Here is a 57,671-nt window from a genome sequence, read left to right as displayed (position 1 = left end):
TCCAACGTACCGCATTAACGTGGACGAAGCGGTCACACAAGGTATTGAAGCGACCTTAGCATCGCCATTAACGGAAACCATTTACCTCAGCTCGAGCTACACATTTACCGACTCAGAGCAAAAAACAGGTGAATACAAAGGCATGCCGCTGCAGCAGTTACCAAAGCATCTGTTTAATGTGGATGTGACTTGGCAAACGACAACAGATCTAGAGAGCTGGGCGAAAGTCACGTACCGAGGTAAAGAAATGGATCCGGTTACTGGCCCATCAAGAAACAGTATCGTAGAGCCAGCTTATACCTTTGTGGACGCCGGTGTGACATACCAGTTAACCGACAATACTCGTATTAAAGGCGCTATCTATAACTTGCTGGACGAGGAAATCAGTTACGAAGAATACGGATATATTGAAGATGGTCGTCGCTACTGGTTAGGTTTAGACGTCGCATTTTAATTATCTATCGTTGTAATAAGGTCGAGCATAGTCTCGACCTTTTTTTAATCCTGCTTTACTTTGATTCAACAGGTGCGTTTGTCAGCCTGATCAGGTAGTATCTGTGACACGAAATTTTTGGTAGGGCGAAGGATAAATGCTAAAGGTTGCGATCAATGGATTTGGACGTATAGGTCGTAATGTTCTGCGAGCGGTGTATGAAAGCGGAAAACACCAGCAGATCAAGGTTGTGGCGGTAAACGAACTAGCACAGCCAGAGGCGATGGCACACCTACTGCAATATGACACCAGTCATGGTCGCTTTGGTAAAAAAATTTCCCATGACCAAGAACATTTGCATGTTCATCATGACAGCGGTGAATATGATTCCATTCGCATTCTCCACCTCTCCGAAATCGAATTACTTCCTTGGCGTGATTTAGAAGTTGATATCGTCTTGGATTGCACTGGCGTATTTGGTTCGCAAGCGGATGGGCAAGCGCATATAGAAGCTGGCGCGAAGAAAGTACTGTTTTCGCACCCGGGCGCAAACGACCTAGATAATACGATTATCTATGGCGTGAACCACGAAACTCTGAAAGACGAGCACCGTGTTGTCTCCAATGGCTCTTGCACCACCAACTGTATCGTTCCCATCATTAAAGTATTAGACGAAGCCTTCGGCATAGAGTCTGGCACCATTACGACAATTCATTCGTCCATGAACGATCAACAAGTAATCGATGCGTATCATAACGACTTACGCCGTACCCGCGCTGCAAGCCAATCTATTATTCCGGTGGACACTAAGTTGCATAAGGGGATTGAAAGAATCTTCCCGAAATTTTCCAACAAATTCGAAGCAATTTCTGTTCGTGTTCCAACGGTTAACGTCACTGCAATGGATTTAAGTGTCACAATTAGTACAAATGTGAAAGTTAATGACGTAAATCAAACCATTGTTAACGCATCTCAGTGTACATTACGTAACATTGTTGACTATACTGAATCGCCACTCGTTTCCATCGACTTTAACCACGACCCCCATAGTGCGATTGTGGATGGAAGCCAGACTAGAGTGAGTAACGGGCAACTCGTAAAAATGCTCGTTTGGTGCGACAACGAATGGGGCTTTGCTAACCGGATGCTGGATACTGCCTTAGCAATGCAAGCTTCTTCGCAAGTGGAACAGTAATGACGAAGAAGTGATGGAGAATTTTTATTTCAAGCCTTGAAATAAATCCATAATATCTCCATATCTATAACCAGTTTGAAGAATTAACAGGCTTGGCAGGGTTGCCGAGTTTTCAAAAACTTTAATTATTAAATATTTGAGAGGACACATCATGTCTGTAATCAAGATGACTGACCTGGATCTTGCAGGTAAACGTGTATTTATCCGTGCTGACCTAAACGTGCCAGTAAAAGACGGTAAAGTAACTTCGGATGCACGTATCATCGCATCTCTTCCAACTATTAAGCACTGCCTAGAAGCAGGCGCTAAAGTAATGGTTACGTCTCACCTAGGTCGCCCAACTGAAGGTGAATACGCTGAAGAGTTCTCTCTACAACCAGTTGTTAACTACCTAAACGACGCACTAGATTGCGAAGTGAAGCTAGCAAAAGACTACCTAGATGGCCTAGAGCTAAATGCGGGTGAACTTGTTGTTCTTGAAAACGTTCGCTTCAACAAAGGCGAAAAGAAAAACGACGAAGAGCTATCTAAGAAATATGCAGCACTATGTGACGTATTCGTAATGGACGCATTCGGTACGGCTCACCGTGCTCAAGCATCTACTCACGGCGTTGGCATGCACGCAGACGTAGCATGTGCGGGTCCTCTACTAGCAAACGAACTAGAAGCGCTAGGCAAAGCAATGGACAAGCCAGCTCGTCCAATGGTTGCTATCGTAGGTGGTTCAAAAGTTTCTACTAAGCTAACGGTTCTTGAGTCTCTATCTAAAATCGCTGACCAACTCGTTGTTGGTGGTGGTATTGCTAACACATTCATCGCAGCTGCTGGCCACAACGTTGGTAAGTCTCTATACGAAGCAGACCTAGTTGAAACAGCTAAGAAGCTAATGGACGAGTGTGCAATTCCAGTAGCAACTGACGTTGCATGTGCGAAAGCATTTGACGAGAACGCAGAAGCTGAAATCAAGCACGTTTCTGAAGTACAAGACGACGACATGATCTTCGACCTTGGTCCAGATTCAACTGCTGAACTAGCTGAAATCCTTAAAAACGCTAAGACTATCCTATGGAATGGTCCAGTAGGCGTATTCGAATTCAAGAACTTCGAAGCAGGTACTAAAGGTATCTCTGAAGCTATCGCAGCTTCTGAAGGCTTCTCTGTTGCTGGTGGTGGTGACACGCTAGCGGCTATCGACAAGTTCGGTATCAAAGCGGATGTATCTTACATCTCTACTGGCGGCGGCGCTTTCCTTGAGTTCGTAGAAGGTAAAGTTCTTCCAGCAGTAGAAATGCTAGAAGCACGCGCTAAGTAATTAAAGCAAAGCGGGGGAGTGATTCTCCCGCTTTCTTGTTTGCTGCAACGTGTGAGGAAGTCTGCTAGAATAGCCTCAGTTGTGAGCAAACGTTTGCAAGATTTTCAACTTAACAAGTTTTGTTTAAAAACGACAGATAAATAGGATTACATCCATGTCTAAGATCTTCGACTTCGTAAAACCAGGTGTTATCTCTGGCGATGACGTTCAGAAAGTATTTGAAGTTGCAAAAGAAAACAGCTTTGCACTTCCAGCAGTAAACTGTGTGGGTACTGACTCTGTAAACGCAGTACTTGAAGCAGCTGCAAAAGTTAAAGCTCCAGTTATCGTTCAGTTCTCTAACGGTGGCGCTGCTTTCTTTGCTGGTAAAGGTCTAAAACTTGAAGGTCAAGAAGCTCAAATCCTAGGTGCTGTTGCTGGTGCGAAATACGTTCACGCTGTAGCTGAAGCTTACGGTGTTCCAGTAATCCTACACACTGACCACGCAGCTAAGAAACTACTTCCTTGGATCGACGGTCTACTAGACGCTGGTGAAGAGTACTTCGCGCAAACTGGTAAGCCACTATTCTCTTCTCACATGATCGACCTTTCTGAAGAGTCTCTAGAAGAGAACATCGAAATTTCTGCTAAGTACCTAGAGCGCATGGCTAAAATGAACATGACTCTAGAAATCGAACTAGGTTGTACTGGTGGTGAAGAAGACGGCGTTGACAACTCTGATATGGATGCGTCTGAGCTATACACTTCTCCAGAAGACGTTGCATACGCATACGAGAAACTAAGCGCAATCAGCCACCGTTTCACTATCGCAGCATCTTTCGGTAACGTACACGGCGTATACAAGCCAGGTAACGTTGTACTAACTCCAACTATCCTACGTGATTCTCAAGCGCACGTTTCTGAGAAATTCGGTCTTCCAGCGAACTCTCTAAACTTCGTATTCCACGGCGGTTCAGGTTCTTCTCTAGAAGAAATCCGTGAATCTATCGGCTACGGTGTAATCAAAATGAACATCGATACTGATACACAGTGGGCTACTTGGGATGGTATCCGTAAGTTCGAAGCTGAAAACCACGATTACCTACAAGGTCAGATCGGTAACCCAACGGGTGAAGATGCACCAAACAAGAAGTACTACGATCCACGCGTATGGCTACGTGCAGGCCAAGCTTCAATGGTTACTCGTCTAGAGCAAGCATTTGCTGACCTTAACGCAGTTGACGTACTATAATCGTTACTGATTAAGTTACTTAAAAACCCGCTCTCTGAGCGGGTTTTTTTATGTCTATCACTTTCTTCCCCGCTGCTTTCTCCCGATATTTTTATGCGTTAGGTTGTATTTGCTAGTGAGATATCTCACCTTTAACGTTTTTTTAAAGAAAACATGGGAATATCAGTCTTAAGAGTGGCGAAATCAGAGTGCATTGCGTAACCTGTAACAAGTCAGTGTCAGAAAGCTCTGATAAAGTCTTGTTTTGCATATCTTTGCGAAACTCTGACTTTGAAAAAAGTCAGAGTTGGGATATTGTGCCAAAAATCTGACACTGTTCAGTGGAGCAATAGGGATGTTGTTTTAGAAAAGAGCCTTTAAAAAACAAGGTTCATAAATTAACGGCAATTGGATTTATATCTCTTTATTTTTGAGGATAAGAATTATGGCAGGTGAATCGGTGGGTATCGATACCACTTTAACGGATGGTCTAACTCAGGCTGAAACTTGGCTGACAAACAATTCAGATCTACTGGTTCAGTACGGTGTGAACATTATCTCTGCGCTGCTTATTCTGTTTATCGGTAATCTTATCGTTAAGGCAGTCGCTGGTAGTGTTTCTAAAGTACTAGAAAAGAAAAACATGGATAAGGCCGTCGTTGAATTTATTCACGGTCTTGTTCGTTACTTGCTATTTGTAATCGTGCTAATCGCGGCTCTTGGTCGATTAGGAGTTCAAACCGCTTCTGTTGTTGCTGTGATTGGTGCGGCAGGTCTTGCTGTTGGTCTTGCACTACAAGGTTCACTATCAAACTTTGCAGCAGGCGTACTTATTGTTGCGTTCCGTCCATTCAAATCAGGCGACTACGTAGAAATCGGTGGTGTAGCGGGTAGTGTTGAAGCAATTCAAATCTTCCAAACAGTTCTAAAAACACCAGACAACAAAATGGTTGTTGTGCCTAACTCTTCAGTTATCGGCGGTGCCATTACTAACTACTCTCGCCATGCGACACGACGTGTCGACCTAGTGATTGGTGTTTCATACAAAGCAGACCTTAAACTAACCAAGAAAGTGATTCGTGAGACGCTAGAGAAAGATCCACGTATCTTGAAAGACCCAGATATCACAATTGGTGTACTTACGTTAGCAGACTCTTCAGTTAACTTTGTGGTTCGTCCATGGGTGAAAACTGCAGATTACTGGGGCGTATACTTTGATGCAATGCAAGGTATTAAAGAAGCATTGGATGAAAATGGTATCGAGATTCCATTCCCACAAATGGATGTTCACCTGAACAAAGTCGACGCTTAATCAAAAGCAGTCGATATTCAAAAGCGAGGCCAATAGGCCTCGCTTTTTTATATTTCGTAAAGGGTGTGATGACCAGCAAGTAAGAGGCGTTTTAGATGTTTACCTGCAAATCCAAATGTGAACTCAGGTAAGCCAGGCGTATAGAGCAACTCTTGATGTTGATAGAGATTGGTATCAACAATGATAGTGATGTATTCCGGTAAGCCTATTGGGCAAACCGCGCCGGGTACGCAACCTAACACTTCGACCATTTCATCGTCATTACAAATAGAGGGACGTTTACCTGTAATCGCTTTAATCTGCTTGGCATCGAGGCGCGAGTCCTTATCTGTCAGATAAACCGCGTAACCTTGTCCTTTGAGTGTTAAAAAGAGGCTTTTGGTATGCGTACCCGTCCAACCAAGCTCTCTCGCAATACGTATATCTGTCTCAAAGTCTAAGATGGCTTCGTGCTGCCATTCCCGAAAAGGAATAGAGAGCGCGTTGATTCGCTCTCTATTGTTGTTATAAATACGTTTTAGTGACTCCATGTCTTTGCTGCCTTACTACCTTATGATTACCAATACTTATCAATAAGCTCACTCGCTAAGATATACGCTATTGTGAACATCATCATTGCGATTGCAATGTCGATGGTTTTTTTCACTTTTGGTTTAGAGAGTGTTGGACCTAGTTTGGCGGCTCCTATCGATAAAGTGTAGAACCAAACAAAGGAAGCCATAATCGTACCTAGTGCAAAAGCAATGCGATCATGGCCTTCAAATTGTCCACCGATCGAACCTAGAATAACGACTGTATCTAAATATAAGTGCGGATTAAGCACAGTAACGGCTAACGCACCTAGAATAACCGTTCGACGACCTCGAGCTACGATCTCCCCTTTTGATTCCGATTCACTCTCTGGCTTAAAAGCACTTTTTAGTGAGAGCAGTCCATAGAAGCTCAAGAAAGCAATACCACCAAGTGTCACCGACGTCAGTAAGATTTCATTTTGAGACAGAATTGCACCACCACCAAAGATACCTAGAGAGATGAAAATCATATCTAGCACGCTACAAATAGTGGCGGTTGTTAGGTGGTGGTTACGCTTTATGCCTTGATTCAAAACATACGCATTTTGCGCCCCGATCGGAATGATCATTGATGCTCCTAAACCAAAACCTTGCAATAGAACCCACAAGCTCACACTTCACCTCACTTCAAAATAACAAATACATTTACAGAAAGGGGAAAGATAAAGTGTTTATCTAAATAAGTGTAATTAATGATTTTAATCTTACATTAGATAGACTAATTTAACGGGAGGCGTTTGATCTGGAGTGAGAGGGAAGGTATGCGAGGGTTAGATTACAAATGGATTGAGGCATTAGACGCTATAGTTTATCAGGGTAGCTTTGAGCGTGCTGCTGAGCATTTATTTGTTTCTCAATCCGCCATTTCTCAACGTATCAAGCAGTTAGAGAAGTTTCTCGCGCAGCCTGTTTTAATTCGAAGCCAGCCACCTAAGCCAACGCCAATTGGTAAAAAATTGTTGGGTCTTTATCGGCGAGTACGCTTGCTAGAGCATGAAATTCTCCCCGAACTAAAGAATGATACCAGTACGCGACCTGTGCAACTCTCTTTAGCGACTAATGCAGATAGCCTTGCAACATGGCTACTGCCAGCGCTGCAAAATGTTATGAAGCAGCGTCAAGTTGAACTAAAACTGACTATCTATGGTGAATACCGCTCTATTGAAAAACTCAAAAGTGGCGAAGTGACAGGAGCGATCAGCTTGGAGTCCCAGCCAATCCCCGGATGCAGAGCAGACTATTTAGGTCGCATCGATTATGTTTGTGTCGCGAGCCCAGAGTTCTATCAGCGTTATTTTTCTAAAGGCGTAAATAATCAGACATTGGCAAAAGCACCGGCCGTTTCATATGACCAATATGATGATCTACATAAAACATTTCTTACCGAGCATTTTAACGTCAATCCTGACAGCGTTATTCATCACAACATCAGTAGTTCTGAAGCGTTTCTAAAAGTGGCGTTAGCTGGTGTTGCTTATTGCTTGATCCCCCGCTTGCAAATTACCGACGAATTAGACAGAGGTGTGTTGGTTGATGTGACTCCAGGTTTTTTAATGTCCCATCGGATTTATTGGCACCACTGGCAGTTAGAAACTGGGGTATTACAAGAAATCTCACACGCAATAGTGGGGTATGCGCAGCAGCATCTACCTCAATAAGTTTGTCAGAGCTGCATATCGTTAACTTAGTGTGTTTTGTTTAAAAATTACGCCAATGTTACATAGTCAAAGTTGTGTTAGAAGTCACTATGGGTGCTTGGATAATCGGCGGAAGTTTCTATTATGAAACCACACGCTTTCTCAGCCATGATAGTGATGTTGGAATCTGAGATTAAGTACTTAATTTTGTATGGATGGATTTATTGAATGAAATTGTATTCATTTTTGCTGGCTTCAGCACTCAGCCTTACCAGTGCTTCAGTTTTGGCGAATACGCCAGAGTTTGCTCATGTTACGACAACGGGGTATGGCGAAGTGACGGCCACACCTGATATGGCTACGTTTTCTGTAAAAGTAGTCGATACGACAATGACGGCCGAACAAGCGAAATTGTCCGTAGATAAAACCGTTGAAGAGTTTCTAAAAAGCTTATCGGATGCCGGCTTGTCAAAAGACAATATTACTAGCTCGAATTTATACCTTGCTCCTCAGTACCATTACCCTAAATCAGGAAAAGCAGAACTTGTTGGGTATCGAGCATCTCGCAGTATTGATGTCACGGTGACGGATCTGAAAAACCTTAACCAATACCTAGATATGGCGTTAGAAGCGGGAATTAATCAGGTTGATAATATTCAACTTAAGGTAAGCAACCAAGCCGAGTATCAGCAAAAGGCACGAATGGCTGCGATTAAGGACGCAAGAGAAAAAGCAGGGTCATTAGCGACTGGTTTTGAGAAAAAGTTGGGCGATGTATGGCAGATCAATTACAGACAGATGCACGTTCAGCCTGTGTTAATGCGTTCAATGGCGATGGATAGTAAAGAAGGAGCGAATAGCTACCAAGATTCAACCATGATCATTCGCGATCAAGTCGATGTCATTTATAAGCTAAAGTAAGGCTTAGCAAACAGTAAAAAGCAAAAGGCAGGGAGTTACAACCCCTGCCTTTGTCGTTTCTGTTTCACTGTTTAGTGAAGGATACGAGCACGGATTGTGCCTTCAATGTTTTTGAGCTTTGTTAGAGCTTCTTCTGCTCGTTCAGTTTCAACGTCGATCACTACGTAGCCTATTTCAGCGGCTGTTTGTAGGTACTGCGCGGCAATGTTAATGCCTTCTTCAGCAAAGATGGTGTTGATCTGAGTTAGAATACCAGGACGGTTCTTGTGGATATGAAGCAGACGAGAGCACTCACCACTGTGTTCTGGCAATGACACTTCAGGGAAGTTTACGCTTGAAAGTGTCGAGCCGTTATCAGAGTACTTAGCCAGTTTGCCCGCCACTTCTAAGCCGATATTCTCTTGTGCTTCTTGCGTTGAACCACCAACGTGTGGAGTGAGAATGACGTTATCGAATTTTTGTAAAGGAGACTCGAACGGGTCAGCATTTGTTTTTGGTTCAGTTGGGAATACATCAATTGCAGCGCCGGCAAGGTGACCAGCTTCTAAGCTATGGCAAAGTGCAGGAATATCCACAACGGTGCCACGTGCCGCGTTGATAAAGATGGAACCTGGTTTCATTCGAGCAAATTCAGCTTCACCCATCATGTTTTTCGTTTCCGGTGTTTCGGGAACGTGCAAAGAAATCACATCACATTTGTTCAATAGTTCACTCATGGTATGTACTTGCGTCGCATTACCAAGGGACAGTTTGTTCTCAATATCGTAGTAGTAAACGCGCATACCTAAGTTTTCGGCAATAATACCAAGCTGCGTACCAATGTGACCGTATCCGATAATGCCAAGGCACTTACCACGAGCTTCGTAAGAGTTGTCTGCACTTTTCTTCCAAATACCGCGATGTGCAAGTGCATTCTTTTCAGGAATACCACGCACTAGTAAAAGGATTTGCCCAAGTACAAGCTCTGCCACGCTTCGAGTGTTAGAGAATGGTGCATTAAAGACAGGAATACCGCGTTTTGCTGCTGCATCTAGGTTTACTTGGTTAGTACCAATACAAAAACAGCCAATTGCAACCAGCTTGTTCGCCGCATTGATTACCTCTTCGGATAGGTTCGTACGGGAGCGGATACCAATGAAGTGCACGTCTTTTACTGCTTCAATTAGTTCTTCTTCCGGAAGGGAACCTTTATGGTATTCAATGTTGGTATAACCAGCTGCTTGAAGAACTTCAACTGAAGAAGGGTGGAGTCCCTCTAACAAGAGGATCTTAATCTTTTCTTTTTCCAGTGAAACTTTGGCCATTTTTTCTCGTCCTTAAAATGGAAAGGTGGGCTAATGTGGCGCACATTGGGCAAAACTATTAAAAAGGGGATAATTAACAGTTTTGTAGGAAGACAAACGTTTCCCTGTGCGTCTTCTGTTCAATAAAGTAACAAAAAAAAATTGCTTTGGGTAAGAAAATTACGGAATAAGAGATAATTTTCTTATAGAAAGGAATAAAAAACGGTGCCTTTCAGCACCGTATGTAATGAAATAACAGAAAAGTGAACCAGATAGGTTCATTTTGGGCTGTTATTTACTCTTCAATTTTTGCACCTTCTGGTGTGCCAGTGATCACTACGTCTGCACCACGATGAGCGAAAAGACCCACAGTCACCACACCAGCGATGCCGTTTATTTTGTCTTCCATTTCTTTCGGGTTGGTAATTTGCATATTGTGCACATCCAGAATCACGTTGCCGTTGTCAGTCACAACGCCTTCACGGTAAGCTGGATCACCACCTAGTTTTACCAATTCACGAGCCACGTAAGAGCGTGCCATTGGGATTACTTCAACAGGCAATGGGAACTGGCCAAGTACGTCAACTGCTTTAGTGCCGTCAACGATACATACGAACTTATCAGAGATTGCTGCGACAATTTTCTCACGAGTCAGAGCCGCGCCGCCGCCTTTGATCATTTCACGTGCTGGGTTGATCTCATCTGCGCCATCAACATACACATCCAGCTTCATTACATCGTTACACTCGTATACTTCAATACCAAGCTCTTTAAGGCGCTCAGTTGAAGCGACAGAGCTAGACACTGCACCTTTAATATCATCTTTGATAGTGCCTAGTGCATCGATGAAGTGATTCACGGTAGAGCCAGTACCAACACCGACAATGCTGCCTTTCTCAACATATTTTAGTGCTGCCCAACCAGCCGCTTTTTTCATTTCATCTTGAGTCATGCCAATCTCCTGAATAGATGTTCGTTAACGTTTGCGGGCGTGATTATAGCGGCTTACTTGTCACTTTCCCATTGCCATATTTGGCTTGGGGTCACGATCTTAGGTAATGGAATATCCCAGCTTTCAATTGGTAAGCGTTCTACATGTTGGCAGTCATGAGCGATACCAACAGGTTTAGCTCCCTCTCCAGTTATAAACCAACGTGATAGAGTGCGATCGTAGTACCCTCCGCCCATGCCTAAGCGGTGTCCGATACTGTCGAACCCAACTAAAGGCGTGCAGATTAAATCAAGCTGGCGAACGGGTTTGAGGTGTCTGATATCGAGCTTGGGCTCTAAGATGCCGTACTTGTTGTAGACGAGCTGTTCATCACTTATATACTGAAGAAACAGTAACTGACCTTTAGAAAAGGGATGGATGACGGGCAGATAAACCGATTTTCCCTGTTGCCATAACCATTCAATGAGCGGTTTAGTATCAAGCTCACCGTCTGCAGAAAGGTAGATGGCAATATGTTGCGCCTGATCGATTTCAGGAAGTTGGGAAAATTGAGTAATAAGGTCGATTCCCGCTTGGTATTGCGTATCACTGCACAGAGCGTTGCGCTTTTCACGAATCAGTTTGCGGAAGTCTTGTCGAGAGAGGTCTGACATAGAGAGAATACCCCAGGGTGCCGTTGAGGATTGTGGCCCTTGAACCAGCTGGTTCAAGGCGGATCAGCAATGACAACCGTAGGCTTCTCGGTGCATGCCGAGCTTGCTCAATAGTTACCAAATACTAACCCTTAGGTATTGCTTATCGGCTCAGGGACTTAAATCCTGCTGACGCACACCCCAGGGTAAATTTTGTATTTACTGCTGTCCTTGCGTAACTTTGCTTAGTGCGTTCTCTAAAGACGCGGTGAGCTTTTCCATTCGCTCAGTAATTTCTTGCTGTTGACCATTGGATTCGTATGACTTGGTGTGCAACTCATAGCAAATATTCAATGCAGCAAAGGTCAGCAGTTGGATTTCATTGGTTACCTTAGTACGTTCGCTCATTTCTTTCAATCGGCGATCCAGATCTTTTGCCGCTGCAACAAGAGACTCTTCTTGTCCTGTCGGACAATTCACACGTGTAAGTTTGCCTAATATTTCAACGTCGATCGCTTGATTGCTCATGATGAATAAACTCTATATTCGCGCTATCTAAGGTGTTGCTTCATACAACTACCGAGGAGCAAACTATAGGAAAACCGCTATTAAGATTCAAGCATTTCCCATCACAGAAAGAGAAATGATGACGAGATCACACAGGAATTGGGCAAATTGAACAAATGCTGTCCAAAATTGAATTTGATAGCCGTTTCAGACCACTAACCTTGATGGTAGGATATACCAATACATTATTACGCAAGAATGAGCCAAGTTATGAGTGAAATCACCCTTCCTGAATACCAATCTATTGCTGCTGAACTGCAATCTGCAAGCCTAGCAGTAACACCGGCGGAGTTACATGGCTTATTTGTCGGCATGTTAAGTGGTGGATTGGCGATTAATGATCAAACTTGGCAGCCTATTCTGTTTGACTACACCAATGATGGTATGGGTTGGCCTTCTACCGCGCTAGCTTTTGCTCAAAGCGTATTCACTGTTACTGTCAATGAACTAACTGGCACGTCGATGGAGCTGTCTTTATTATTGCCAGATGAGCCGAGCGAAGAAGGCTTATTCGCATTAGCCGACAGTGTGTCCGACTTTGTAAACCACTTTATTTCTGGGTTAGGTCTAGCAGGCGTTGCTCTTAATAAAGCATCTGATGACGCTAAAGAAGCACTGGCTGACTTAGAAGAGATTGCCAAATTAGGCATCGATGAAGATGACGATCTTGGTGAACAAGCGCAATTGCTAGAGCAAGTGATTGAGCACATCAAAGCTTGCGTACTAACAATTCATGCTGAATTTGGTGTTCGTCCTGAAAGCAGCGACAAAAAACCTACTATTCACTAATCGTAGACTGTCCAGAGGTTAGTATGAAGCAATATGATGTAGTCATTGCTGGTGGTGCCATGGCTGGTGCAACGTTAGCATTGGCGATTGACCATTTGTCTCAGGGAAAGCTCCGCATTGCAGTCGTTGAGCCTTTTAAAGCACAATCAGATATGCACCCTGGTTTTGACTCTCGCTCAATCGCATTGTCTTACGGTACTGTCAATCTGTTGCGTCAACTACAGCTCTGGACGTCAGTAGAACCGTTTGTCACCCCCATTGAACATATCCACGTTTCTGACCGTTCTCATGCTGGGATGACGGAGATTACCAAGCAAGAGGTTGGGGTTGAAGCTCTAGGGTATGTTGTAGAATTAGCCGATGTTGGGCGTGTATATCAAGAATTATTAGACAGCAGCGAATCAATTACGCTGTTTTGTCCTGACTCCGTTACCGATATCGAGCGCGAGCAAAACTGTACCCATGTGACGTTGAAAAGTGGTGAGCAACTTGAAGCAAAACTGTTGGTAGCTGCAGATGGTGCTGTTTCGACCTGTTGTCAGAAAATTGGTCTAGAACTTTCTGAGCAAGATTTTGAACAAGTGGCTGTCATTGCCAATATTGTGACTCAAGAACCTCATCAAGGTAGAGCCTTTGAACGTTTTACTGAAAATGGCCCTGTTGCTTTATTGCCAATGAGTGACAATCGAATGTCCTTAGTTTGGTGTTTGCACCCTGAAGAAGCCCAAGCCGTTCTTGAGTTATCTGATCAAGCATTTCTCCAGCGTTTACAGAACGATTTTGGTTGGCGTTTAGGCGCGATGAAAAAAGTGGGTCGCCGTGCAAGTTACCCATTGCTTCTTCGCCATCGAAAGCAAAATATTTCACATCGCTTTGCGATTGTTGGAAATGCGGCGCAAACGCTGCACCCGATAGCTGGACAAGGCTTTAATCTCGGTATTCGCGATGTAGTCTCACTAGCAGAAGAAATTGTGCAGCAAAGTGAGGATGTGGGTCTTTATCAAGGCCTGATGCGCTTTAGTCAACGTAGAGAAGCAGATCGAAGCGAAACTATTTGGCTAACCAGTGCCTTGGTGCATGTTTTTTCAAATGATTTACCCGCGATGCGAATTGGCCGAAATACTGCCTTAGCAGCGATGGATAACCTTTCTATTTTTAAGCAGCCGCTACTACGCCATACTCTTGGCTTGGTAAAACGATGAACGGCCGCACTGAATTAGGTAATAAAAAGCAATGATGCAAAGTGTAGATATCGCCATCATCGGCGGAGGGATGGTTGGGTTGGCACTTGCTGCCGCGTTCAAAGACAGTGATCTGCGTGTCGCCATTATTGAAGGTAAAGTGCCAGATGATTCGTTGAAAGAATTACCCGATGTTCGTGTGTCTGCGTTGAGCCGCTCTAGTGAGACGATTTTGCGTAAACTTGGTGCTTGGCAGGGCATAGAACAGCGCCGAGCTTCGCCTTACCATGGCATGGAAGTATGGGAACAAGATAGCTTTGCCAGCATTGAATTTAATGCACAAAGTATGGCACAACCTGATTTAGGACATATTGTTGAGAATCGTGTGATTCAACTTGCGCTGCTTGAACAAGTCCAAAAGCTCGATAACGTCACTATGTTTATGCCTGCACGTTGCGCGACTCTCGCGGTCGGTGAGCAAGAAAGCTGGCTGACGCTCGATAATGGCCAAGCCATGACCGCTAAATTAGTGGTCGGAGCCGATGGGGCGAATTCGTGGCTTCGCCATCAAATGGATATTCCATTAACGCATTGGGACTATGGTCATCATGCTTTGGTCGCGAATGTCAAAACTGCCATGCCACACAACAGCATTGCGCGCCAGATATTTACTCCTCACGGACCGTTGGCATTTTTGCCAATGTCGCAACCAGATATGTGCTCTATTGTTTGGTCCACGGAGCCAAATCGAGCAGAGCAGTTAGTGGCGATGAGTGAACATGATTTCAATAAAGCGTTGACGAGTGAGTTTGATGCTCGACTTGGTCTATGTGAAGTAGTGGGAGAGCGTGCTGCGTTTCCTTTGAAAATGCGCTATGCGCGAGATTTTGTTGTCGAGCGAGTCGCGCTGGTTGGTGATGCGGCCCATACCATTCACCCATTAGCGGGGCAGGGTGTGAATTTAGGTTTATTAGATGCGGCCAGTCTTGCTCAAGAAGTATTAGCACTTTGGAAGCAGGGTCAAGATATCGGCAGTAAACGCAACCTAAGAAGCTACGAGCGTTGGCGAAAAGCGGAAGCGGCAAAGATGATCGCTACTATGCAAGGGTTTCGAGATTTGTTCTCTGGCGAGAACCCAGCTAAGAAGCTCGTTCGTGGCATTGGCTTAAGTTTAGCGGGGCAACTGCCGGGAGCGAAAGATGAGATCATGAAGCGCGCGCTTGGTTTAAAGGGACACTTGCCGGATCTGGCGCGTCAGTAAGTGCAAAGCGAACTTCAAATACACAAAAGGCTGGTTAATCCAGCCTTTGTTTTATCAACATTTTGCTAAGCATATGCGCATCGGAGTTTCATTATTTCTTGATTGATCTCTTTGACCGCTCGGAAATGGCGTTGCTCTGCTTTCTCCGGCAGTATTAACTTACCGTTATCAAACTCGAATCTACCGACCCCGTAAATATAAATTCTTCCTTTAAAAAGACGACTTATATGTTTAGCAATCATACTTGGTGTATAGCGCTTAAACAGTCTCATATTTACTTTCCTTTTATCTAACCTAGCCTAGGTATTCTACGTTCTGGACGCGAAAATTATTGTGACAGCAATAGTATTAAATACAGATGTAGGGTGTTGCGTCAGAGAATTGTGTTGTCTTAGACAATTTGACAGTGTCATCTCTTAAATAGCGTGAGGATTACCCCAAAAATAACCTCTCTAAAGGAACCCTTACCCAATACACTCCTTTTTACGTGACGCATTAAGCAATAGTTTTGTTACAGAATTAAGAATAGAACGAAAACGGTTGTTTGCTAGTTGTTTCTATTAAGGTCGTGCTTCGCGTAACACACTTTACGTTCTAACGATTAGAGGAAATGAAAGAGAAAAAGTTCCACGTAAAAAAAAGCCCGCTTCAGCGGGCGAATAGTCACAGATGCATTACACAAAAGTGGATAACTAACTGCATGAATGCTGTCACTCAGCTAGCTGACTCACTTTATATTGGTTAAGTGCTTGTTTGAAACTTAACCAACAAATTCAGCATATACGAGTTTTATCTTTGTGACTATTTATGTTTTATATGTGATTAAAAATTCTCATGTCTATTTTTGTAGATATGAGCGAGATCACGCAGTGATAGAAACACTACGTGTCATTACATTGTTTTTAGACGATTAACGACAGATCTCAGCTACGGTCGGCTGACACAATTGGATAAGATCTTGGATAGAAAGCGCCAGTCCAGCCATGCGATCGCCACTGCTGATCGTGACTTCCTGTTCTTCTAGTAAGCTAGGGTCGAACACGATTGGCATATGACGTTTTAGTAGCAGAGGAGTGACAGTACCAATTTTGTAACCAGTGATGGACTCAACATCGGCTTGATCAACACAAGTCATCCGGCGACATTTCAGTAACGAGCGCACTTTTTTGGGATCAACGCTACGATCACCTGGCGCACAGGCGAGTGCATATTGATTACCCATGTCTCGTAGCAAGATTGCTTTCACCATTTGAGAGGGGCGAATGCCGCGTTGGTGCGCGGCATCCTCAATGGTGGTTGCTGGTCTTTGATGCGGTAACAGACGAAACGGAATGTGTTGGTCTGTGAGAAATTGCATCAAAGGAGTATTGATTGTATTACTCATCATCAAGACTGTAAGGCAGTGATTCGATTGTCCATTCACATTCTGGTTGCGCAACCAAACGAAGACGAGTGTCCTCATCGAGATTATTAGGCAGCACGATCAGGCCGATCGCGTGATTGTCACTGAACTGGTAGTGATTTAATAAAGCACCTACTGAACGCCAGTTTTCACCTACGCTGCGTTCGAGCTCAATTGGTTCGTCACTGAATGGAGCAGAAGTTGCACCTTTTACGATATACATCGCACGTTTATTGGTACCGCGATACTTCGCTCGTGCTACCGTTTCTTGTCCCGTGTAGCAGCCCTTTGTGAAGCTTATGCCTCCTAAAGCTTGCACGTTAAGTGCTTGTGGAATGTGAGCATTCTGCGCGGATGCAGAGACAAATGGTAAACCTGCCTCAATATCGAAACGATTCCAAAGCTCATTTGTCGTAAAGACAGCGTCGGTAGTTTCAACGATTTGCTGTGCTTCTGGCGCACTTAATATCAGTAACCAGCGATCTTGTGCAACTTGCACTGCTGTGCCACCGTCAACTGGGCGAACGCTGCCAGTTGTCTTGCTCATTGTTGAAATGAATTCGTCGGCTTTGACGCCAGCAACACCTAAGATAACGTCATCAGAAGCTTCAATCGTTACTTTAGAGAAAATAGCGTATTTCTTTATTTCATTAAGTTCTACGTCAATTGCCGATTTTGGTTGGATCATGCCGTAGCCATCATGATGATGGAAAAGGCGGAACACGCTCCACACTTTTCCTTTCGCATCACAATGTGCGCCCAGTGTTGATTGGTCTTGTTCTAAAGAAACAACATCGCAGGTAACCTGACCTTGTAAGTATGATTTTTTATCATCACCGATCATGGTGATCATGCCGAAGTTATCCAGCAGTGAGATAGATAACTCTGGAAGTGCGTCTTGAGTTGAGAGAGGTAATGCTGAAAAACGAGTTTGCCATTCCATAATTACAATGCCTTTTGAAGATATTTTTCCGCTATGTTATACCCAAATAACCTTGAGATACTAGGGGAGCGATTTACGAATCAACATTTGTCTGCTTTCACTATCGTATTGTGACCCGCACACTAGTGACGTAGCACATCCCTTGTTACACTCCGCACTAACAACAAGACATCTATGAAGGAATAGTGAATGTACACTCCGGAAGAAAAAGCGCGTATTAAATGGGCTTGTCGTCGAGGCATGCTTGAGCTTGACGTAGTAATTATGCCGTTTTTTGAAGAGTGCTTTGATACTCTGAGTGAACAAGAGCAGCGTGACTTTGTTTCTTTACTTGAATGCGATGATCCTGATCTGTTTACTTGGGTAATGGGGCATGGCCGTAGCGAAAATTTAGGTCATGCAGCAATGGTTGATAAAATTGTCGCCCATAACCTCAGCAAAGTTCGTTAATTTTACTGCTTCTCCCTCTCTGACTGCCCGAGTCTTCAATGTTGTACTTTTCTTATTGATGACTTGGGCTGTTATCTTCTCTAGCATTCCGCTCGTATTATCGACTTATTTGTTATTACTGATTGTTAAGGCTCTCTCAAGCCAAGGCCTTGTTCAACCTACAAGTCATGGGCATTGGTATGTGCACTGCGATGGCTCGGTTAGGTTTGATGCCCTTGAGTATGGCGAATACTCGGAAGATATTGAGTCCGAAAAGGGTCATTTACAGCGAGTTGATACATCGGCATCACCATTCAAGATAACATTCCAATTGCAATCTGGCCGTAGTGTTACGATTTGGCGTGATAGCTGTGACGATGAGCAGTATCGTCAACTATCTTTGGTATTACGCCAATGGGAAATGAAACAGGGAGCTAATGCTCCCTGCTGATGTAATAGTTTACTTGGTAAAGTTAAAGCTGTTTAGCTGGAACCAAAATCGTTGGGCCGCTGTTTTCCAGTTGGTTCGGATAGTCAAGCGTGTAGTGCAAACCTCGACTCTCTTTACGCTGCATCGCACAACGAACCATCAACTCTGCTACTTGTAAAAGGTTACGCAGTTCTAATAAGTTGTTCGACACGCGGAAATTGCTGTAGTACTCGTGTGTTTCTTGTTGCAATAGTTGGATACGGCGTAAGGCGCGCTCTAAACGCTTGTCAGTTCGCACAATGCCCATGTAGTCCCACATAAACAGACGAAGCTCGTGCCAGTTGTGCTGAATGATCACTTCTTCATCACTATTGGTTACTTTGCTTTCATCCCAACATGGCACCTGTGAGGGTAGCTCAACGTTAGTGTGATGTTTTAGAATATCTTTTGCCGCAGACCAAGCATAAACCACGCATTCGAGAAGTGAGTTTGATGCCATGCGGTTAGCACCATGCAGCCCGGTGTAGCTAACTTCACCAATCGCATACAAATTTTTCAGATCGGTGCAGCCATTTCTATCCACCATGACACCGCCACAAGTGTAGTGTGCAGCAGGTACGATTGGGATTGGCTCTTTAGTCATGTCAATGCCCAAGTCCATCAAACGTGAATAAATGGTTGGGAAGTGTTTCGTAATAAAGTCAGCAGGCTTATGACTGATGTCGAGATACATACAGTCGGCGCCTAAACGCTTCATTTCGAAGTCGATAGCACGAGCCACGACGTCACGCGGAGCAAGCTCTTTACGTTCATCGAAATCTGGCATAAAGCGAGAACCATCTGGACGGCGCAGGTAAGCACCTTCGCCACGTAACGCTTCAGTTAGCAAGAAGTTACGTGCTTCTGGGTGATATAAACACGTCGGATGGAACTGGTTAAATTCCATATTAGCCACACGACACCCTGCACGCCAAGCAATCGCAATACCATCACCAGACGACACATCTGGGTTAGAGGTGTATTGATAAACCTTTGAAGCACCACCTGTAGCGAGAACCACAAATTTGGCTCGCACGGTTTCGACATGCTCTTCGTTGCGGTTCCAAATATAAGCACCGATAACTTTGTTTTTATCACCGCCAATTTTGTCTTCGGTGATTAAGTCCAGAGCATTATGACGTTCGAGAACATGAATGTTTGGATGATTATGAGCGTTATCTTGCAGGGAGGTTTGCATCGCCATACCTGTCGCATCTGCCGCGTGAAGAATACGACGACGGCTATGACCACCTTCACGAGTTAAGTGGTAGCGAGGTTCATCGTCAGAGTCATCTTCTTCACGATCAAATGGGACACCACCGTCAATCAACCACTGTACACACTCTTTTGAATGCTCAGCAATGAACCTTACGGTCTCCTCATCGCAAATACCATCCCCGGCGATTTGCGTGTCTTCAACGTGTGAATCAATGGTGTCTGACTCATCAAATACGGCAGCGATACCGCCTTGAGCATAGTAGGTCGCCCCTTCGCTGCGTGGTCCTTTACTCAGCACCATCACCTTACAGTGGTTAGCAACGCGCAAAGCCAACGACAAACCTGCCGCGCCACTCCCTACCACTAATACATCACACTCATGTTCACGATTTGTGTTCATATAACTTTTATAATCCCAAGCTAAGGTAACAAAGTTACCTTGTGTATTATTTGCACACCATGTGCATTCCATTATCGCGACATCTGTCGCTAAGGGCTAAGTTGGGAGACCTATCGACGTCCGTGTTACGGCGGTGACTGAGCTACTCTTCTTTTTCATGCAGAGCATGAGCATGCTTCCTAAGTTATAATTTGTAACGCGGTGTTCAGATAGCCATTAGCCATGCAAATGAAAAGTAATAGTTTGTCAATGCCATTGCTTTTCCATGCCCGACCCAGCACAATCTGGGACAGAGATCATTCATTATACCCATTTCCCTCCAAGATGCTCGCTTGTCAAACTTAGACTAAAGTCAGGCAGCGGTGGTCATTTGGGTACAGACATCACATTGTGAAAAAACAATGACAAAAAACTTGAGAAACCATGGAACTTTCTCATTCACGTTAGGGTCACAATAGTGCTCAAGTAAGCAGTGGTGTCAATACTACGTTTTGCATAATTAGTACCCATATCTGAGAAGAGTAGGGGCATAACAAATAGGAGTATCCGCTCGAATGAACGAGCAGCTGACCGATCAAGTATTGATTGAGCGAGTTCAGAATGGCGATAAGCAAGCATTCAACCTGTTGGTAACAAAGTACCAGAATAAGGTATGTAATCTTATTTCCAGATACGTTAGTAATCCTAGCGATGTACCAGATGTAGCACAAGAAGCGTTTATTAAAGCTTACCGAGCTATCCCTAGCTTTCGTGGGGAAAGTGCGTTTTATACGTGGCTGTATCGCATTGCAGTGAATACTGCGAAAAATCACATTGTTGCTCAAGGGCGTAGACCTCCAGCGACAGATGTCGATGCTGAAGATGCTGAATTTTACGAAACAGGTAGTGCACTTAAAGAAATATCGAACCCTGAGAACTTAACGTTGTCCAAAGAATTGCAACGGGTGGTGTTCAGTGCAATCGAAGCTTTACCTGAAGATTTAAAAACCGCAATGACATTACGAGAGCTCGATGGCTTGAGTTATGAAGAAATTGCAGAAGTGATGGATTGCCCGGTAGGAACGGTACGATCGCGTATCTTCCGTGCTCGTGAGGCGGTGGAAAAGAAAATCAGACCTCTTTTGCAACGCTAGTACAAGTAATAACTATGGTGAAAATAATGGCTGACAAAGAAAAACTTTCAGCTCTCATGGATGGAGAATTGGTCGATAAGGCTTTAATTCAAGAGTTAGAGCAAGACCAAGAGAGCCGTGATGCTTGGCAGAACTATCACCTGATTGGTGATGTGATGCGAGGCGAAGCGCCAGCAAAACCTGAGTGGAATATTGCTGAAAGCGTGGCGTTAGCGTTAGAAGATGAACCTGCACACCGTGCGTTTGATTCGCACAGTGCAAATGTTATCTCAATTGCGGATACGCCAAAAGAGTCGCAACCAGAACCGCAAAAAGCAAAACGTCACTTGCCAGGTTGGTTGACGCAGTTTGGTCAAGTTGCTGTTGCTGCATGTGTATCGCTTGTTGTTATTTTAGGTGTACAGCAGTACGGTGGTAGCGATTCAATGTCGCCGCAAGCAGATCAATTACCTGTATTGCAGACGGTTCCGTTTGCTGGCAGCGCAGAACCAGTGAGTTTGACTCGTGAGTCTGTAGAACGTTCTGTAGGCGAGGCAAATATGCAAGAGCAGCGCAAGCGTGTTCATGCTATGCTGCGAGACTACGAATTGCAGTTACGAATTAACAGTGATGCATCTCAACAAGATGCAAATCTGAATCCGGATATTGAATGAAAAAATTTCTGATCAGCGCTTGCGCTCTGTTCAGTATGATGTCTTCTCAAGCCTTTGCTGGTGACAAGCCAGCGGAGGCTTTATTGCATCAAATGAGCGAGGCGAGTAAGAATTTAAGTTACGAACTCTCTTATATCCTTATCAAAAAGAACAGCATTGAGCCGTTGCTGTATCGTCATGCCACGCATGGTGACGATCAATATGCTCATCTTGTCTACTTAAGTGGCCCTGTGCGTGAAGTGATTCGTCGCGGAACTGAAGTAAGTTATATCGAAACGGGTTTAGAACCGTTCACCATCGAGTCAGGTAAAATGGTCGCTCCGACTATGCCTATGCTCAACACCAATATCGATGAGCTAAACTTGTATTACGACTATGTAAAAGTGGGTAGAGCTCGTGAAGCTGGTGTGGCAACACAAGTGCTGCGTATTGTTCCTAAAGACGGTCTGCGCTATTCATACGTACTATGGATCGATGAAAAGAGTAAATTGCCGTTGCGTGCCGACCTTGTGGACCGCGATGGTGAAATGCTTGAACAATATCGCACTATTTCTTACACGGTAAACCCAAAAATCGCAGAGTTAATGAGTGGCCTGCAAGATGTTCAATTACCTGCTGTTCTCACCATGCCAAAAGGCGATATTGGGACCAGTAATTGGCAGGTTGGTTGGATCCCTGAGGGTTTCGAGCCGAACGAGCTCAACCGCTATCGTATGGCCGTTACTAACCAAATGGTGGAGAGCCAGCTGTATTCTGATGGTCTGTTTAGCTTCTCTGTTTACGTAGCAAACAAGGATGAGCATTCGTTAAAAGGGCAGTTGGTTCGCCAAGGCAGAAGAACGCTACACAGTTTTGTGAGCGGTCAACATGAAATCTCTGTTGTAGGAGACATTCCACCGACCACAGCACAGCGTATCGCCCAATCAGTCACATTTAATGTAACAAAGAGTAAATAACAATGATGACCGCGTTGGCTACCGTGACAGACGTGCATCGTCGCGGCAAGCAATACGAAATTGATTTAAGTTGCGAACAGCAGACCAGTTGCAGTAGTTGCTCTTCACAGAAAAGCTGTGGAACGGGCGTTGTTACTAAAGCCATTGGTAACAAGAGTTTATCTTGGCACCTGCGCACGGATAAATCGGTGAAAATAGGTCAAGTCGTCGAGATTGGTTTTCCTGAGTCGAGCCTAATAAAATCAGCAATGGCGGTTTATTTACTGCCATTGTTTGGTTTGATTATCGGTGCGATGTTTGGTCACTTCCTATTAGCGCCGCTGACAGCCGGCGGGGAAGGCATCATCATATTGGCATCGGTATTGTTTGCCGCTGGTGGAATGTGGATCGCAAAACGTGTTTCTCGTCCGTTAGAAGATGAATCCAAGCGCCAAGTTACCCTCGTTCGGGTACTTGGAGAGCCAATCCAGTAAGTGCTGTCCCCCTCCACTAAAGGTTATTTGGGTATGTACTTTAAATTACGTGCGCCCGTTAACGAAATTCGGTAGAATCTGCCAACTTGATTGAAATGCCGTCAGTAGATGGCGTTTCTTACTGTCCCTATTTGTAAAGAGTTAGTCACCCTAAATCTATGAAGCACATTCGTAACTTTTCGATTATCGCCCACATCGACCATGGTAAGTCGACCCTATCAGACCGTCTAATCCAAGTTTGTGGCGGGTTAACCGATCGTGAAATGGCCGCACAGGTTCTGGATTCTATGGATCTTGAACGTGAGCGTGGCATCACCATCAAATCTCAGAGTGTGACGCTAAACTACACCGCTAAAGACGGTGAGACGTATCAGCTGAACTTCATCGATACTCCGGGGCACGTTGACTTTGCATATGAAGTATCACGTTCTCTAGCGGCTTGTGAAGGTGCGCTATTGGTTGTGGATGCGGGTCAAGGTGTTGAAGCTCAAACACTGGCTAACTGTTACACCGCGATCGAAATGGATCTAGAGGTTGTGCCAATCTTGAACAAGATTGACCTACCAGCAGCCGATCCTGAGCGTGTAGCGGAAGAAATTGAAGAAATCGTTGGTATCGATGCAATGGAAGCAACCCGCTGTTCTGCGAAGACAGGCATTGGTGTTGATGACGTTCTAGAGAACATTGTGTCAGCGATTCCAGCACCGGAAGGTGATCCAGATGCGCCACTACAAGCGCTGATCATTGACTCATGGTTTGATAACTACCTTGGCGTTGTTTCTCTAGTGCGTATTAAAAACGGCGAACTGAAGAAGAACGATAAGATCAAAGTGATGAGTACGGGCCAAGTTTGGGGTGTAGACCGCCTTGGTATCTTTACGCCAAAACAAGTAGATACCGATACCCTTCGTACTGGTGAAGTAGGTTGGGTTGTTTGTGGCATCAAAGACATTCTTGGTGCCCCTGTTGGTGATACGCTGACTCTAGCGAAGAATGGTTGTGATAAACCGCTACCAGGCTTTAAGAAAGTTAAACCTCAGGTTTACGCAGGTCTGTTCCCTGTATCTTCCGACGATTACGAAAACTTCCGTGACGCACTAGGCAAACTAAGCCTTAACGACGCATCGCTATTCTACGAGCCAGAAAACTCTGCGGCACTTGGCTTTGGTTTCCGTTGTGGTTTCCTTGGCATGTTGCACATGGAAATCATCCAAGAGCGTCTAGAGCGTGAATACGACTTGGATCTTATTACCACAGCACCAACGGTAGTTTACGAAGTTGAGAAGACGGATGGCGATCTGCTGTATGTTGATAGCCCAGCAAAACTACCAGCGATCAATGATATTGAAGAAATTCGTGAACCGATTGCGCGTTGTAACATCCTTGTGCCTTCAGAGTACCTAGGTAACGTAATCACACTGTGTGTTGAAAAGCGAGGCAGTCAAGTTGATATGGTTTACCACGGTAACCAAGTCGCTGTGACTTACGATATTCCAATGGCTGAAGTGGTACTGGATTTCTTCGATCGTCTGAAATCAACATCACGCGGTTACGCATCTTTGGATTACAACTTCCAGCGTTTTGAAGCTTCGAACATGGTACGTGTAGACGTTCTTCTTAACGGTGACACTGTTGATGCATTGGCGATGATCACACACAAAGATCAGTCTCAGACTCGCGGTCGTCAGTTGGTAGAGAAGATGAAAGAATTCATCCCTCGCCAAATGTTTGATATCGCAATCCAAGCGGCAATTGGTAACCACATTATCGCTCGTTCAACGGTAAAACAGTTGCGTAAGAACGTTATTGCGAAATGTTACGGCGGTGACGTAAGTCGTAAGAAGAAACTTCTGAAGAAACAGAAAGAAGGTAAGAAACGCATGAAGCAGATCGGTAACGTTGAGCTGCCTCAAGAAGCGTTCCTAGCCATCCTTCACGTAGGTAAAGACTAAAGTTGAACTTTGTCTCACACTTGTCGGTCTTAAGACGTTAGATATTAAAATAAGTGAAAGGGTTTCGGCTCTTTCACTTTCGTATTTTTAGATAAGGGAATTTAATGGCGAATACATTCTCACTGATGTTGGTTATTGCGACTTTGGTAACTGGCGTGGTTTGGCTATTGGAAAAGCTGGTTTTCGCGAAAAAGCGTCAGGAAAAACTGGCTGAGATTCAAGCTCAGACGTCTAATGGTTTGGATGCAGTGACCTTGCAAAAAGTTGAGCGTCAGCCTTGGTGGGTTGAAAATAGCGTCTCTATTTTCCCTGTGATCGCGTTCGTTTTAGTATTACGTTCTTTTATCTACGAACCATTTCAAATCCCATCAGGCTCAATGATGCCTACCTTGCTGGTTGGCGATTTCATTTTAGTTGAGAAGTACGCGTACGGTCTAAAAGACCCAGTATGGCGTACTCAGCTAGTGGAAACTGGTAAGCCTGAGCGTGGTGATATCGTGGTATTCAAATACCCACCACAACCAAGTGTGGACTACATTAAGCGTGTAGTTGGTTTACCTGGTGATATCGTGCGTTATTCAAGTGATAAGCAGCTTTGCGTGCAAAGCCAAGGCGAATCGGCATGTAAGCCAGTTAAACTGAGCAATGTTGAAGAAAGTCAGTTTAGCTCGAACGGTATTCCAATGATCCAACTGGATGAAAAATTGGGTAACGTTGAGCACAATATTTTGGTTAACCCTCTTGTGCGTAACCGCGTGGAGCAATATTTCCCACGCAGCGGAACGACAGAGTGGGTTGTACCACAAGGTCAGTATTTTGTGATGGGTGATAACCGTGACAACAGTGCTGACAGCCGTTACTGGGGCTTTGTTCCAGAAGCAAACTTAGTCGGTAAAGCTGTCGCGATCTGGATCAGCTTCGAGTTTGATCGTGGCGCAGATAGTGTTCTACCTTCATGGATTCCAACTGGTGTGCGTTTTAACCGCATCGGTGGCATTCACTAACCATTCAAATATCGAGAGAGTATGAATTCTCCAATTGATAAACTAGAGAGAAAGCTCGGCTACCAGTTTCAAGATGCCGGGCTTATCAATTTGGCGCTGACGCACCGCAGCGCCAACAGTAAGCACAATGAACGTCTTGAGTTTCTGGGCGATTCAATTTTAAGTTTTGTCATCGCTGATGATCTGTACCATCGTTTCCCAAAAGTGAACGAAGGTGACATGAGCCGCATGCGTGCTACTTTGGTTCGCGGACATACATTGGCGGAACTGGGTCGTGAATTCGATCTAGGAGATTATTTAAAATTAGGTCCAGGTGAATTGAAGAGTGGCGGTTTTCGCCGAGACTCTATTTTAGCCGATGCGGTTGAAGCCATTATTGGCGCAATTTACCTAGACAGTGATCTTGAAGTTGTGCGAGGCATTGTACTGAGTTGGTATCAGTCACGCCTTGAAGCCATTAAACCAGGCGTTTCACAGAAAGATCCGAAAACTCGCCTACAAGAGTTCCTACAAGGCAGAAGAAAACCGCTGCCTGTCTACACAGTGACTAATATTAAAGGTGAAGCGCACAACCAAGAGTTCACGGTTGAGTGCGAAGTAGCAGGTGTGGATAAGCCTGTAATCGGTAAAGGCACCAGCCGCCGCAAGGCAGAACAAGCGGCTGCTGAAACAGCACTTGAGCAATTAACAAATGGCTGATAACGAATTCGATATCGATGCGTTTTTCGCATCACAAGGTGAGCCAAGCTCGCCAGAAAACCAACACTGTGGCTTTATTGCTATTGTTGGTCGTCCAAACGTAGGTAAGTCGACACTTTTGAACAAGATTTTGGGTCAGAAGATTTCGATCACCTCTCGTAAGCCGCAAACGACACGCCACCGTATTATGGGTGTGGATACGGACGGCGATTACCAAGCGATTTACGTCGACACGCCTGGACTTCACATTGAAGAAAAGCGTGCGATCAACCGTTTGATGAACCGTGCAGCTAACTCGTCATTGAGTGATGTAAACCTTGTGTTCTTCTTAGTCGATGGTACGCATTGGACTAAAGACGATGAGATGGTGCTGACCAAACTTCAAAAATCGAACTTCCCAGTTGTGCTTTGTGTAAACAAAGTCGACAACGTACAAGATCGTAACGACGTGATGCTACACATGGCGGAGATGTCTAAGAAGATGGACTTCGTGGATGTTGTGCCAATCTCTGCCAAGCAAGGTAAGAACATTGACGTACTGCGTAAGCACGTGCGTAATCACTTACCTAAAGCAACGCATCACTTCCCAGAAGAATACGTGACTGACCGTTCTCAGCGTTTTATGGCGTCTGAGATTGTGCGTGAAAAGCTGATGCGCTTTACTGGTGAAGAGCTGCCATACTCAGTAACGGTTGAGATTGAACGTTTTGATTACAACCCTGAAACCGACGGTTTCCACATCAATGCCTTGATTCTTGTTGAGCGTAATGGCCAGAAGAAAATGGTGATTGGCAAAGGCGGCGAGAAGATTAAAACCATTGGTCGCGAAGCGCGTTTAGATATGGAAGAATTGTTCGGTCGTAAGGTTTACCTAGAAACTTGGGTAAAAGTGAAATCTGGCTGGGCAGACGACGAACGAGCGTTGCGATCGTTGGGTTATATAGACGATTTATAATCTTGGCTGCGAAGGTGCTTCGCTCCAACATCGATGAAAAATCAGTATCGATTAAAATAAGGAGCCGCTCGGCTCCTTATTTTTTATTTCACACTTTTTAGGCACAATGACTTAGATGAGTAATCTGTCTTCCGAAGGTTTACAGCGCTGTTTTGTATTGCACCGACGCCCTTACAGTGAATCGAGCTTAATCCTTGATGTATTTAGTGAGGAATATGGCCGAATGACTTTAATGGCCAAAGGCGCGCGCAGTAAGCGTTCGAACTTAAAAGGCGCATTGCAACCTTTTACCCCGCTATTACTTAAATGGTCGGGGAAAGGCTCAATGAAAACTTTGCGTCAAGCCGAGCCGATAAGTCTAGGTTTGCCGTTAACGGGCATTAATCTCTACTCAGCCATGTACGTCAATGAACTGATTGGCCGTATTTTGATGGCTGAAGTGCCGATGCCAGCACTATTTCATGATTATTTGCATGCTTTAACCGAGTTGGCGCACAACGAGAACCCTGAGCCTGCACTGCGTCGTTTTGAGTTAGCCTTGCTGTCTGCGATGGGGTATGGCGTGGATTTTTTGCATTGTGCAGGTACCGGCGAGCCCGTCGATCCAGAAATGACCTATCGTTACCGGGAACAGAAAGGGTTTATTGCTTCGGTTAGGCGCGATAACCTCACGTTTTTAGGGAATGAACTGATTGCTATCAGTGAGCGGCGGTTCGTCACTAAAGAGCAGCTAAAAGCGGCAAAACGCTTTACACGTATAGCCTTAAAGCCGTATCTTGGCGGCAAACCTTTAAAAAGTCGTGAATTTTTCATTCAGACCCCCAGAGCACGGAGTAACGGAAAATGAGCTCAATTTATTTAGGCGTCAATATCGACCATATTGCCACTCTACGTAATGCACGTGGTACAAAATACCCGGATCCTGTTCACGCTGCTGAAATTGCAGAGCGTGCAGGCGCGGACGGTATCACTATCCACTTACGTGAAGACCGTCGCCATATTTTGGATCGTGATGTACGTATTCTGCGTGAAACCATTCAAACGCGTATGAATCTAGAGATGGCAGTGACGGACGAAATGGTTGAGATTGCGCTGCAAACTAAACCAGAGTTTGTGTGTCTAGTGCCTGAAAAGCGTGAAGAACTGACGACGGAAGGTGGCTTAGATGTTGTAGGGCAGCTTGAAAAAATTAAAGCTGCGACGAAAAAGCTGACAGATGCCGGCATTAAAGTTTCGCTCTTTATTGATGCTGACCGTCAACAGATTGAAGCTGCGAAAAAGTGTGGCGCTCCGTTTATTGAGCTACATACTGGCCACTATGCAGATGCGACGACAGAAGACGAACAGCAAGCTGAACTGAAGAAGATTGCTGCTGGTGCGAGTTATGCACATGACCTAGGTATTATTGTTAATGCCGGGCATGGCCTGACTTATCACAATGTCGCACCAATTGCTGCATTACCAGAAATTTACGAACTCAACATTGGTCACTCAATCATTGGTCGCGCAGTATTTGATGGTTTAAATAAAGCGGTTGCTGACATGAAAGCACTGATGATTGAGGCTCGCCAGTCATAGGGCTATCTAGATGGCGATTATAGGGTTAGGGACCGACATTGCAGAAATTGAGCGTATTGAAAAAGCGTTAGCTCGTAGTGGTGAACCTTTTGCTCAGCGGATTCTTTCAGAAGAAGAAATGGCCAAATTCTCACAGCTTAAGCTGCAAGGTCGTTATCTTGCTAAGCGCTTTGCAGTCAAAGAAGCGGCCTCAAAAGCATTGGGAACAGGGATAGCAAAAGGGGTCACGTTTCACGATTTTTCCATCTCGAACGATGCGCTTGGAAAACCAGTGCTCGCATTGACGGGCACAGCCAAGCAAATAGCGGATGCGATGGGCGTTAACCACATTCACCTGTCCATTTCCGATGAGCGTCATTACGCTGTGGCGACGGTTATTTTTGAATCCTAGCTTGTAAGTCTTAAACAAAATACTAAAAAGCCAGAGCATTTGCTCTGGCTTTTGTTTCTCTTCAATAGATCACTGTTCAAGGTATAACTTTGCGGTTGTTGTTACTTTAATCATTTCATCTTGCAGCTCGAACATTTCAGGCTCAACTTCCTCAAGACTGACCCCTGAGCGCAGTGCTTGCTCAAGCGTCGCACAGAGTGACTTCAGTCTTGGAACGCCACAATATGAACTACTGCCGTGCAGCTTATGGATGACATGAATTAGGTCATCACGGGAGATATCTTCTTGCTCCAGAGCTTGGTCAACGACTGCTTCTACTTCAGGGATGAACTCAATCAACATGCGCAGCATGTCTTTAGCGAGATCCTCTTTATTCGCGCTCTGTTTTAAGGCTGCTTGCCAATCAATAATCACATCCTGCTGAGGCGAAGAAACGGGTTGTGGTGCGCTTCCTTCAGGTTCATCAACGTATGAAGGGGCGACTTTGCCAATGCTCTCTGTACAAGCATTTGGGTTCCAGTGAACCAAAACCTGTTGCAGCACATGCTCTTCAATAGGTTTGGTCAAGTAGTCATCCATTCCTGCTGAGAGCAAGCGGTCTCGTTCCCCTGCCATGGCATGCGCCGTTACAGCAATCACTGGCGTGTCTTTATTTAACTCCAACTCTTTAATGTGCTTACAAGCGGTCACCCCATCCATTTGTGGCATTTGGATATCCATAAAGATTAAATCGTACTTTTTCTCTGTCGCCAGGTTCACCGCTTGCTGGCCATTGCTACAGGCGGTGACGGTTTCTACTCGTTCGCGGAGCAGTGCAGAGATCAGCTTCAAGTTTGCAGGGTTGTCATCCACTGCTAGTACAGTCAGAGGTAAACGGTCCCCTTCGCTTGGCGTAATTGGAGCGCTTAATACAGGTGGCGATTCTACATGTTCGCTAATCAGGCTTTGTAGCAACTTACGGCGAGACAATGGCTTCGTCAGGCACTGGACGTGATGCTCTGTCATTATTTGGTCCGCAAGCGCCAATTCGGTACTCGGTGTCCCTAGAAGAACACTCGGAGCCATACGTTTCGCTTGTTCTATCCAAGGTGTAATAACTTCCGCATCGTGAGTCTGGTTGGCCGCTAAATTCAACAATACATAATCATATTGTTCTTCGTTGTTTGGTAGCGAAGAGCGGTATGTTACTAAAATACCCTCCTGACTCAGAATCTGTTGGGTTACGGATGCGGCTTGCATGTTTGGTTCAATCAGCAGTAACTGCTTCCCAGTCAGAAGTTCCACTTCAATCAGTTCGCTCATTGGCATCTCGGTTGAGTGCAAGCGCACCGTAAACCAGAAGGTTGAACCTTGGTGTAGACGGCTGGTTAAACTGATTTCGCCGCCCATCTGGCTCACCAGTTTCTGAGTGATGACCAGACCAAGGCCAGTACCGCCGTAACGACGTGAAATACTTGCATCTGCTTGGCTAAAGGCTTGGAACAACTGCGCTTGCTGACGCTCAGAGATACCAATACCGGTATCACGCACCATGAATTGCAGTTCGACGGAGTCTCCTGATTGAGAGCGCATTTCTACGCTAACATCAATGTTGCCTCGCTCGGTAAACTTGATTGAGTTACCGACTAAGTTCGTCAAAATTTGCTGAATACGTAGTGGATCCCCAACTAAACCCGGTGGAATTTTAGGGTCCACTTTTAGGGTGATTTCTAACCCTTTCTCATGTGCACTTGTGGCTTGTAGGTTAATTACCTCTTCTAAACTTTCTCGGAAATCAAAAGGAATGTTTTCCAGCGCCAGCTTACCCGCTTCAAGTTTCGAGAAGTCGAGAATGTCATTGATGATATTCAGCAGGTTGTTCGCCGATTTCTCAATCGTCTGTAGGTAATCCGTTTGGCTGTTAGAAAGCTGCGTTTTAAGCATTTGACGAGTAAAGCCAATCACCCCATTGAGCGGAGTACGCAGCTCGTGCGACATGTTTGCCAAGAACTCTGACTTAACCCTGGCCGCTTCTTGCGCGCGTTTCTTCGCGATATCCAGCTCAACGTTCTGAATTTCTAGCTGCTCAAGCGTTTCACGTAAGTCGGACGTGGCTTGGTCTATACTGTGCTGCATCTCCACGTGATATTCTGATAACGATACCGCCATGGCGTTGATGCCATTTTTTAGCTGGTCTAACTCCCCGTGCATTTTGCCTTCGATACGCACATCCAGATGACCGCGGCGAATGCGGTCAACGACATTCTTCATGTGGGTGATAGGTTGGGTCACATCGTGCATTAGACGTGAAGCAAACACACTTGCTAAGCCAAGACCGAGAACCAGAACTAAAAACGCAGAGAAGACTTCTTGATACTGTTGCAGCCTCAAGGAGGAGAGATCTAACTCGACGGCGATGTAACCAATCGCTTTTGTGCCTTGGCTTTCGTTCGACAACTCCGCTAAGTAGTGACCTTCTGACAAAATGGGGACACGCAATATCAGTGAGTTTTCGTAGATTTCCGAATTACCCAGTTGCGGGATCGGTTTATCTTTGGGAAACATCAAGGCTTCAAAATTAGGATGAAAGTTAGAGGTTACAAAGAGCTCATGATGTTCATCAAATACCGCGATACTACGAACCAGTTTGGAGTTTTTACGGTGCGCGTAGCTTATCAAGCGACGTACCGCCTCTCGGCTTTCTGATAGTAGATGAGTTTCACTGGCAATCGCCAGCGGCTCAATAATGCTGTTACCAGTGGTGATAACTTGTTTCTCAAGGTCTTGGTAGCGGTTAAATGAGAAAAAGCCGCTCAGTAATAAACCAATAATGAGAGTGGGAGCGAGAGTTAGTGTAATTACACGTGCTCGTAAGCCATATCTGGTCATGTTATCTAATTACATCGGAGTCTGGATATGGGAAAATAACGCATTATTTCTCAAGCGCACGATAAAGCCTTGAGCAAAGAAGTGACGTCACCGAATAAACGGTAAGCATAATCAAGTCACTCGAATCACACAACGGCTGCAATCAAGAATAGTGAAGCCGAAGAGCAATTACACATAAATCAGGCATAGAGCATGGCACGCATCTTTCAACCGAAAAAGAAAACCCAACTCAATACTCGGCACCAAGCAGTGCAAGTAGAGCGTTTAGATCACCACGGCGCAGGCATTGCTTACCTCAAAAAGAAGCCATTGTTTATTGATGGAGCACTGCCGGGTGAGGAGGTGGTCACTCAATTGGTGGAAGAAAAGAGCAAGTTCGCTCGCGGTAAGTTGATTAAAATCCTTAAGCCGAGTGAAGCTCGTGTGGAGCCATTTTGCCCACATTATCATGAGTGCGGTGGCTGTGATTTGCAGCATCTAGATTATGGCCAACAATTGACGTACAAACAGCAAACGTTGCGTCAGCTAATGCGAAAATTTTCAGGCAGTGACATTGAACTAGATGCCCCGTTATTGGGATATTCGCAGGCCTACCGTCGCCGTGCGAGAGTGAGCTTGTTTGTTGATAAAAAAACACGTCAGCTACATTTTGGTTTCCGTAAAAAGCAGAGTAAGCAAATTGCGCAAGTGACCGATTGCCCAGTGCTGGCACCGGAACTGAATGTTTTGCTGCCAGAGATTTACTCAGCCCTAAAAGCGTTCAAAAAGCCTGAACAATTGGGTCATGTAGAGCTGGTACTTGGTGATAATGGGCCGTGTATTACGCTGCGCCACTTGAGCGCTCTGACAACGAGTGAAACTCAATCTCTAACGGAGTTGGCAAAACGTCATGGCGCATCGTTGTACTTAATGCCATCGACAGAACAATTAGACCTTATCGAAGGCGATATGCCTTTTTATCAAGAAGTTGGAGTGAAAATCCCTTTTGCACCAAATAACTTTATTCAAGTAAACCAAGGTGTAAACCAACAAATGGTCAAACAAGCGGTTGAGTGGTTAGACCCACAAAAGAGTGACCGAGTGTTAGATTTGTTCTGTGGTTTAGGCAACTTTAGTTTACCAGTTGCGAAATTAGCTAAGTACGTGGTTGGAGTAGAGGGTGTTGCAGAGATGGTAGAAAAAGCCACAAACAATGCATCTTTGAACCAAATCAATAACGCGCAATTTTATCACGCTAACCTTGAGCAAGATTTTGAAGGCCAAGCCTGGGCCGCAGAGCGGTTTGATAAAGTATTATTAGACCCGGCACGCGCGGGAGCGAGTGGGATCATCGATCAAGTTTCTGAGCTTGGCGCACAGCGTGTAGTTTATGTTTCTTGTAATCCTGCTACCCTTGCTAGGGATAGTCAAAGCTTGATAGAGCAAGGCTATAAATTAACGAAATTAGGTATGCTGGATATGTTCCCTCATACCAGTCATCTAGAATCGATGGCATTGTTTGAAAAGTCCTAACTTTAGGACTTTGACCCCTTATTTGTGGTGGGTGGTCATAAAGCCAGCGTGTACGCGCGGTAAAAAGAACTAACCTGGACGGTGTTAGTCAAACCACACGAATATAATAATTAGGATGATGAGATGGTTGCGGTAAGAAGCGCGCATTTAAACCAAGATGAACAGTTTGAACTCGAAAACTGGGTGGCTAGCCTAGGACAAGAGAAAAACACAGCCTCACGCTTAATCGAAGTATATCGAGATTGCCAGACAGTATTAGCTGATAACGAGCAAGCGGAACTGTTGTTGTGGCGTGGACGAGAAATGATCGAAATTTTGATCACCTTGTCTATGGATCAAGCCACTTTAGTGGCTGCTCAACTGTTTCCTTTGGTTTCAAGTGGTGCTTTTAACAGAGAAATTCTGGAAGAGAAATACAGCAAAGAAATCATAAAATTAATCGACGGCGTTGAAGAAATGGCTGCTATTGGCCAACTCAACGTCAACATGGAAGGCAGTGCAGCGTCATCTCAGGTAGATAACGTACGCCGCATGCTGCTTGCCATGGTGGATGACTTCCGCTGCGTAGTTATCAAGCTCGCGGAACGAATTTGTAACCTTATTGAAGTTAAAAAAGCGCCAGATGAAGTTCGACGTGCGGCGGCAAAAGAGTGTGCCAACATCTATGCGCCGCTAGCAAACCGATTAGGCATCGGTCAGCTGAAATGGGAAATTGAAGATTACGCTTTCCGCTACCAACAACCGGAAACTTACAAACAAATTGCCAAACAGCTTTCTGAGCGACGCATCGTTCGTGAACAGTACATCAAAGACTTTGTTGAAGACCTCACGCACGAAATGGAAGTGTCGGGCATCAATGCCGAAGTGAGTGGTCGACCTAAGCACATCTACAGCATTTGGCGAAAAATGCAGAAAAAGAGTTTGGCCTTTGATGAGCTGTTTGATGTGCGAGCAGTGCGTATCATCGCGGACAAACTGCAAGATTGTTACGCAGCTTTAGGCGTAGTTCACACCAAATACAAGCACCTACCGAGCGAGTTTGATGACTACGTTGCTAACCCTAAACCAAACGGTTATCAATCGATCCATACAGTAATTCTAGGGCCAGAAGGCAAAACCATCGAGATCCAGATTCGTACCAAGCAAATGCATGAAGAGTCGGAGCTGGGGGTTGCAGCGCACTGGAAATATAAAGAAGGGGCAAGCAGCCGAAGCGGTTATGATGAGAAGATCACGTGGCTGCGTAAGCTATTGGATTGGCAAGAAGAAATGTCTGACTCTGGCGAAATGCTCGATGAGCTGCGTAGCCAAGTCTTTGATGACCGTGTTTATGCCTTTACACCACGTGGTGATGTTGTCGATTTGCCAATGGGGGCAACGCCGCTAGATTTTGCCTATCACATTCACTCCGAAGTGGGACACCGTTGTATCGGTGCCAAAGTCGGAGGTCGTATTGTGCCGTTCACGCATAAATTACATATGGGTGACCAAGTCGAGATTATCACTCAGAAAGAACCTAACCCATCACGTGACTGGTTAAACCCATCATTAGGCTTCGTTCATTCTGGTCGTGCGCGTGCCAAAATTAACGCCTGGTTCCGAAAACAAAGCCGTGAGAAGAACCTTGAAGCAGGTCGTGAAATCCTTGAGCATGAGTTAGCCAAAATTGGCGCAACGTTAAAAGATGCAGAGCATTACGCCCTCAAGCGGTTTAACGTCAAAACACCAGATGAATTGTATGTTGGTGTAGGTAGCGGTGATTTGCGCATCAACCAAATCATTAACCATATTAACGCGTTAGTTAACAAGCCAACGGCAGAGGAAGAAGACCAGCAAGCACTGGAAAAACTGCAAGAAGCTGAGCATAAATCACCCGCGCAAAGCCGACCGAAAAAAGACGCAGTTGTAGTAGAAGGCGTCGATAACCTAATGACACATCTAGCACGTTGCTGTCAGCCAATTCCAGGTGACGATATCTCTGGTTACATAACGCAAGGTCGTGGGATTTCAGTACACCGTAGTGACTGTGAACAGCTAGAAGAACTGCGCCATCATGCGCCAGAGCGCATCATCGATACAGTCTGGGGCAGCGGCTTTGTGGGGTCATACATCCTCACCGTGCGTGTTGAAGCGATGGAGCGAGGTGGTCTACTCAAAGACATTACGACACTGTTCGCCAACGAAAAGATCAAAGTGACCAGTATGAAGAACCGAGTCGACTACAGACGTCAACTTGCCATCATGGATTTTGACCTAGAAGTCACCAATATTGAGGTGCTTTCGCGGGTTTCGAAGCGTGTGGAACAGATCAAGGATGTCATGACGGTGAAACGCCTCGGCTAAAACTCTCGTCATAGTTATCGTTGTAGCGTTGTTGACTGCACGCACTTGCTCCATCACATGGTGAACCAGCTCAGGAGTCTCGTTTGTTTGTCGCCTAGCTACAACTTCGACTATTTACAGAGTTACACTTGCGTCATATTTGGCTTTTTCTCTGCGTTAGCTGCACTTATTCCGACGTGCCGGCTCAGGGGCATCACATAGGCGAGCTATGCTCAGGAGTCGCGAAAATTTGTTGCCTTGTCAAAGTAACAATTACTTAGTGAAAGCTGCTGAGAAAATATAATGTAGAAGGTGAGTGGTTTTGGCTGCTCACCTTTTTCTTTAATAGAAAGGTTTAAAGGAACAAAAAATGAGTCATCCAATTGAACAGTTAGAACAAATCATGGCGAAGCTGCGTGACCCAGAAAATGGTTGCCCTTGGGACTTAAAACAAACCTTTGACACCATCGTTCCGCATACTATAGAAGAAACCTACGAAGTGGTGGACGCGATTCAAAATCGAGATTGGCCCAATCTAAAAGAAGAGCTAGGGGATTTGTTGTTTCAGGTGATTTTTTACAGTCAGCTAGCGAAAGAGCAAGAGCTGTTTGACTTTTCGGATGTCGTCGAAACCGTGAACGAAAAACTGACTCGTCGCCACCCGCATGTTTTTTCAGATGTTGAGTTTGAATCTGACGAGGAAATTAACGCGAACTGGGAAGCGGAAAAAGCAAAAGAAAAAGCCCTAGTAGGCAAAGCGGAAGAAAGTATCCTAGACTCAATACCAAACTCTTTACCTGCACTTTCTCGTGCTACAAAAATTCAGAAAAAATGTGCAAAATTTGGGTTTGATTGGGATTCACTTGGCCCGGTTGTCGATAAAGTACGAGAAGAAATTGACGAAGTCATGGAAGAGGCACTGCAAGTTCAGCCCGATGAAGAGAAAGTTGAGTTGGAACTCGGTGATTTGCTATTTGCGACTGTCAATTTGGCTCGCCACCTTGATAAAAACCCAGAAGTCGCGCTAGGAAAAGCAAACGTAAAGTTTGAGCGACGTTTTAAACAAGTTGAAGGCAAGGTCCAGCAGTCAGGCAAAGTACTTACAGATTGTTCTTTATCAGAACTTGACCATTTTTGGGATGAAGTAAAACAAGAAGAATCGAGGCAGAGGTAAACTGGCAGAATACATAATATAAGGTCAGCTTGTTTGGTTACACGAAAACGGACTTTGGTTTGTCTTTGCTCACTTTGATTTGAAGCAAAAAATAAAAAATTACGGTGTGATAGATTTCACGTTGTGGCGGTAAGGAGCTTCTGGTATATTTATCTCCCGTCCAGAAGCACTCCATTTCCCTCATTCAACCAATTTCAGGTTAAACATGACGACAAATTACATTTTTGTTACTGGCGGGGTTGTATCCTCTCTAGGTAAAGGTATTGCAGCAGCATCTCTTGCGGCTATTCTAGAAGCTCGTGGTCTTAAAGTGACTATGATGAAGCTTGACCCTTACATCAACGTTGACCCGGGCACAATGAGCCCTACTCAGCACGGTGAAGTGTTCGTTACAGAAGATGGCGCAGAGACTGACCTTGACCTTGGTCACTACGAGCGTTTCATCCGTACCAAGATGACCAAGCGTAACAACTTCACTGCAGGTCGTGTTTATGCCGACGTACTTCGTAAAGAACGTCGTGGTGACTACCTAGGCGCAACTATTCAAGTTATCCCTCATATCACTAACGCAATCAAAGATCGCGTTATTGCAGGTTCTGAAGGCCATGACGTGGCTATCGTTGAAGTTGGCGGTACTGTTGGTGATATCGAATCACTACCATTTATGGAAGCGATTCGTCAGCTAGCTGTTGAGCTAGGCCGTGAGCGCGCAATGTTCATGCACCTAACACTTGTTCCTTACCTAGCGGCAGCGGGCGAAGTGAAAACTAAGCCGACGCAACACTCTGTAAAAGAACTTCTATCTATCGGTATTCAGCCAGATATCCTAGTTTGCCGTAGCGATCGCGTTATTCCTGCGAATGAGCGTAAAAAAATCGCACTGTTCTGTAATGTTCCAGAAAAAGCAGTAATTTCAATGAAGGATGTAGACTCTATCTACAAGATCCCTCAGTTGATTAAATCTCAAGGTCTAGATGACCTTGTGTGTGCTCGCTTTGGTATTACTGCTCCGGAAGCAGACCTTTCTGAATGGGAACAGGTTATCTACGAAGAAGCAAATCCTACTGGTGAAGTAACCATCGGTATGGTTGGTAAATACATTGAATTACCAGATGCATACAAATCTGTGAACGAAGCGCTTAAACACGCTGGCTTGAAAAACCGCCTAAGCGTCACAATTAAGTATGTAGACTCACAAGATATCGAAACAAAAGGCGTTGAACTTCTAGAAGGTTTGGACGCAATCCTAGTACCAGGTGGCTTCGGCGATCGTGGTATTGAAGGCAAGATCCGTGCGGCTCAATATGCACGTGAAAATAACGTGCCTTACCTAGGTATTTGTTTGGGTATGCAAGTTGCACTAATCGAATACGCGCGTAACGTTGCGGGTATGGAAGGTGCACATTCAACAGAATTTAACAAAGAGACTAAGTACCCTGTGGTAGGTTTGATCACAGAGTGGGTAGACGAATCAGGTAGCGTAGAAGAGCGTACTGAAAAGTCTGACCTAGGCGGTACGATGCGTCTTGGTTCACAGCTGTGTCACCTAGAGAAAGGGACTAAAGCTCGTGAACTGTACGGTAGCGCGACGATCCATGAACGTCACCGTCACCGTTACGAAGTGAATAACGTGCTTCGTCCGCAAATCGAAAAAGCAGGCCTAAAAGTATCAGGTCTATCTGCGGACAAGAAGTTAGTGGAAATGATTGAGAACCCAGCTCACCCATGGTTTGTAGCGGCTCAGTTCCACCCAGAATTCACCTCGACTCCTCGCGATGGACATCCATTGTTTGCAGGTTTTGTTAAGGCTGCGGGCCAAAACGCACGCGGCGAATTCGAGAAGTAAAAGGATACGGGCGGCGGCGAAGGTTGTGCTGCTGCCCTTTAAGATTGACATTTATATTTGAAACGAGAGGAAACATTAATGTCTAAGATCGTTAAAGTTCTAGGTCGTGAAATCATCGACTCACGTGGTAACCCAACTGTAGAAGCTGAAGTACACCTAGAAGGCGGTTTCGTAGGTATGGCGGCAGCTCCATCTGGCGCATCTACTGGTTCTCGCGAAGCTCTTGAGCTACGTGACGGTGACAAAGCACGTTTCCTAGGTAAAGGTGTTCTTAAAGCAGTTGAAGCTGTAAACGGCCCAATCGCTGAAGCTCTAGTTGGCAAAGACGCTAAAGACCAAGCTGCAATCGACGCAGTAATGATCGAACTAGACGGCACTGAAAACAAATCTAAATTCGGTGCTAACGCTATCCTAGCTGTTTCTCTAGCAAACGCTAAAGCTGCTGCTGCTGCGAAAGGCATGCCTCTATACGAGCACATCGCTGAGCTAAACGGCACTGCAGGTCAGTTCTCTATGCCTCTACCAATGATGAACATCATCAACGGTGGTGAGCACGCAGACAACAACGTTGACATCCAAGAGTTCATGATCCAACCAGTTGGCGCTAAGACTCTTAAAGAAGGTCTACGTATCGGTGCAGAAGTATTCCACAACCTAGCTAAAGTTCTTAAGTCTAAAGGCTACAGCACTGCAGTTGGTGATGAAGGTGGTTTCGCTCCTAACCTTAAATCTAACGCTGAAGCTCTAGAAGTTATCGCAGAAGCTGTTGCAGCTGCTGGTTACGAACTAGGTAAAGACGTAACTCTAGCTATGGACTGTGCTGCATCTGAGTTCTTCGACAAAGAAGCTGGCATCTACAACATGAAAGGCGAAGGTAAAACTTTCACTTCTGAAGAGTTCAACCACTACCTAGCTGAGCTAGCTAACCAATTCCCAATCGTTTCTATCGAAGACGGTCTAGACGAGTCTGACTGGGATGGCTTCAAGCACCAAACTGAACTACTAGGTGACAAGCTTCAACTAGTAGGTGACGATCTATTCGTTACTAACACTAAGATCCTTGCTGAAGGTATCGAGAAAGGCGTAGCTAACTCTATCCTTATCAAGTTCAACCAAATCGGTTCTCTAACTGAGACTCTAGCTGCAATCAAGATGGCTAAAGACGCAGGTTACACAGCAGTAATCTCTCACCGTTCTGGCGAAACTGAAGATGCAACTATCGCTGACCTAGCGGTAGGTACAGCTGCAGGTCAAATCAAAACTGGTTCTATGAGCCGTTCTGACCGTGTTGCTAAGTACAACCAGCTAATCCGTATCGAGGAAGCTCTAGGTGAGCGCGCTCCTTTCAACGGTCTTAAAGAAGTTAAAGGTCAAGCTTAATTCTTAATTGAATTAACCGCTTAACTTAAAGCTTTTGAAAACGCCTCGCACTTGCGGGGCGTTTTTTATATGACGGAAGCTCTAAATGAGCGCGCTCCTCCATGTTTCAAGGAAGCGGTCTCAAAGAAGTTAAAGATCAAGCTTAATTCTTATTGAGTAAAGTTTCGCTAAATAGCTTTTTGAAACCATCGCTACGGCGGTTTTTTGTATTTATAGGTTTGTATTTTTGGCTCTTACTTTGGTCATGGGTAAGGAGCGCTTCCTATGAGCTTGTTTCATTTTGCTGCTTATTTCTTGTAAGGAGCGTGTGAGTCTCCCTTTCTCCCCTAGAGGCAACCTCGCATTTATGCTATATATGTCACCTTATCTAATTCCTTCCGGTACAGAATGTTAGCAGCGATATGCGAATCTTTGTTATAGCCCTTACGCTACTGTTTGGCTTGCTTCAATACACTCTATGGTTTGGTAAAAACGGAGTGTCTGACTACTACACAGTAAAAGATGAAATTGAAGTTCAGCAACAAGTGAACAGCAAGCTACAAGCTCGCAACAATGAAATGTTCGCTGAGATTGATGACTTAAGGCAAGGTCTTGATGCGATTGAAGAACGTGCGCGTCATGAGCTCGGTTTAGTTAAAGATGGCGAGACTTTTTACCGCATTATAGGTGAGGAAAACCATTAAAATGTTGGATATGAACTCATCGCATATCGCAATTGTGCCAGCTGCGGGTGTGGGTAGCAGAATGAAGGCAGATCGCCCTAAGCAATATTTATTGATCGAAGGTAAAGCGGTACTGGAACATACCGTAGAGAAACTGCTTTCCCATCCAAATATTTCTAAGGTTGTCGTTGCCATTACTGACGGCGACCCATATTACCCAGAATTGTCCATTGCTAAGCACCCAGATGTGATTCGTGTAGCTGGTGGTAAAGAAAGAGCAGACTCTGTGTTATCAGGGCTAAACTATGTCAATGAGCATCTGGAAAGCGAGTGGGTATTAGTCCACGACGCTGCGAGGCCATGTGTATTAACATCCGACATTGACCGTTTGATTGATGTTTGCTGCGCCCACTCAACGGGTGGCATTCTCGCATCTCCTGTGAGAGATACAATGAAGCGAGCAAACGCAGTGCAAGATATCGATCATACGGTAGATAGAGAAGCATTGTGGCATGCACTGACTCCACAAATGTTTAAAACTCAGCAGCTTACTCAAGCACTGGCTGACGCATTAGAACAGGGTGTAACTATTACTGATGAAGCCTCGGCTTTGGAGTGGTTAGGCGAGAAGCCAGCCTTAGTTCAAGGGAATGCGAACAATATAAAAATCACTCAGCCAGAAGACCTTGCGTTAGCCGAGTTTTATCTAAGCCGTGAGCGCGGCGAATAAAGAAAGGATAGAAAATGATTCGAATTGGTCATGGTTTCGATGTACATAAATTCGGTGGTGAAGGCCCAGTCATTATTGGTGGTGTAGCAATCCCTTATGAGCAAGGTTTGATTGCACACTCAGATGGCGATGTAGCGTTGCATGCGTTAACGGATGCTCTGCTGGGCGCGATTGCTGCCGGCGATATTGGTCGTCATTTCCCAGATACGGATGATAAATGGAAAGGCGCAAACAGTCGTGAATTACTGAAAGACGTTTACCGTCGAGTTAAAGAGCAAGGCTACCGTCTTGGCAATGCTGATGTAACCATCATGGCACAAGCGCCTAAAATGGCACCACACATTGACGCAATGTGTGCGGCGATAGCCGAAGACCTAGAAACCGACATTAGTAACATTAACGTAAAAGCGACGACGACAGAACGTCTCGGTTTTACTGGACGCAAAGAAGGCATTGCAACGGAAGCCGTTGTACTTCTGTTTAAGCAATAACTAGCAATTTGCTCCTCTAAGCTGTGATATCAGCGGAAACACATCATGTCAGACATTTTATCTTCATTGGCTTACCTAACGGGTAAGCCAGTTGCATCGGCAAAAATTAAAGCGCAGCCAGAGCATTTTCAGGTTCGCGAAGATTTAGGTTTTGCCTTTACGGGCGAAGGCGAGCACTTAATGGTTCGTATCCGTAAAACGGGCGAGAACACCAGCTTCGTTGCTAACGAGTTAGCAAAAGCCTGTGGTGTTAAGTCGAAAGACGTTAGCTGGGCGGGTCTTAAAGACCGTCATGCGGTGACGGAACAGTGGTTAAGTGTCCATTTACCAAAAGGTGAAACGCCAGATTTTTCAGCGTTTTTGGCTCAATACCCAAGTATCGAAATCCTTGCAACAGATCGTCACAATAAAAAACTGCGTCCTGGTGACCTAGTAGGGAACGAGTTCGTGGTTACTTTGTCTGAAGTGACAGATATAGCGGATGTAGAGCAACGTCTTGAAAAAGTGAAACAAGTTGGCGTGCCAAACTACTTTGGTAGTCAGCGTTTTGGTAACGATGGCAACAACCTTGAAGAAGCACGTCGATGGGGACGCGAAAACGTTCGTACCCGCAATCAAAACAAGCGCAGTATGTATTTATCAGCGGCTCGTTCGTGGATTTTCAACCGCATCGTTTCAGCTCGTCTAGAGAATGGTGTGTTTGATAAGTTCATTGATGGTGACATTGCACAGACGAATTCTGGCACTCAGTTGATTGATGCAAACAACATCGCTGCTCTGCAAGTGCAATTTGCACAAGGTGAAGCGGCAATTACCGCTGCGCTTGCTGGCGATAATGCACTGCCTACTCAAGCCGAGGCTCTGGCATTAGAGCAACCGTTTTTAGACGAAGAGCCTGACCTCATGGCGTTGATTCGTGGTAATCGCATGCGCCACGATCGTCGCGATATTGCGCTGAAGCCAAAAGATTTAGCTTGGACGGTTGAAGGTAACAACATTACGCTGACTTTCTCACTGGATGCGGGATCTTTTGCGACCTCTATTGTTCGTGAGTTAGTTAATGAGGTTGAAGTAGAAAGAGAATACTAATGGAACAGGATTCACGAAACCCGAAGCCCTTAAGAGTCTTAATCAGCAATGATGATGGTGTTCATGCACAAGGGATTCATGCCCTCGCTGATGAGTTGAGAGATATCGCCGAAGTGACCATTGTCGCACCTGATCGAAATCGTTCAGGTGCTTCGAATTCACTCACATTAGAACAACCATTACGCGTGACTGAAATTGCCCCAAATATCTACTCAGTGCAAGGCACGCCCACGGATTGTGTGCATTTCGCGCTGAATGAGCTAATGAAAGATGATTTGCCTGATCTTGTTCTGTCAGGAATCAACCATGGCGCTAATTTGGGTGATGATGTTCTTTATTCTGGAACAGTAGCAGCAGCCATGGAAGGTCATTTCCTTGGCGTTCAGTCGGTGGCTTTTTCTCTAGTGGGTAAGCGACATTTCGAATCCGCCGCTAAAATTGCACGTCAAATTGTACAACAGCATTTAGCGTCGCCGATTCCAACGAATCGTCTACTGAACGTAAACGTGCCTGACTTACCATCAGAGAATTTAGGTGAAATTGAAGTGACTCGCTTAGGTGCTCGTCATCACGCTGAGAATATGATCAAGCAGAAAGATCCGAGAGGCCATGACATTTATTGGTTAGGGCCACCAGGAAAGGAGCAAGATGCAGGAGAGGGCACGGACTTTTATGCAATTGAGCATGGCCGAGTTTCAATGACGCCTCTGCAAGTTGATCTCACCGCTCACGAGTCGCTGCGTGCTATGGATAGTTGGTTAAAGGAAGAGAAGTAATGAGTAACCCACATGCTGACAGGTTGATAGCGTTTCTTATCTCCAGTGGCATCAAAGACCAAAGAGTTCTGGATGCTATCCAACGCTTGCCACGAGAAAGCTTTGTTTCTCAAGCGATGATGCACCAAGCCTATGATAACAATGCGTTACCAATTGGTCAGGGACAAACTATTTCTCAGCCTTATATCGTTGCTCGTATGACCGAGTTGCTTGAGCTAGAACCGGCGAGTCGTGTTCTGGAAATCGGAACGGGATCGGGTTATCAAACCGCGGTACTGGCGCAAATTGTTGATCATGTATACTCCGTTGAGCGAATTAAATCGTTGCAATGGGAAGCAAAGCGTCGCCTGAAGCAATTGGATATCTACAATGTTTCAACTAAGCATGCTGATGGGTGGCAGGGCTGGGAAGCGCGAGGTCCTTTCGATGCTATTATTGTTACCGCTGCCGCTGAAGTGATTCCCCAAGCTCTTCTCTCACAATTAAGAGATGGCGGCAAAATGGTCATTCCTGTTGGAGATACGGAACAACAGTTATTAAAAATAGAGCGTAAGGGAGACGAATATCTCTCTACCGTTGTAGAAATGGTTCGGTTCGTACCTCTGGTTGCGGGTGATTTAGCTTAAGGGTTAGGGATAGGTGAATAAGTTACTACGTCATATTGGTATTAGCTTTGTGTTTGCTGCAGGACTAGTTGGTTGTGCAGCGCATTCCCCTGCACCTGTCTCTAGCCTAAAAAAAGACTATTCAAGCCTTGAAAGAGGGAGTTACAGAGGGAGTTATTATGAGGTAAAAAAAGGCGATACACTTTACTTCATAGCTTATGTCACAGATAAAGATGTAAATGATCTTGTTCGTTACAATGAGTTAACTCAGCCTTACACTATCTACCCAGGACAGAGGCTAAAACTTTGGGCTCCGAAATATGTCGCCCCTAAATATGGTCAAAAAGTTGAACCCGTTGTGGCTCCTGTTGTTACGACCCCCCCAGCTCCAGTGACGAAAACATCAACAGCCTCTAAACCCAAACCTTCGAGTAAAAACTCTAGTCAAAAACCTACAGAGACTAAGCCTAAAGTCGTACAAAAACAGCCTCCAAAGAAGGTTGAACAATCGAAAACAAAGGAGTATGTTGGTTCAAAAGATAACCAAAAAGTGAAGCAAAAAGCGCCAACTACCACAGCAAAGAGTGATAAAGTCTCAAAGTGGTTGTGGCCAACAAAAGGGAGAGTAATCAAGAACTTTTCGGCGGGAGAACAGGGAAATAAAGGTATCGACATCGCAGGACAGCGTGGTCAACCTATCGTTTCAACCGCAGCCGGCACAGTCGTTTATTCAGGCAATGCGCTACGAGGTTATGGCAACTTAATTATAGTAAAGCATAACGACAATTATTTAAGCGCATACGCACATAATGACAAACTGCTGGTCACAGAAGGACAAAGCGTAAAAAGCGGACAAAAAATCGCCACCATGGGTAGTTCAGGTGCAAAGTCGGTCAAACTACACTTTGAAATTCGCTATCAAGGTAAATCAGTGAATCCAAAACGCTATTTGCCTTAAAACTTTGAAAAACAACTTGCGACATCATTTAGCGACATATTGAGTTGTCATGTCTTGCTAACTCGCCAGGGGGAGGCGTTATGAGTATCAGCAACACAGTAACCAAAGTTGAAGAGTTTGCATTTGACAATGCGTCAGTGAAGACCATTGATAACGAACTCGAAAGATCATCATCCACAGAAAGCAAAGCGACTGCGCGTGAAGAATTTGACGCGAGCAGTAAAAGCTTAGATGCAACTCAGTTGTATTTGGGCGAAATTGGCTTCTCACCTTTACTTACTGCCGAAGAAGAAGTGCTTTACGCAAGACGCGCCCTACGTGGCGACGAAGCGGCACGCAAACGTATGATCGAAAGTAACCTACGTTTGGTTGTTAAGATTTCTCGTCGATACAGTAACCGTGGTCTAGCACTACTTGATCTGATTGAAGAAGGTAACCTCGGCTTGATCCGAGCGGTCGAAAAATTCGACCCAGAACGTGGTTTCCGTTTCTCTACTTACGCAACGTGGTGGATCCGACAAACGATAGAGCGAGCGTTGATGAACCAAACTCGCACGATCCGTCTACCTATCCATGTAGTGAAAGAGCTGAACATTTATCTGCGTACTGCGCGTGAACTTTCTCAAAAGCTCGATCACGAACCGACCGCAGAGGAAATTGCTGCTCAATTAGATATTCCAGTCGAAGACGTAAGCAAAATGTTACGCCTTAATGAGCGTATTAGCTCTGTCGACACGCCAATCGGTGGTGACGGTGAGAAAGCGCTGCTGGATATTATTCCTGATGCAAACAACTCTGATCCAGAAGTTTCGACTCAAGATGACGACATCAAATCATCGTTGATTCATTGGTTAGAAGAGTTGAATCCGAAACAGAAAGAAGTGCTTGCACGACGCTTCGGCCTACTAGGCTATGAGCCTTCGACGCTGGAAGAAGTTGGTCGAGAGATTGGTCTGACACGTGAGCGAGTACGTCAAATACAAGTGGAAGGTTTACGTCGTCTTCGTGAAGTCCTAATCAAACAAGGTTTGAATATGGAAAACTTGTTTAACGTAGAAGACGATTAAATAATCCGTATTTCACTAGATACACAAAAGGCTATGGTTCCCCATAGCCTTTTTTCTTTTTTGCTCCTTGGTGTGAGTCTATTTACAGCATCCTTTTCAAGCGATACAGCTCTTCAAGAGCTTGGCGTGGCGTTAAGTCGTCAGGATCAATACCTGACAGAGCTTGTTCGACCTCGCTAGGCTCTGGAATCAGGCTCAACTGGTTAGCCACATCTACTGCACTTGGACGCGGTGTGTCACTGTTTTGCCCCAGTTGCTCTAGCTGAGATAGCTTGTTACGCGCATTTTTGATGACCGTTTTTGGTACGCCAGCTAAGCCCGCAACAGCCAAGCCGTAAGACTTACTTGCCGCACCTTCTTGAACTGCGTGCATAAAGGCAATGCTGTCTCCATGTTCTACGGCATCCAAGTGAACGTTCGCTAAGCTTGGCAGTTGGTTCGGTAACTCTGTTAATTCGAAGTAGTGAGTTGCAAATAGGGTCATCGCACCAATTTGTGTTGCGAGCCATTCCGCACTTGCCCAAGCTAAAGAGAGACCGTCGTAAGTACTAGTACCGCGTCCGATTTCATCCATTAGCACCAAACTGTTCTTAGTTGCGTTGTGAAGAATATTGGCTGTTTCGGTCATTTCTACCATGAAGGTCGAGCGGCCAGATGCAAGATCATCTGACGCACCAATACGAGTAAATATACGATCTAAAGAACCAATCTGTGCGGATTCTGCCGGTACATAAGAGCCGATATGTGCCATCAATGCAATCAGCGCAGTTTGACGCATGTAGGTTGATTTACCACCCATGTTTGGACCGGTGATGATCAACATCTTACGGGCTGGGTTAAGCTCAATTGGGTTCGCGATGAACGGCTCTGTTGTTACTTGTTCTACGACTGGATGACGACCAGCTTGAATGTGAATTCCTGCGTCTTTCACAAGCGTTGGGCGGCAGTAATCTAACGAATCTGCACGCTCTGCTAGGTTTTGTAATACATCCAGTTGAGACAGGGCAGAAGCTAGGTTTTGCAGCTTCTCAAGGTTTGGCATCAATAGATCAAACAGTTCTTCCCACAACTGTTTCTCAAGTGCTAACGCTTTAGATTTCGAGTTAAGTACTTTGTCTTCGTGTTCCTTAAGCTCTGGGATGATGTAGCGTTCAGCGTTTTTGAGTGTTTGGCGACGTACATAATGCGGTGGAACCAAATGGCTCTGGCCACGGCTTACTTGGATAAAGAAGCCATGAACGTTGTTGTAGCCTACTTTAAGCGTATCGATACCGTGTCGTTCACGCTCATCTCGCTCAAGCTGCTCAAGATATTCTGTTGCACCGTCTGCCAATTTTCGCCATTCATCGAGCTCCGCATTGTAGCCTTCAGCGATGACGCCACCATCACGAATAACAACCGGCGGATTTTCTTTAATCGCGCGCTCTAACAGGTCACATACTTCGTCAATCGGAGCTGCATACTTCGCCAATTTCGTTAGGTACGGATGGGTCAAAGAAGCGGTGACAGATTCTAGCTCTGGTAGCTGTTGCATGGCATTGCGAAGTCTAGCCATATCGCGAGGGCGAGCAGAGCGTAATGCAAGGCGCGCTAAGATACGTTCAATATCACCAATTTGCTTTAACGTTGGTTGAAGATCAGCAAACAGAGCTTGTTCTTTAATCTCACCAATCGCATCAAGGCGATTGTTTAACGTTTCAATGCAACGCATAGGCTGATGCAACCAACGCTTCAGCATTCGGCTGCCCATCGGAGTTGCACAATGGTCGAGTACTGCAGCGAGCGTGTTATCGGTTCCGCCTGCTAGATTTTGAGTAATTTCCAGATTACGTCGGGTAGCAGCATCAAGGATGACGGATTGATCCTGATGATCAAACGTTAAAGAGCGAATATGAGGTAAAGCCGTACGTTGAGTATCTTTTACGTACTGGATCAAACAACCAGCAGCACATAACCCTAAGGACGCATGTTCTACACCAAAACCAACCAGATCTTTTGTGCCAAATTGTTGATTGAGTTGTTGCTTAGCCGTATCAAGCTCAAACTCCCAGACTGGGCGACGACGGTTACCATTGCGGCTCGCCATTAAATGTACAGGTTCAAAATCTTCTGGGAACAGTAGCTCACGTGGTGCGGTACGTTGAAGCTCGGCTGTCATCGCTTCTTCAGTTTCTGGTTCTGTCAGTTGGAAGCGACCAGAGGTGACATCCAGCGTCGCATAACCGAACTTACCGTTGTGATGGTAAATTGCTGCGATTAAGTTATCGACACGCTCAGAAAGCAGCGCCTCATCCGTCACTGTACCTGGTGTCACGATACGCACAACTTTACGTTCTACTGGGCCCTTGCTGGTGGCCGGATCGCCAATCTGTTCACAGATCGCCACAGACTCACCAAGCTGAACAAGTTTTGCCAGGTAGCCCTCTACGGCGTGAAATGGCACACCCGCCATTGGGATAGGTTCACCTGCAGACGCACCACGTTTGGTCAATGAAATATCAAGAAGCTGAGAAGCTCGCTTGGCATCATCGTAAAAGAGTTCGTAGAAATCGCCCATGCGGTAGAACAGCAAAATCTCTGGGTTCTCAGCTTTTAGCTTGAGGTATTGCTGCATCATCGGAGTGTGTTTTTGTTCAGCTTTCACAGGTAAGTTCTTTTGTTTATTTCCGTAGCGGCTTAGGATACGTGAATCCCTATCAAGTAAAAAGAGACAAAGGGCATTTTGGCTATGGAAAAAACAACAAAATTGAGTGCCGATTTAGGCGCATTATTGGCTAAACACGGGCATCTTTTAACGACCGCAGAATCATGCACTGGTGGTGGTGTTGCAACCGCCATTACTGACATTGCTGGTAGTTCAGCGTGGCTTGACCGTGCGTTTGTCACCTACAGTAATGAAGCGAAAATGGAGATGCTTGGTGTGCAAGCTTCAACGTTAGAAGCGCATGGTGCAGTGAGTGAGCCAGTTGTGATTGAAATGGTGCAGGGTGCAATTAAAAACTCCAATGCGACCATCGGTGTGTCCATCAGTGGTATTGCAGGGCCGGGTGGTGGCAGTGAAGAGAAACCAGTCGGCATGGTCTGCTTTGCTTTTGCTGATAACCAAAGTTGGCAGCAAGTCGAAACCATGCATTTTACTGGTGACCGTGCAGAAGTTCGCAAAAAAGCGGTCGAGCATGCGCTGACTCAATTGTATCAACATCTACTCTAGAATTTCTTAAATTGTTTTAGCCCAGCATTGATAAGGGCTAGAGCAAATCACGACTTTAGGTCAGCCAAATTTTTTTCATACAGGTATGGACACTGTATGAATCAACAGTATAATAACTTTCATTGCTGAGCAGTTCTTCTGCTTAAGAAAAATGAATTACTATTCGTCGCCCAAAGAAGATGAATAAATCGGAGAAAGTAATGGACGAGAACAAACAGAAAGCGCTCGCCGCTGCGCTAGGTCAAATTGAAAAGCAATTCGGTAAAGGCTCTATCATGCGCCTTGGTGATAACCGCGCAATGGACGTAGAAACCATCTCAACGGGTTCTCTTTCTCTTGATATCGCTTTGGGTGCTGGTGGTCTACCAATGGGTCGTATCGTAGAAATCTACGGCCCAGAATCTTCAGGTAAAACAACATTAACCCTTGAGCTTATTGCTGCTGCGCAACGTGAAGGCAAAACGTGTGCGTTTATCGATGCAGAGCACGCTCTAGATCCTGTATACGCGAAGAAACTTGGCGTAGATATCGATGCATTGCTGGTTTCTCAGCCAGACACAGGTGAGCAAGCGCTAGAGATCTGTGACGCACTTGCACGTTCTGGTGCTATCGATGTTATGGTTGTCGACTCTGTTGCAGCGCTAACACCGAAAGCAGAAATCGAAGGCGAAATGGGCGATAGCCACATGGGTCTGCAAGCACGTATGCTTTCTCAAGCAATGCGTAAGCTAACGGGTAACCTAAAGCAGTCTAACTGTATGTGTATCTTCATCAACCAAATCCGTATGAAGATTGGTGTGATGTTTGGTAACCCAGAAACAACAACAGGTGGTAACGCACTTAAGTTCTACGCTTCTGTTCGTCTAGATATCCGTCGTACTGGCGCAATCAAAGAAGGTGACGAAGTCGTAGGTAACGAAACGCGCATCAAAGTTGTTAAGAATAAGATTGCAGCACCATTTAAAGAAGCAAACACACAAATCATGTACGGCCAAGGCTTTAACCGCGAAGGTGAACTTGTCGATCTAGGTGTGAAGCACAAGTTAGTTGAAAAAGCCGGTGCTTGGTATAGCTACAATGGCGATAAGATTGGTCAAGGTAAAGCGAATGCGTGTAACTACCTGCGTGAGCATCCTGAAGTGGCTAAAACTATCGATACAAAACTGCGTGAAATGTTGCTAGCGCCAGCACTTGCGGAAGCGCCTGAAGCTGGTGAAGCGCCAGAGCAAGCTGAAGAGTTTTAATCTCTCATAGATTAATAAATGACAAAGCCCTGCAATGCGGGGCTTTGTTGTATCTATTGAAATCAAAAATCGAATTATCACAAAGGCCATTGAGAGCCTGTACAGCAAAAATACTTTTAGGATCATCATGTACCAAAAACGCCAGGCGCCGACATTATCGAGCAAAGAGGCTGCTATCCAATTGCTTAGCCGTCGCGATCATGGTCAGTATGAGCTTTACCAAAAATTATCGATGAAGGGCTATGAAGAATCAGACATCGACATCGCAATTAATTTTTGCCTAGACCATAACTATTTAGATGATTTACGTTACGCGAAGAGTCAAATTAGACAGCATGTATACAAAGGACATGGAGAGCGTCGAATTCGTCAAGAGTTAAACCAGAAGCGTGTTGCGGAGTCGGTGATTGAGCAAGCTATGGCTGAAGAGCCGCAAGATTGGTTTGAACTGGCTAAACAGGCGGCAGAAAAGAAATTCAAAGGTATTAAAGCCAAAGACCAAAAAGAGTACGCAAAACAAGTTCGTTTTCTGCAATATCGTGGCTACAGTTTTGACCAAATCAGCTACGCGCTGAGCTTTGAGGACGAAGATTAACGGTCAGTCGTCCGCACTGATTTTTGTTTTGCTTCAAATTTTTTCTCCTACTCCCTCTTTTCCTCAAGAAAACTAGTCTCAGCTGTTTGCATGATCTACAATACGGCAAAATTCTAACTCGACTATTTTCAGGAAGAGCTGCATGTACATGAGCACTGATGAGGTTCGTAACGCGTTCCTCAAGTTCTTTGAGAGCAAAGGACACCAAATCGTAGAAAGTTCATCGTTAGTTCCACATAACGACCCAACCCTGCTGTTCACAAACGCAGGTATGAACCAATTTAAAGATTGTTTCTTAGGCTTAGAAAAACGAGCCTACACTCGAGCGACTACGGCTCAGCGTTGCGTACGTGCTGGTGGTAAACATAACGACCTAGAAAATGTTGGCTTTACTGCTCGTCACCACACATTCTTTGAAATGTTAGGCAACTTCAGCTTTGGCGATTACTTCAAAGAAGATGCGATCTCCTTTGCTTGGGAATTCCTAACCGAAGTTCTTAAACTGCCAGCGGATCGTTTATTGGTAACTGTTTACGAAACCGATGACGAAGCGTTTGACATCTGGAACAAGAAAGTTGGCGTACCCGCTGATCGTATTGTTCGCATTGGTGATAAAGAAGGCGGCAAGCCGTACGAGTCTGATAACTTCTGGCAAATGGGCGACACTGGTCCTTGTGGTCCATGTACTGAAATCTTCTACGATCACGGTGAACACATCTGGGGTGGTCGTCCTGGCACGCCTGAAGAAGATGGTGACCGTTTCATCGAGATCTGGAACAACGTATTCATGCAGTTCAACCGTCACGCAGACGGCACTATGGAACCGCTACCAAAACCATCGGTAGATACTGGTATGGGTATCGAGCGTATCTCTGCAATCATGCAAGGCGTTCACTCAAACTACGAAATTGATGTATTCCAAACTCTTATCAAAGCAGCGGCTGAAGTCATTGGTTATGAAGATCTATCGAACCAATCGCTACGCGTTATTGCTGACCACATCCGTTCATGTTCATTCTTGATTGTTGATGGTGTGATGCCTTCAAACGAAGGTCGAGGTTACGTATTACGCCGTATCATCCGTCGTGCAGTTCGTCACGGTAACAAGCTGGGCGCACAAGGTGCATTCTTCCACAAGTTGGTTGGCGTTCTAGCTGACATCATGGGTACGGCTGGTGAAGAGCTGAAGCGTCAACAAGCTGTGGTTGAAAAAGTACTGCGTATCGAAGAAGAAAACTTTGGTCGTACACTTGAGCGCGGTATGGCGATTCTAAACGAAGCATTAGATAACCTAGACGGTAAAGTACTGGACGGCGAAACCGTATTTAAACTTTACGACACTTATGGCTTCCCAGCTGACTTAACTAACGACGTTGCACGTGAGCGTGAGTTCGCAATCGACGAAGAAGGTTTTGAGAAAGCGATGGAAGAACAGCGTCAACGTGCGCGTGAAGCGGGTAACTTCGGTACTGACTACAACGCAGCAATCAAAGTTGATACGCAAACAGAATTCTGTGGTTACACAGGTACTAAAGGCTCTAGTTCTGTAGCAGCGATGTTCGTTGAAGGCAACGAAGTAGATTCACTATCTGCGGGCGACAAAGCAATCATCGTACTTGGTGAAACGCCATTCTACGCAGAGTCAGGCGGTCAGTGTGGTGACGCTGGTGAAATCCGTACTGAGTCTGGTGTATTCCGCGTTGAGGACACTCAAAAACTAGGTAACGCAATCGCGCACCACGGTGTAATGGCAGAAGGCGTTCTAGCGAAAGGTGATGAAGTAGCAACTATCGTTGACGCAGAGCGTCGCGCAGCTATCTCTCTAAACCACTCAGCAACGCACTTGCTACACGCAGCACTACGCCAAGTTTTAGGTGAGCACGTAACGCAGAAAGGCTCATTAGTGAAGGCAGACAACCTACGTTTCGACTTCTCACACCTAGAAGCCGTAACTGCAGCAGAACTGAAAGAAGTTGAGCGTCTAGTTAACGCGCAAATTCGTCGCAACCACACGATTGAAACCAACGTGATGGACATTGAGTCAGCTAAGAAGAAAGGCGCAATGGCTCTATTCGGCGAGAAGTACGACGACGAAGTACGCGTACTGTCTATGGGTAACTTCTCGACAGAGCTTTGCGGTGGTATTCACGCATCAAGCACAGGTGATATTGGCCTATTCAAAATCACTTCAGAAAGCGGCATTGCTGCAGGTATTCGACGTATTGAGGCGGTAACAGGCGAGGCTGCATTAGACGCGATTGAAGCTCAAAACGCGAAGTACGAAGAGAAACTGGCAGAATCTGCACAGAAAGCAAAAGCGCTAGAGAAAGAAGTGCAGAAGCTAAAAGATAAGATGGCGGCAGCAGAAAGCGCTAACATCATGGGCAAAGCGGTTGAAGTCAATGGTACAAAAGTTCTAGTCGCAGCTCTTGAAGGCGCTGACAGCAAGAACCTACGTACTATGGTTGATGACATCAAGAACCAAATGGGGTCTGGTGTCGTACTGCTTGCCAACGTAACAGGTGACAAGGTTGGCCTGATTGCTGGTGTGACTAAAGATCTAACTGGTAAAGTAAAAGCTGGTGATCTAGTTAAGATGATTGCTGAGCAAGTCGGTGGTAAGGGCGGTGGTCGTCCTGACATGGCTCAAGCTGGTGGTACTGATGTAGCCGCACTACCAGAGGCAATTAAAACAGTTCAGCCTTGGTTAGAAGAGCGCTTATAAGCTTTTAACTACTAAAATTACGCTCAATCAAGTTTCTTTGATTGAGCGTTATTTTTTTTTTAGCAGCCAAGTGGTTTAATTGACCAAAAGTTAACCGAGTCATTTAGGCTATTTGGTTTTTGTTGTAACTACTGCTTATATAATTTTTCTAAAAGGAAATACTGAAGATGTAAGCAGTTCTAAAGAGACTTCGGTCTTGGGAAGGTGAAGACTGGTGAAAAAGCCCCTTATCGTGCAAAAGTTTGGCGGAACCTCAGTGGGTTCAATTGAAAGAATCCACCAAGTTGCTGAACACATCATTAAGGCGAAAAATGATGGCAATCAAGTTGTTGTTGTCGTGTCTGCAATGTCAGGCGAAACAAACAGACTGATGGACCTCGCTAAACAGATAGATAGCGTGCCTACAGCTCGAGAACTTGATGTTTTGCTCTCTGCTGGTGAGCAAGTGTCAATGGCACTGTTAGCAATGACACTCAATAAATTGGGTCATGCTGCACGCTCGCTTACCGGAGCACAGGCGAATATTGTGACGGATAATCAACACAATGACGCAACGATTAAACACATTGATACTAAGACAATTCTGGGATTGCTTGAGCAAGACCAAATCGTGATTGTTGCAGGCTTTCAAGGTGTGAATGAGAACGGGGATATCACCACATTAGGTCGAGGTGGCTCAGATACGAGCGCAGTGGCACTGGCAGGCGCATTGCGCGCTGATGAGTGTCAAATCTTTACCGACGTTGATGGTATTTATACTTGTGACCCACGTGTAGTGAAAAACGCGCGAAAATTGGCGGTTATCGATTTTCCTTCCATGGAAGCGATGGCAAGCCGAGGCGCGAAAGTATTACATTTACCTTCAGTGCAATTTGCATGGAAGAATAATGTGCCACTGCGCGTGCTTTCGACATTTGATGTTAATGAAGGCAGTCTGGTAAAGGGGGAGTTAGGCAATCAAGCCGTCTCTGGTATAGCCATTCAACGTGACCTTGCCATAATCGAAGTCGATAAAGAACATTTATCTAGTGCTACAAAACAATGTCAGATGTTGGGTATCGACATTTGGAATGTGATCGAGGAAACAGAACGGGCAGGTATCATGATAAAACAAGATGCATGTGCCAAGTTCGATCTGGTGTTCAGCGACAAAATCCGTAATAGTGAAGTGGTAAGCCTGTTGACCGCAGTGGGGCTTGAGGCCAATGGAATGGTAGAGCACGCATGCGATTTGTTGGCAAAGCGAGATATTGAGATCAATTTCAGCGCAACGAATGCACTCACTATGATGCTAGTTTTAGCACCCGAATGTGTGGATACAGCAGCAAACATTCTGCATGATGCTTACATTACGTCTAGTGAAGCATTAAACATTCAACAAAAACATGCCTTTTTAGGCTGATTTTCGCTAACAAGGTAGTTTACGAAAATATAACTTTTGTTGGATAATAGCTTTGTAGCAAGAAAATTTAGAGATTACTCAAGGAGCAAAGAATGCTAATTTTGACTCGCCGCGTAGGCGAAACACTGATGATTGGTGATGAAGTGACTGTAACTGTACTAGGTGTTAAAGGTAACCAAGTGCGTATCGGCGTTAACGCTCCGAAAGAGGTTTCAGTTCACCGTGAAGAAATCTACATGCGCATTCAAGCTGAAAAAGGCAATGGCAACGTTGCTTCAGGTAACTACTAAGTCGCTCCTGTTTACAGAGCTTAGTTTGAATGAAAAAGGCTAACCGAAGGGTTGGCCTTTTTAGTTTTTACTGTTTTTGAAAATTTGCAGAAACTATTGTGTTGAGTATGGCTGTGAATTCATCAATAATGTTGATTCGAACTTCAGAAAGTTATTTGAAAATAAATGTCTTTTTTCAGAGAAGACTCTCTTTTTTTCATCATAATAGAGTGATAAAGTTCGTTTAATAGTCACTTTGATTAAATCAGCAACGGTTAAGCCAGTTTCGTAGATTTTTTCAAAGAAAGTGTTTGACATATTTTCGGTAAAACGTAATATGTGCCTCCGCAAGACGGTGAGGTGGCCGAGAGGCTGAAGGCGCTCCCCTGCTAAGGGAGTATACGGTTTATCCCGTATCGAGGGTTCGAATCCCTCCTTCACCGCCATTCTTGCAACGTTGATTTATCAACAAAAAGTGCGTCCTTAGCTCAGCTGGATAGAGTACCTGGCTACGAACCAGGCGGTCGGAGGTTCGAATCCTCCAGGACGCGCCATATCTCTTTTGAGATATAACAATGAAAACGGTGAGGTGGCCGAGAGGCTGAAGGCGCTCCCCTGCTAAGGGAGTATACGGTTTATCCCGTATCGAGGGTTCGAATCCCTCCTTCACCGCCATTCATTGACTGGCCCGATGGCCTTTTTTTTGTTTCGTAAGAAATGAATGTGATTTACTTCACAACTTCTTAGCAAGAAGATCTGCGCGTCCTTAGCTCAGCTGGATAGAGTACCTGGCTACGAACCAGGCGGTCGGAGGTTCGAATCCTCCAGGACGC

The 57,671-nt window shown here is 45.1% G+C and carries 54 protein-coding genes, 4 tRNA genes and 1 other RNA gene (1 of these 59 running past the window's edge); 46 read left to right on the top strand and 13 right to left on the bottom strand.

From position 1 onward, the window contains the following. The 5 genes from R7M72_RS18990 to mscS all read left to right on the top strand — a co-directional run. Positions 1–454, top strand: partial view of a ligand-gated channel protein gene (locus R7M72_RS18990; RefSeq protein WP_054575406.1) — the end only. 1,505 nt of this gene lie to the left of the window's left edge; the window shows 454 of its 1,959 coding nt (coding positions 1,506–1,959); its start codon lies off the left edge, out of view; the stop codon is at positions 452–454. A 136-nt stretch (positions 455–590) separates the two neighbouring features. Beyond that, a complete protein-coding gene (gene epd / locus R7M72_RS18985; RefSeq protein ID WP_005384545.1) occupies positions 591–1,628 on the top strand; it encodes an erythrose-4-phosphate dehydrogenase in 1,038 nt (345 codons plus the stop codon). 151 nt (positions 1,629–1,779) lie between these two features. Further along, on the top strand, positions 1,780–2,940 hold the full coding sequence (locus tag R7M72_RS18980; RefSeq protein WP_005384547.1) for a phosphoglycerate kinase: 1,161 nt from the start codon (positions 1,780–1,782) through the stop codon (positions 2,938–2,940). Between the two features lie 154 nt (positions 2,941–3,094). Beyond that, the gene (fbaA, locus tag R7M72_RS18975) at positions 3,095–4,171 is read left to right on the top strand and encodes a class II fructose-bisphosphate aldolase (RefSeq protein ID WP_005380996.1); all 1,077 of its coding nucleotides are present in this window, start codon (positions 3,095–3,097) and stop codon (positions 4,169–4,171) included. 424 nt (positions 4,172–4,595) lie between these two features. Then, entirely contained in the window at positions 4,596–5,462 is an 867-nt protein-coding gene (gene mscS, locus R7M72_RS18970) for a small-conductance mechanosensitive channel MscS (protein ID WP_005380995.1), read from the top strand. A gap of 47 nt (positions 5,463–5,509) precedes the next feature. On the opposite strand, the gene R7M72_RS18965 is transcribed toward mscS, so the two are convergent. Together R7M72_RS18965 and R7M72_RS18960 are read right to left on the bottom strand one after the other, a co-directional pair. Continuing rightward, positions 5,510–5,992 carry a YbaK/EbsC family protein gene (locus R7M72_RS18965; protein ID WP_318056292.1) on the bottom strand — a complete coding sequence of 161 codons (483 nt, stop codon included), beginning with the start codon at positions 5,990–5,992 and terminating at the stop codon, positions 5,510–5,512. A 26-nt stretch (positions 5,993–6,018) separates the two neighbouring features. Next, a complete protein-coding gene (locus R7M72_RS18960; protein WP_025998531.1) occupies positions 6,019–6,648 on the bottom strand; it encodes a LysE/ArgO family amino acid transporter in 630 nt (209 codons plus the stop codon). A 147-nt stretch (positions 6,649–6,795) separates the two neighbouring features. Here R7M72_RS18960 and R7M72_RS18955 point away from each other — a divergent pair, with 147 nt between their 5' ends. Both R7M72_RS18955 and R7M72_RS18950 read left to right on the top strand, forming a co-directional pair. Next, positions 6,796–7,692 carry a LysR family transcriptional regulator ArgP gene (locus R7M72_RS18955; protein WP_005380990.1) on the top strand — a complete coding sequence of 299 codons (897 nt, stop codon included), beginning with the start codon at positions 6,796–6,798 and terminating at the stop codon, positions 7,690–7,692. 207 nt (positions 7,693–7,899) lie between these two features. Next, positions 7,900–8,592, top strand: a complete 693-nt coding sequence (locus tag R7M72_RS18950) for an oxidative stress defense protein (protein WP_005384550.1) — start codon at positions 7,900–7,902, stop codon at positions 8,590–8,592. Between the two features lie 71 nt (positions 8,593–8,663). Here R7M72_RS18950 and serA read toward each other — a convergent pair whose 3' ends face one another. From serA to R7M72_RS18925, 5 genes are all read right to left on the bottom strand, one after another. Beyond that, positions 8,664–9,896 carry a phosphoglycerate dehydrogenase gene (serA, locus tag R7M72_RS18945; RefSeq protein ID WP_017821632.1) on the bottom strand — a complete coding sequence of 411 codons (1,233 nt, stop codon included), beginning with the start codon at positions 9,894–9,896 and terminating at the stop codon, positions 8,664–8,666. 274 nt (positions 9,897–10,170) lie between these two features. After that, the gene (gene rpiA / locus R7M72_RS18940; protein WP_005380982.1) at positions 10,171–10,827 is read right to left on the bottom strand and encodes a ribose-5-phosphate isomerase RpiA; all 657 of its coding nucleotides are present in this window, start codon (positions 10,825–10,827) and stop codon (positions 10,171–10,173) included. A 53-nt stretch (positions 10,828–10,880) separates the two neighbouring features. Further along, the gene (locus tag R7M72_RS18935; protein ID WP_005384552.1) at positions 10,881–11,480 is read right to left on the bottom strand and encodes a 5-formyltetrahydrofolate cyclo-ligase; all 600 of its coding nucleotides are present in this window, start codon (positions 11,478–11,480) and stop codon (positions 10,881–10,883) included. A gap of 5 nt (positions 11,481–11,485) precedes the next feature. Next, a non-coding RNA gene (ssrS, locus tag R7M72_RS18930) (6S RNA) lies at positions 11,486–11,670 on the bottom strand. A gap of 8 nt (positions 11,671–11,678) precedes the next feature. Next, the gene (locus tag R7M72_RS18925; protein ID WP_005384553.1) at positions 11,679–11,987 is read right to left on the bottom strand and encodes a cell division protein ZapA; all 309 of its coding nucleotides are present in this window, start codon (positions 11,985–11,987) and stop codon (positions 11,679–11,681) included. A gap of 249 nt (positions 11,988–12,236) precedes the next feature. On the opposite strand from R7M72_RS18925, the gene R7M72_RS18920 reads away from it, so the two are divergent. The 3 genes from R7M72_RS18920 to R7M72_RS18910 are packed head-to-tail and all read left to right on the top strand — an operon-like array spanning position 12,237 to position 15,257. After that, positions 12,237–12,815: a YecA family protein gene (locus tag R7M72_RS18920; protein ID WP_315956589.1), complete on the top strand. Its 579-nt coding sequence runs from the start codon at positions 12,237–12,239 to the stop codon at positions 12,813–12,815. 23 nt (positions 12,816–12,838) lie between these two features. Next, positions 12,839–14,017 (top strand): 2-octaprenyl-6-methoxyphenyl hydroxylase, encoded by a 1,179-nt coding sequence (gene ubiH, locus R7M72_RS18915; protein WP_005380974.1) that lies wholly within the window; start codon positions 12,839–12,841, stop codon positions 14,015–14,017. Between the two features lie 31 nt (positions 14,018–14,048). Then, positions 14,049–15,257, top strand: coding sequence for an FAD-dependent 2-octaprenylphenol hydroxylase (locus R7M72_RS18910; protein WP_025768841.1), 1,209 nt, complete (start codon positions 14,049–14,051; stop codon positions 15,255–15,257). Positions 15,258–15,322: 65 nt separating this feature from the next. Here R7M72_RS18910 and R7M72_RS18905 read toward each other — a convergent pair whose 3' ends face one another. The 3 genes from R7M72_RS18905 to ygfZ all read right to left on the bottom strand — a co-directional run bounded on the left by R7M72_RS18905 (position 15,323) and on the right by ygfZ (position 17,602). Further along, a complete protein-coding gene (locus R7M72_RS18905; protein WP_005380970.1) occupies positions 15,323–15,529 on the bottom strand; it encodes a DUF1107 domain-containing protein in 207 nt (68 codons plus the stop codon). Positions 15,530–16,167: 638 nt separating this feature from the next. Continuing rightward, positions 16,168–16,641 (bottom strand): aminoacyl-tRNA deacylase, encoded by a 474-nt coding sequence (locus R7M72_RS18900; protein ID WP_005384562.1) that lies wholly within the window; start codon positions 16,639–16,641, stop codon positions 16,168–16,170. Next, positions 16,634–17,602, bottom strand: coding sequence for a tRNA-modifying protein YgfZ (gene ygfZ / locus R7M72_RS18895; protein WP_054577171.1), 969 nt, complete (start codon positions 17,600–17,602; stop codon positions 16,634–16,636). The genes R7M72_RS18900 and ygfZ overlap by 8 nt, the downstream gene beginning before the upstream one ends. Before the next feature lie 189 nt (positions 17,603–17,791). Here ygfZ and R7M72_RS18890 point away from each other — a divergent pair, with 189 nt between their 5' ends. Together R7M72_RS18890 and R7M72_RS18885 are read left to right on the top strand one after the other, a co-directional pair. Then, entirely contained in the window at positions 17,792–18,052 is a 261-nt protein-coding gene (locus R7M72_RS18890) for a succinate dehydrogenase assembly factor 2 (protein ID WP_005380951.1), read from the top strand. After that, positions 18,021–18,482: a protein YgfX gene (locus R7M72_RS18885; protein ID WP_238939353.1), complete on the top strand. Its 462-nt coding sequence runs from the start codon at positions 18,021–18,023 to the stop codon at positions 18,480–18,482. The genes R7M72_RS18890 and R7M72_RS18885 overlap by 32 nt, the downstream gene beginning before the upstream one ends. 22 nt (positions 18,483–18,504) lie before the next feature. Here R7M72_RS18885 and nadB read toward each other — a convergent pair whose 3' ends face one another. Next, positions 18,505–20,118, bottom strand: coding sequence for an L-aspartate oxidase (nadB, locus tag R7M72_RS18880; RefSeq protein ID WP_005380947.1), 1,614 nt, complete (start codon positions 20,116–20,118; stop codon positions 18,505–18,507). 554 nt (positions 20,119–20,672) lie between these two features. On the opposite strand from nadB, the gene rpoE reads away from it, so the two are divergent. The 11 genes from rpoE (at position 20,673) to acpS (ending at position 29,912) form a co-directional block, all read left to right on the top strand. After that, on the top strand, positions 20,673–21,251 hold the full coding sequence (rpoE, locus tag R7M72_RS18875) for an RNA polymerase sigma factor RpoE (protein ID WP_315956587.1): 579 nt from the start codon (positions 20,673–20,675) through the stop codon (positions 21,249–21,251). Positions 21,252–21,277: 26 nt separating this feature from the next. Further along, positions 21,278–21,904 (top strand): sigma-E factor negative regulatory protein, encoded by a 627-nt coding sequence (locus R7M72_RS18870; protein WP_042521278.1) that lies wholly within the window; start codon positions 21,278–21,280, stop codon positions 21,902–21,904. After that, entirely contained in the window at positions 21,901–22,860 is a 960-nt protein-coding gene (gene rseB, locus R7M72_RS18865) for a sigma-E factor regulatory protein RseB (protein WP_005380941.1), read from the top strand. Before R7M72_RS18870 ends, rseB begins: the two co-directional genes overlap by 4 nt. Before the next feature lie 2 nt (positions 22,861–22,862). Further along, complete coding sequence (locus R7M72_RS18860; protein ID WP_005384575.1) at positions 22,863–23,333, top strand: SoxR reducing system RseC family protein; 471 nt, start codon at positions 22,863–22,865, stop codon at positions 23,331–23,333. A gap of 158 nt (positions 23,334–23,491) precedes the next feature. Continuing rightward, positions 23,492–25,285, top strand: a complete 1,794-nt coding sequence (gene lepA, locus R7M72_RS18855) for a translation elongation factor 4 (RefSeq protein WP_005380934.1) — start codon at positions 23,492–23,494, stop codon at positions 25,283–25,285. Positions 25,286–25,389: 104 nt separating this feature from the next. Then, positions 25,390–26,289 (top strand): signal peptidase I, encoded by a 900-nt coding sequence (lepB, locus tag R7M72_RS18850; protein WP_005380933.1) that lies wholly within the window; start codon positions 25,390–25,392, stop codon positions 26,287–26,289. Positions 26,290–26,310: 21 nt separating this feature from the next. Next, a complete protein-coding gene (gene rnc / locus R7M72_RS18845) occupies positions 26,311–26,988 on the top strand; it encodes a ribonuclease III (RefSeq protein ID WP_005380932.1) in 678 nt (225 codons plus the stop codon). Next, positions 26,981–27,943 carry a GTPase Era gene (era, locus tag R7M72_RS18840; protein WP_005380931.1) on the top strand — a complete coding sequence of 321 codons (963 nt, stop codon included), beginning with the start codon at positions 26,981–26,983 and terminating at the stop codon, positions 27,941–27,943. The genes rnc and era overlap by 8 nt, the downstream gene beginning before the upstream one ends. 115 nt (positions 27,944–28,058) lie before the next feature. Continuing rightward, on the top strand, positions 28,059–28,790 hold the full coding sequence (gene recO / locus R7M72_RS18835) for a DNA repair protein RecO (protein ID WP_005384578.1): 732 nt from the start codon (positions 28,059–28,061) through the stop codon (positions 28,788–28,790). After that, complete coding sequence (gene pdxJ, locus R7M72_RS18830) at positions 28,787–29,521, top strand: pyridoxine 5'-phosphate synthase (protein ID WP_005384579.1); 735 nt, start codon at positions 28,787–28,789, stop codon at positions 29,519–29,521. Before recO ends, pdxJ begins: the two co-directional genes overlap by 4 nt. A gap of 10 nt (positions 29,522–29,531) precedes the next feature. Continuing rightward, positions 29,532–29,912, top strand: coding sequence for a holo-ACP synthase (gene acpS, locus R7M72_RS18825; protein ID WP_012841407.1), 381 nt, complete (start codon positions 29,532–29,534; stop codon positions 29,910–29,912). A 69-nt stretch (positions 29,913–29,981) separates the two neighbouring features. Here acpS and barA read toward each other — a convergent pair whose 3' ends face one another. After that, positions 29,982–32,780, bottom strand: a complete 2,799-nt coding sequence (gene barA, locus R7M72_RS18820) for a two-component sensor histidine kinase BarA (RefSeq protein ID WP_005383774.1) — start codon at positions 32,778–32,780, stop codon at positions 29,982–29,984. A gap of 192 nt (positions 32,781–32,972) precedes the next feature. Between barA and rlmD the strand changes: the two genes are divergently transcribed. The 13 genes from rlmD (at position 32,973) to rpoS (ending at position 47,392) form a co-directional block, all read left to right on the top strand. Continuing rightward, positions 32,973–34,292 carry a 23S rRNA (uracil(1939)-C(5))-methyltransferase RlmD gene (gene rlmD / locus R7M72_RS18815; protein ID WP_315956582.1) on the top strand — a complete coding sequence of 440 codons (1,320 nt, stop codon included), beginning with the start codon at positions 32,973–32,975 and terminating at the stop codon, positions 34,290–34,292. A gap of 123 nt (positions 34,293–34,415) precedes the next feature. Further along, complete coding sequence (gene relA / locus R7M72_RS18810; protein WP_005380915.1) at positions 34,416–36,635, top strand: GTP diphosphokinase; 2,220 nt, start codon at positions 34,416–34,418, stop codon at positions 36,633–36,635. A 349-nt stretch (positions 36,636–36,984) separates the two neighbouring features. Further along, positions 36,985–37,788 carry a nucleoside triphosphate pyrophosphohydrolase gene (gene mazG, locus R7M72_RS18805; RefSeq protein WP_138939851.1) on the top strand — a complete coding sequence of 268 codons (804 nt, stop codon included), beginning with the start codon at positions 36,985–36,987 and terminating at the stop codon, positions 37,786–37,788. A gap of 205 nt (positions 37,789–37,993) precedes the next feature. Then, positions 37,994–39,634: a CTP synthase gene (locus R7M72_RS18800; protein ID WP_021034029.1), complete on the top strand. Its 1,641-nt coding sequence runs from the start codon at positions 37,994–37,996 to the stop codon at positions 39,632–39,634. Positions 39,635–39,712: 78 nt separating this feature from the next. Next, the gene (gene eno / locus R7M72_RS18795) at positions 39,713–41,014 is read left to right on the top strand and encodes a phosphopyruvate hydratase (RefSeq protein ID WP_005383785.1); all 1,302 of its coding nucleotides are present in this window, start codon (positions 39,713–39,715) and stop codon (positions 41,012–41,014) included. 401 nt (positions 41,015–41,415) lie between these two features. After that, on the top strand, positions 41,416–41,697 hold the full coding sequence (gene ftsB / locus R7M72_RS18790; RefSeq protein ID WP_005380907.1) for a cell division protein FtsB: 282 nt from the start codon (positions 41,416–41,418) through the stop codon (positions 41,695–41,697). A 1-nt stretch (position 41,698) separates the two neighbouring features. Then, entirely contained in the window at positions 41,699–42,406 is a 708-nt protein-coding gene (gene ispD / locus R7M72_RS18785) for a 2-C-methyl-D-erythritol 4-phosphate cytidylyltransferase (protein WP_017821625.1), read from the top strand. 14 nt (positions 42,407–42,420) lie between these two features. Next, a complete protein-coding gene (gene ispF, locus R7M72_RS18780) occupies positions 42,421–42,897 on the top strand; it encodes a 2-C-methyl-D-erythritol 2,4-cyclodiphosphate synthase (protein WP_005380896.1) in 477 nt (158 codons plus the stop codon). Between the two features lie 45 nt (positions 42,898–42,942). Then, a complete protein-coding gene (gene truD, locus R7M72_RS18775) occupies positions 42,943–43,986 on the top strand; it encodes a tRNA pseudouridine(13) synthase TruD (protein ID WP_154205036.1) in 1,044 nt (347 codons plus the stop codon). Further along, complete coding sequence (gene surE, locus R7M72_RS18770; protein ID WP_005380894.1) at positions 43,986–44,762, top strand: 5'/3'-nucleotidase SurE; 777 nt, start codon at positions 43,986–43,988, stop codon at positions 44,760–44,762. Before truD ends, surE begins: the two co-directional genes overlap by 1 nt. Continuing rightward, complete coding sequence (locus R7M72_RS18765) at positions 44,762–45,388, top strand: protein-L-isoaspartate(D-aspartate) O-methyltransferase (RefSeq protein WP_005380892.1); 627 nt, start codon at positions 44,762–44,764, stop codon at positions 45,386–45,388. Before surE ends, R7M72_RS18765 begins: the two co-directional genes overlap by 1 nt. Positions 45,389–45,401: 13 nt before the next feature. Then, on the top strand, positions 45,402–46,325 hold the full coding sequence (locus R7M72_RS18760; protein WP_017633546.1) for a peptidoglycan DD-metalloendopeptidase family protein: 924 nt from the start codon (positions 45,402–45,404) through the stop codon (positions 46,323–46,325). A gap of 80 nt (positions 46,326–46,405) precedes the next feature. Next, positions 46,406–47,392 carry an RNA polymerase sigma factor RpoS gene (gene rpoS / locus R7M72_RS18755; RefSeq protein ID WP_005380887.1) on the top strand — a complete coding sequence of 329 codons (987 nt, stop codon included), beginning with the start codon at positions 46,406–46,408 and terminating at the stop codon, positions 47,390–47,392. An 82-nt stretch (positions 47,393–47,474) separates the two neighbouring features. On the opposite strand, the gene mutS is transcribed toward rpoS, so the two are convergent. Continuing rightward, positions 47,475–50,036 carry a DNA mismatch repair protein MutS gene (gene mutS, locus R7M72_RS18750; RefSeq protein ID WP_064354301.1) on the bottom strand — a complete coding sequence of 854 codons (2,562 nt, stop codon included), beginning with the start codon at positions 50,034–50,036 and terminating at the stop codon, positions 47,475–47,477. 84 nt (positions 50,037–50,120) lie between these two features. Between mutS and pncC the strand changes: the two genes are divergently transcribed. The 10 genes from pncC (at position 50,121) to R7M72_RS18700 (ending at position 57,671) form a co-directional block, all read left to right on the top strand. Beyond that, positions 50,121–50,603 (top strand): nicotinamide-nucleotide amidase, encoded by a 483-nt coding sequence (pncC, locus tag R7M72_RS18745; protein WP_017633544.1) that lies wholly within the window; start codon positions 50,121–50,123, stop codon positions 50,601–50,603. Between the two features lie 200 nt (positions 50,604–50,803). Further along, a complete protein-coding gene (recA, locus tag R7M72_RS18740; protein ID WP_005380874.1) occupies positions 50,804–51,847 on the top strand; it encodes a recombinase RecA in 1,044 nt (347 codons plus the stop codon). A gap of 127 nt (positions 51,848–51,974) precedes the next feature. Further along, on the top strand, positions 51,975–52,442 hold the full coding sequence (gene recX / locus R7M72_RS18735) for a recombination regulator RecX (RefSeq protein WP_017633543.1): 468 nt from the start codon (positions 51,975–51,977) through the stop codon (positions 52,440–52,442). Between the two features lie 142 nt (positions 52,443–52,584). Next, complete coding sequence (alaS, locus tag R7M72_RS18730; RefSeq protein ID WP_017633542.1) at positions 52,585–55,167, top strand: alanine--tRNA ligase; 2,583 nt, start codon at positions 52,585–52,587, stop codon at positions 55,165–55,167. Positions 55,168–55,381: 214 nt separating this feature from the next. Further along, positions 55,382–56,569 (top strand): aspartate kinase, encoded by a 1,188-nt coding sequence (locus R7M72_RS18725; protein WP_005383803.1) that lies wholly within the window; start codon positions 55,382–55,384, stop codon positions 56,567–56,569. Between the two features lie 92 nt (positions 56,570–56,661). Next, complete coding sequence (csrA, locus tag R7M72_RS18720; protein WP_004415691.1) at positions 56,662–56,859, top strand: carbon storage regulator CsrA; 198 nt, start codon at positions 56,662–56,664, stop codon at positions 56,857–56,859. Between the two features lie 333 nt (positions 56,860–57,192). Next, a tRNA-Ser gene (locus R7M72_RS18715) sits at positions 57,193–57,284 on the top strand. Between the two features lie 31 nt (positions 57,285–57,315). Then, positions 57,316–57,392, top strand: a tRNA-Arg gene (locus R7M72_RS18710). Between the two features lie 29 nt (positions 57,393–57,421). Then, positions 57,422–57,513, top strand: a tRNA-Ser gene (locus tag R7M72_RS18705). Between the two features lie 85 nt (positions 57,514–57,598). Continuing rightward, positions 57,599–57,671 (top strand) — tRNA-Arg (locus tag R7M72_RS18700).

This window comes from Vibrio sp. YT-18 (assembly GCF_033337345.1).
GTDB lineage: Bacteria > Pseudomonadota > Gammaproteobacteria > Enterobacterales > Vibrionaceae > Vibrio > Vibrio alginolyticus.
Note: the sequence above shows the minus strand (reverse complement) of the source record. Positions and strands in the feature narration are given on the sequence as shown.

Excerpts from the sequence above, each read along its gene's own strand:
- mazG (WP_138939851.1), top strand. The coding sequence starts at position 36,985 with ATGAGTCATCCAATTGAACAGTTAGAACAAATCATGGCGAAGCTGCGT.
- rpoE (WP_315956587.1), top strand. The coding sequence starts at position 20,673 with ATGAACGAGCAGCTGACCGATCAAGTATTGATTGAGCGAGTTCAGAAT.
- lepA (WP_005380934.1), top strand. The coding sequence starts at position 23,492 with ATGAAGCACATTCGTAACTTTTCGATTATCGCCCACATCGACCATGGT.
- rpoS (WP_005380887.1), top strand. The coding sequence starts at position 46,406 with ATGAGTATCAGCAACACAGTAACCAAAGTTGAAGAGTTTGCATTTGAC.
- R7M72_RS18980 (WP_005384547.1), top strand. The coding sequence starts at position 1,780 with ATGTCTGTAATCAAGATGACTGACCTGGATCTTGCAGGTAAACGTGTA.
- nadB (WP_005380947.1), bottom strand. The coding sequence starts at position 20,118 with ATGAACACAAATCGTGAACATGAGTGTGATGTATTAGTGGTAGGGAGT.
- pncC (WP_017633544.1), top strand. The coding sequence starts at position 50,121 with ATGGAAAAAACAACAAAATTGAGTGCCGATTTAGGCGCATTATTGGCT.
- R7M72_RS18955 (WP_005380990.1), top strand. The coding sequence starts at position 6,796 with ATGCGAGGGTTAGATTACAAATGGATTGAGGCATTAGACGCTATAGTT.
- R7M72_RS18925 (WP_005384553.1), bottom strand. The coding sequence starts at position 11,987 with ATGAGCAATCAAGCGATCGACGTTGAAATATTAGGCAAACTTACACGT.
- epd (WP_005384545.1), top strand. The coding sequence starts at position 591 with ATGCTAAAGGTTGCGATCAATGGATTTGGACGTATAGGTCGTAATGTT.
- ispD (WP_017821625.1), top strand. The coding sequence starts at position 41,699 with ATGTTGGATATGAACTCATCGCATATCGCAATTGTGCCAGCTGCGGGT.
- ftsB (WP_005380907.1), top strand. The coding sequence starts at position 41,416 with ATGCGAATCTTTGTTATAGCCCTTACGCTACTGTTTGGCTTGCTTCAA.
- serA (WP_017821632.1), bottom strand. The coding sequence starts at position 9,896 with ATGGCCAAAGTTTCACTGGAAAAAGAAAAGATTAAGATCCTCTTGTTA.
- ygfZ (WP_054577171.1), bottom strand. The coding sequence starts at position 17,602 with ATGGAATGGCAAACTCGTTTTTCAGCATTACCTCTCTCAACTCAAGAC.
- R7M72_RS18860 (WP_005384575.1), top strand. The coding sequence starts at position 22,863 with ATGATGACCGCGTTGGCTACCGTGACAGACGTGCATCGTCGCGGCAAG.
- R7M72_RS18765 (WP_005380892.1), top strand. The coding sequence starts at position 44,762 with ATGAGTAACCCACATGCTGACAGGTTGATAGCGTTTCTTATCTCCAGT.
- fbaA (WP_005380996.1), top strand. The coding sequence starts at position 3,095 with ATGTCTAAGATCTTCGACTTCGTAAAACCAGGTGTTATCTCTGGCGAT.
- truD (WP_154205036.1), top strand. The coding sequence starts at position 42,943 with ATGTCAGACATTTTATCTTCATTGGCTTACCTAACGGGTAAGCCAGTT.
- lepB (WP_005380933.1), top strand. The coding sequence starts at position 25,390 with ATGGCGAATACATTCTCACTGATGTTGGTTATTGCGACTTTGGTAACT.
- R7M72_RS18910 (WP_025768841.1), top strand. The coding sequence starts at position 14,049 with ATGATGCAAAGTGTAGATATCGCCATCATCGGCGGAGGGATGGTTGGG.
- csrA (WP_004415691.1), top strand. The coding sequence starts at position 56,662 with ATGCTAATTTTGACTCGCCGCGTAGGCGAAACACTGATGATTGGTGAT.
- R7M72_RS18935 (WP_005384552.1), bottom strand. The coding sequence starts at position 11,480 with ATGTCAGACCTCTCTCGACAAGACTTCCGCAAACTGATTCGTGAAAAG.
- R7M72_RS18870 (WP_042521278.1), top strand. The coding sequence starts at position 21,278 with ATGGCTGACAAAGAAAAACTTTCAGCTCTCATGGATGGAGAATTGGTC.
- pdxJ (WP_005384579.1), top strand. The coding sequence starts at position 28,787 with ATGAGCTCAATTTATTTAGGCGTCAATATCGACCATATTGCCACTCTA.
- R7M72_RS18905 (WP_005380970.1), bottom strand. The coding sequence starts at position 15,529 with ATGAGACTGTTTAAGCGCTATACACCAAGTATGATTGCTAAACATATA.
- R7M72_RS18920 (WP_315956589.1), top strand. The coding sequence starts at position 12,237 with ATGAGTGAAATCACCCTTCCTGAATACCAATCTATTGCTGCTGAACTG.
- surE (WP_005380894.1), top strand. The coding sequence starts at position 43,986 with ATGGAACAGGATTCACGAAACCCGAAGCCCTTAAGAGTCTTAATCAGC.
- R7M72_RS18800 (WP_021034029.1), top strand. The coding sequence starts at position 37,994 with ATGACGACAAATTACATTTTTGTTACTGGCGGGGTTGTATCCTCTCTA.
- ubiH (WP_005380974.1), top strand. The coding sequence starts at position 12,839 with ATGAAGCAATATGATGTAGTCATTGCTGGTGGTGCCATGGCTGGTGCA.
- mscS (WP_005380995.1), top strand. The coding sequence starts at position 4,596 with ATGGCAGGTGAATCGGTGGGTATCGATACCACTTTAACGGATGGTCTA.
- era (WP_005380931.1), top strand. The coding sequence starts at position 26,981 with ATGGCTGATAACGAATTCGATATCGATGCGTTTTTCGCATCACAAGGT.
- R7M72_RS18900 (WP_005384562.1), bottom strand. The coding sequence starts at position 16,641 with ATGAGTAATACAATCAATACTCCTTTGATGCAATTTCTCACAGACCAA.
- rpiA (WP_005380982.1), bottom strand. The coding sequence starts at position 10,827 with ATGACTCAAGATGAAATGAAAAAAGCGGCTGGTTGGGCAGCACTAAAA.
- rseB (WP_005380941.1), top strand. The coding sequence starts at position 21,901 with ATGAAAAAATTTCTGATCAGCGCTTGCGCTCTGTTCAGTATGATGTCT.
- rnc (WP_005380932.1), top strand. The coding sequence starts at position 26,311 with ATGAATTCTCCAATTGATAAACTAGAGAGAAAGCTCGGCTACCAGTTT.
- R7M72_RS18890 (WP_005380951.1), top strand. The coding sequence starts at position 17,792 with ATGTACACTCCGGAAGAAAAAGCGCGTATTAAATGGGCTTGTCGTCGA.
- alaS (WP_017633542.1), top strand. The coding sequence starts at position 52,585 with ATGTACATGAGCACTGATGAGGTTCGTAACGCGTTCCTCAAGTTCTTT.
- relA (WP_005380915.1), top strand. The coding sequence starts at position 34,416 with ATGGTTGCGGTAAGAAGCGCGCATTTAAACCAAGATGAACAGTTTGAA.
- eno (WP_005383785.1), top strand. The coding sequence starts at position 39,713 with ATGTCTAAGATCGTTAAAGTTCTAGGTCGTGAAATCATCGACTCACGT.
- rlmD (WP_315956582.1), top strand. The coding sequence starts at position 32,973 with ATGGCACGCATCTTTCAACCGAAAAAGAAAACCCAACTCAATACTCGG.
- R7M72_RS18965 (WP_318056292.1), bottom strand. The coding sequence starts at position 5,992 with ATGGAGTCACTAAAACGTATTTATAACAACAATAGAGAGCGAATCAAC.
- recA (WP_005380874.1), top strand. The coding sequence starts at position 50,804 with ATGGACGAGAACAAACAGAAAGCGCTCGCCGCTGCGCTAGGTCAAATT.
- recX (WP_017633543.1), top strand. The coding sequence starts at position 51,975 with ATGTACCAAAAACGCCAGGCGCCGACATTATCGAGCAAAGAGGCTGCT.
- ispF (WP_005380896.1), top strand. The coding sequence starts at position 42,421 with ATGATTCGAATTGGTCATGGTTTCGATGTACATAAATTCGGTGGTGAA.
- recO (WP_005384578.1), top strand. The coding sequence starts at position 28,059 with ATGAGTAATCTGTCTTCCGAAGGTTTACAGCGCTGTTTTGTATTGCAC.
- R7M72_RS18950 (WP_005384550.1), top strand. The coding sequence starts at position 7,900 with ATGAAATTGTATTCATTTTTGCTGGCTTCAGCACTCAGCCTTACCAGT.
- acpS (WP_012841407.1), top strand. The coding sequence starts at position 29,532 with ATGGCGATTATAGGGTTAGGGACCGACATTGCAGAAATTGAGCGTATT.
- barA (WP_005383774.1), bottom strand. The coding sequence starts at position 32,780 with ATGACCAGATATGGCTTACGAGCACGTGTAATTACACTAACTCTCGCT.